Origin of the sequence: Bartonella sp. AA97HXZ (assembly GCF_042196985.1) — a bacterium.
In the GTDB taxonomy this organism is placed as follows: domain Bacteria; phylum Pseudomonadota; class Alphaproteobacteria; order Rhizobiales; family Rhizobiaceae; genus Bartonella.
This window is the reverse complement of the sequence record NZ_JBHIRC010000002.1, coordinates 235,811-293,481: the sequence shown is the minus strand read 5'-3', so window position 1 is coordinate 293,481 and position 57,671 is coordinate 235,811. Positions and strand designations below refer to the sequence as shown.

General features: G+C 37.9%; 48 protein-coding genes and 1 tRNA gene (2 of these 49 running past the window's edge). 18 read left to right on the top strand and 31 right to left on the bottom strand.

Annotation, left to right across the window (positions count from 1 at the left end; all coding sequences use genetic code 11):
- A protein-coding gene (locus ACFINE_RS02570) for a response regulator transcription factor (RefSeq protein ID WP_375620935.1) crosses the window boundary here: on the top strand, window positions 1-604 show its 3' portion. The gene continues 77 nt to the left of window position 1, outside the view; the window shows 604 of its 681 coding nt (coding positions 78-681); its start codon lies beyond the left edge, outside the window; its stop codon occupies window positions 602-604.
- Between the two features lie 901 nt (window positions 605-1,505).
- Here the strand turns inward: ACFINE_RS02570 and ACFINE_RS02565 are convergent.
- The 5 genes from ACFINE_RS02565 to argH form a co-directional block, all read right to left on the bottom strand.
- A complete protein-coding gene (locus ACFINE_RS02565) occupies window positions 1,506-2,276 on the bottom strand; it encodes a class I SAM-dependent methyltransferase (protein WP_375620934.1) in 771 nt (256 codons plus the stop codon).
- 222 nt (window positions 2,277-2,498) lie between these two features.
- Window positions 2,499-4,928 (bottom strand): TIGR02302 family protein, encoded by a 2,430-nt coding sequence (locus ACFINE_RS02560; protein ID WP_375620933.1) that lies wholly within the window; start codon window positions 4,926-4,928, stop codon window positions 2,499-2,501.
- Between the two features lie 126 nt (window positions 4,929-5,054).
- On the bottom strand, window positions 5,055-6,335 hold the full coding sequence (lysA, locus tag ACFINE_RS02555; RefSeq protein WP_375620932.1) for a diaminopimelate decarboxylase: 1,281 nt from the start codon (window positions 6,333-6,335) through the stop codon (window positions 5,055-5,057).
- An 8-nt stretch (window positions 6,336-6,343) separates the two neighbouring features.
- Complete coding sequence (locus tag ACFINE_RS02550) at window positions 6,344-6,523, bottom strand: LPS translocon maturation chaperone LptM (RefSeq protein WP_375620931.1); 180 nt, start codon at window positions 6,521-6,523, stop codon at window positions 6,344-6,346.
- A gap of 51 nt (window positions 6,524-6,574) precedes the next feature.
- Entirely contained in the window at window positions 6,575-7,975 is a 1,401-nt protein-coding gene (gene argH / locus ACFINE_RS02545) for an argininosuccinate lyase (protein WP_375620930.1), read from the bottom strand.
- Window positions 7,976-8,007: 32 nt separating this feature from the next.
- Between argH and ACFINE_RS02540 the strand changes: the two genes are divergently transcribed.
- Window positions 8,008-8,703: a TlpA disulfide reductase family protein gene (locus ACFINE_RS02540; RefSeq protein WP_375620929.1), complete on the top strand. Its 696-nt coding sequence runs from the start codon at window positions 8,008-8,010 to the stop codon at window positions 8,701-8,703.
- Window positions 8,704-8,705: 2 nt separating this feature from the next.
- Here ACFINE_RS02540 and ACFINE_RS02535 read toward each other — a convergent pair whose 3' ends face one another.
- The 7 genes from ACFINE_RS02535 to ACFINE_RS02505 form a co-directional block, all read right to left on the bottom strand.
- Complete coding sequence (locus ACFINE_RS02535; protein WP_273790302.1) at window positions 8,706-9,182, bottom strand: YaiI/YqxD family protein; 477 nt, start codon at window positions 9,180-9,182, stop codon at window positions 8,706-8,708.
- Between the two features lie 30 nt (window positions 9,183-9,212).
- On the bottom strand, window positions 9,213-10,067 hold the full coding sequence (locus tag ACFINE_RS02530) for a YihY/virulence factor BrkB family protein (RefSeq protein WP_375620928.1): 855 nt from the start codon (window positions 10,065-10,067) through the stop codon (window positions 9,213-9,215).
- Window positions 10,068-10,476: 409 nt separating this feature from the next.
- On the bottom strand, window positions 10,477-11,406 hold the full coding sequence (locus ACFINE_RS02525) for a prephenate/arogenate dehydrogenase family protein (RefSeq protein WP_375620927.1): 930 nt from the start codon (window positions 11,404-11,406) through the stop codon (window positions 10,477-10,479).
- A gap of 1,954 nt (window positions 11,407-13,360) precedes the next feature.
- The gene (gene holA, locus ACFINE_RS02520; RefSeq protein ID WP_375620926.1) at window positions 13,361-14,401 is read right to left on the bottom strand and encodes a DNA polymerase III subunit delta; all 1,041 of its coding nucleotides are present in this window, start codon (window positions 14,399-14,401) and stop codon (window positions 13,361-13,363) included.
- 4 nt (window positions 14,402-14,405) lie between these two features.
- Window positions 14,406-15,200, bottom strand: a complete 795-nt coding sequence (locus ACFINE_RS02515; RefSeq protein WP_375620925.1) for an ABC transporter ATP-binding protein — start codon at window positions 15,198-15,200, stop codon at window positions 14,406-14,408.
- Window positions 15,193-16,089, bottom strand: coding sequence for an ABC transporter permease (locus ACFINE_RS02510; protein ID WP_375620924.1), 897 nt, complete (start codon window positions 16,087-16,089; stop codon window positions 15,193-15,195). The genes ACFINE_RS02515 and ACFINE_RS02510 overlap by 8 nt, the downstream gene beginning before the upstream one ends.
- 63 nt (window positions 16,090-16,152) lie before the next feature.
- On the bottom strand, window positions 16,153-17,130 hold the full coding sequence (locus tag ACFINE_RS02505; protein WP_375620923.1) for an ABC transporter substrate-binding protein: 978 nt from the start codon (window positions 17,128-17,130) through the stop codon (window positions 16,153-16,155).
- A gap of 186 nt (window positions 17,131-17,316) precedes the next feature.
- Here ACFINE_RS02505 and ACFINE_RS02500 point away from each other — a divergent pair.
- Window positions 17,317-17,391: transfer RNA gene (locus ACFINE_RS02500), tRNA-Gly, on the top strand.
- A 1,713-nt stretch (window positions 17,392-19,104) separates the two neighbouring features.
- On the opposite strand, the gene thiD is transcribed toward ACFINE_RS02500, so the two are convergent.
- Window positions 19,105-19,959 carry a bifunctional hydroxymethylpyrimidine kinase/phosphomethylpyrimidine kinase gene (gene thiD, locus ACFINE_RS02495; RefSeq protein ID WP_375620922.1) on the bottom strand — a complete coding sequence of 285 codons (855 nt, stop codon included), beginning with the start codon at window positions 19,957-19,959 and terminating at the stop codon, window positions 19,105-19,107.
- 129 nt (window positions 19,960-20,088) lie between these two features.
- Between thiD and ACFINE_RS02490 the strand changes: the two genes are divergently transcribed.
- The 3 genes from ACFINE_RS02490 to ACFINE_RS02480 all read left to right on the top strand — a co-directional run bounded on the left by ACFINE_RS02490 (window position 20,089) and on the right by ACFINE_RS02480 (window position 24,152).
- Entirely contained in the window at window positions 20,089-20,895 is an 807-nt protein-coding gene (locus tag ACFINE_RS02490; RefSeq protein WP_375620921.1) for a lysophospholipid acyltransferase family protein, read from the top strand.
- A 692-nt stretch (window positions 20,896-21,587) separates the two neighbouring features.
- Window positions 21,588-22,685, top strand: a complete 1,098-nt coding sequence (locus ACFINE_RS02485; RefSeq protein WP_375620920.1) for a D-alanyl-D-alanine carboxypeptidase family protein — start codon at window positions 21,588-21,590, stop codon at window positions 22,683-22,685.
- Between the two features lie 405 nt (window positions 22,686-23,090).
- Window positions 23,091-24,152: a CobW family GTP-binding protein gene (locus ACFINE_RS02480; protein WP_375620919.1), complete on the top strand. Its 1,062-nt coding sequence runs from the start codon at window positions 23,091-23,093 to the stop codon at window positions 24,150-24,152.
- 892 nt (window positions 24,153-25,044) lie between these two features.
- Here the strand turns inward: ACFINE_RS02480 and ACFINE_RS02475 are convergent.
- The 3 genes from ACFINE_RS02475 to ACFINE_RS02465 all read right to left on the bottom strand — a co-directional run bounded on the left by ACFINE_RS02475 (window position 25,045) and on the right by ACFINE_RS02465 (window position 27,808).
- The gene (locus tag ACFINE_RS02475) at window positions 25,045-25,794 is read right to left on the bottom strand and encodes a L,D-transpeptidase family protein (protein ID WP_375620918.1); all 750 of its coding nucleotides are present in this window, start codon (window positions 25,792-25,794) and stop codon (window positions 25,045-25,047) included.
- A 40-nt stretch (window positions 25,795-25,834) separates the two neighbouring features.
- The gene (locus ACFINE_RS02470; RefSeq protein ID WP_375611312.1) at window positions 25,835-26,791 is read right to left on the bottom strand and encodes an acetyl-CoA carboxylase carboxyltransferase subunit alpha; all 957 of its coding nucleotides are present in this window, start codon (window positions 26,789-26,791) and stop codon (window positions 25,835-25,837) included.
- Between the two features lie 78 nt (window positions 26,792-26,869).
- On the bottom strand, window positions 26,870-27,808 hold the full coding sequence (locus ACFINE_RS02465; protein WP_375611313.1) for a site-specific tyrosine recombinase XerD: 939 nt from the start codon (window positions 27,806-27,808) through the stop codon (window positions 26,870-26,872).
- Window positions 27,809-28,068: 260 nt separating this feature from the next.
- On the opposite strand from ACFINE_RS02465, the gene ACFINE_RS02460 reads away from it, so the two are divergent.
- The 4 genes from ACFINE_RS02460 (at window position 28,069) to ACFINE_RS02445 (ending at window position 31,030) form a co-directional block, all read left to right on the top strand.
- A complete protein-coding gene (locus ACFINE_RS02460; RefSeq protein WP_375606223.1) occupies window positions 28,069-28,701 on the top strand; it encodes a shikimate kinase in 633 nt (210 codons plus the stop codon).
- The gene (gene aroB, locus ACFINE_RS02455; RefSeq protein ID WP_375620917.1) at window positions 28,676-29,809 is read left to right on the top strand and encodes a 3-dehydroquinate synthase; all 1,134 of its coding nucleotides are present in this window, start codon (window positions 28,676-28,678) and stop codon (window positions 29,807-29,809) included. The genes ACFINE_RS02460 and aroB overlap by 26 nt, the downstream gene beginning before the upstream one ends.
- Window positions 29,810-30,224: 415 nt before the next feature.
- Window positions 30,225-30,620 carry an MliC family protein gene (locus ACFINE_RS02450; RefSeq protein ID WP_375611315.1) on the top strand — a complete coding sequence of 132 codons (396 nt, stop codon included), beginning with the start codon at window positions 30,225-30,227 and terminating at the stop codon, window positions 30,618-30,620.
- Window positions 30,621-30,637: 17 nt separating this feature from the next.
- Window positions 30,638-31,030, top strand: a complete 393-nt coding sequence (locus ACFINE_RS02445) for an MliC family protein (protein WP_375611316.1) — start codon at window positions 30,638-30,640, stop codon at window positions 31,028-31,030.
- A 16-nt stretch (window positions 31,031-31,046) separates the two neighbouring features.
- Here ACFINE_RS02445 and mnhG read toward each other — a convergent pair whose 3' ends face one another.
- From mnhG to ACFINE_RS02410, 7 genes are all read right to left on the bottom strand, one after another.
- Window positions 31,047-31,457 (bottom strand): monovalent cation/H(+) antiporter subunit G, encoded by a 411-nt coding sequence (mnhG, locus tag ACFINE_RS02440; RefSeq protein WP_375620916.1) that lies wholly within the window; start codon window positions 31,455-31,457, stop codon window positions 31,047-31,049.
- A complete protein-coding gene (locus tag ACFINE_RS02435) occupies window positions 31,454-31,735 on the bottom strand; it encodes a K+/H+ antiporter subunit F (RefSeq protein WP_375620915.1) in 282 nt (93 codons plus the stop codon). Before ACFINE_RS02435 ends, mnhG begins: the two co-directional genes overlap by 4 nt.
- On the bottom strand, window positions 31,732-32,217 hold the full coding sequence (locus ACFINE_RS02430; RefSeq protein ID WP_375611318.1) for a Na+/H+ antiporter subunit E: 486 nt from the start codon (window positions 32,215-32,217) through the stop codon (window positions 31,732-31,734). The genes ACFINE_RS02435 and ACFINE_RS02430 overlap by 4 nt, the downstream gene beginning before the upstream one ends.
- Window positions 32,214-33,836, bottom strand: a complete 1,623-nt coding sequence (locus ACFINE_RS02425) for a monovalent cation/H+ antiporter subunit D (RefSeq protein ID WP_375620914.1) — start codon at window positions 33,834-33,836, stop codon at window positions 32,214-32,216. The genes ACFINE_RS02430 and ACFINE_RS02425 overlap by 4 nt, the downstream gene beginning before the upstream one ends.
- Window positions 33,836-34,177 (bottom strand): Na+/H+ antiporter subunit C, encoded by a 342-nt coding sequence (locus ACFINE_RS02420; protein ID WP_273790150.1) that lies wholly within the window; start codon window positions 34,175-34,177, stop codon window positions 33,836-33,838. Before ACFINE_RS02420 ends, ACFINE_RS02425 begins: the two co-directional genes overlap by 1 nt.
- The gene (locus ACFINE_RS02415; RefSeq protein WP_375620913.1) at window positions 34,177-37,098 is read right to left on the bottom strand and encodes a monovalent cation/H+ antiporter subunit A; all 2,922 of its coding nucleotides are present in this window, start codon (window positions 37,096-37,098) and stop codon (window positions 34,177-34,179) included. Before ACFINE_RS02415 ends, ACFINE_RS02420 begins: the two co-directional genes overlap by 1 nt.
- A gap of 228 nt (window positions 37,099-37,326) precedes the next feature.
- Window positions 37,327-37,824, bottom strand: coding sequence for a BA14K family protein (locus ACFINE_RS02410; RefSeq protein WP_375620912.1), 498 nt, complete (start codon window positions 37,822-37,824; stop codon window positions 37,327-37,329).
- 167 nt (window positions 37,825-37,991) lie between these two features.
- On the opposite strand from ACFINE_RS02410, the gene ACFINE_RS02405 reads away from it, so the two are divergent.
- A complete protein-coding gene (locus ACFINE_RS02405) occupies window positions 37,992-39,089 on the top strand; it encodes a carboxynorspermidine decarboxylase (RefSeq protein WP_375620959.1) in 1,098 nt (365 codons plus the stop codon).
- Window positions 39,090-39,143: 54 nt separating this feature from the next.
- The gene (locus ACFINE_RS02400; protein WP_375620911.1) at window positions 39,144-40,382 is read left to right on the top strand and encodes a saccharopine dehydrogenase NADP-binding domain-containing protein; all 1,239 of its coding nucleotides are present in this window, start codon (window positions 39,144-39,146) and stop codon (window positions 40,380-40,382) included.
- A 987-nt stretch (window positions 40,383-41,369) separates the two neighbouring features.
- Here the strand turns inward: ACFINE_RS02400 and lpdA are convergent.
- From lpdA to ACFINE_RS02360, 8 genes are all read right to left on the bottom strand, one after another.
- Window positions 41,370-42,776: a dihydrolipoyl dehydrogenase gene (lpdA, locus tag ACFINE_RS02395; protein ID WP_375620910.1), complete on the bottom strand. Its 1,407-nt coding sequence runs from the start codon at window positions 42,774-42,776 to the stop codon at window positions 41,370-41,372.
- A gap of 31 nt (window positions 42,777-42,807) precedes the next feature.
- A complete protein-coding gene (gene odhB, locus ACFINE_RS02390) occupies window positions 42,808-44,019 on the bottom strand; it encodes a 2-oxoglutarate dehydrogenase complex dihydrolipoyllysine-residue succinyltransferase (RefSeq protein ID WP_375620909.1) in 1,212 nt (403 codons plus the stop codon).
- Between the two features lie 32 nt (window positions 44,020-44,051).
- A complete protein-coding gene (locus ACFINE_RS02385) occupies window positions 44,052-47,051 on the bottom strand; it encodes a 2-oxoglutarate dehydrogenase E1 component (protein WP_375620908.1) in 3,000 nt (999 codons plus the stop codon).
- A gap of 162 nt (window positions 47,052-47,213) precedes the next feature.
- Complete coding sequence (gene sucD, locus ACFINE_RS02380) at window positions 47,214-48,116, bottom strand: succinate--CoA ligase subunit alpha (RefSeq protein WP_375620907.1); 903 nt, start codon at window positions 48,114-48,116, stop codon at window positions 47,214-47,216.
- 3 nt (window positions 48,117-48,119) lie between these two features.
- The gene (sucC, locus tag ACFINE_RS02375) at window positions 48,120-49,316 is read right to left on the bottom strand and encodes an ADP-forming succinate--CoA ligase subunit beta (RefSeq protein WP_375620906.1); all 1,197 of its coding nucleotides are present in this window, start codon (window positions 49,314-49,316) and stop codon (window positions 48,120-48,122) included.
- Between the two features lie 86 nt (window positions 49,317-49,402).
- Complete coding sequence (gene mdh, locus ACFINE_RS02370; protein WP_375611328.1) at window positions 49,403-50,365, bottom strand: malate dehydrogenase; 963 nt, start codon at window positions 50,363-50,365, stop codon at window positions 49,403-49,405.
- Between the two features lie 288 nt (window positions 50,366-50,653).
- Entirely contained in the window at window positions 50,654-51,853 is a 1,200-nt protein-coding gene (gene zapE / locus ACFINE_RS02365; RefSeq protein WP_375620905.1) for a cell division protein ZapE, read from the bottom strand.
- Window positions 51,854-51,951: 98 nt separating this feature from the next.
- Entirely contained in the window at window positions 51,952-52,497 is a 546-nt protein-coding gene (locus tag ACFINE_RS02360; protein WP_375620904.1) for an AprI/Inh family metalloprotease inhibitor, read from the bottom strand.
- Window positions 52,498-52,721: 224 nt separating this feature from the next.
- On the opposite strand from ACFINE_RS02360, the gene dapF reads away from it, so the two are divergent.
- From dapF to ACFINE_RS02330, 6 genes are all read left to right on the top strand, one after another.
- Complete coding sequence (dapF, locus tag ACFINE_RS02355) at window positions 52,722-53,573, top strand: diaminopimelate epimerase (RefSeq protein ID WP_375620903.1); 852 nt, start codon at window positions 52,722-52,724, stop codon at window positions 53,571-53,573.
- Window positions 53,573-54,856, top strand: coding sequence for a tRNA (N(6)-L-threonylcarbamoyladenosine(37)-C(2))-methylthiotransferase MtaB (gene mtaB, locus ACFINE_RS02350; protein WP_375620902.1), 1,284 nt, complete (start codon window positions 53,573-53,575; stop codon window positions 54,854-54,856). Before dapF ends, mtaB begins: the two co-directional genes overlap by 1 nt.
- Window positions 54,857-54,870: 14 nt before the next feature.
- A complete protein-coding gene (gene ftsY, locus ACFINE_RS02345) occupies window positions 54,871-56,124 on the top strand; it encodes a signal recognition particle-docking protein FtsY (protein WP_375620901.1) in 1,254 nt (417 codons plus the stop codon).
- On the top strand, window positions 56,121-56,807 hold the full coding sequence (locus ACFINE_RS02340) for a septation protein A (protein ID WP_375620900.1): 687 nt from the start codon (window positions 56,121-56,123) through the stop codon (window positions 56,805-56,807). Before ftsY ends, ACFINE_RS02340 begins: the two co-directional genes overlap by 4 nt.
- Window positions 56,808-56,869: 62 nt before the next feature.
- Window positions 56,870-57,631, top strand: a complete 762-nt coding sequence (gloB, locus tag ACFINE_RS02335) for a hydroxyacylglutathione hydrolase (protein ID WP_375620899.1) — start codon at window positions 56,870-56,872, stop codon at window positions 57,629-57,631.
- Window positions 57,632-57,633: 2 nt separating this feature from the next.
- Window positions 57,634-57,671, top strand: the beginning of a protein-coding gene (locus ACFINE_RS02330) for a hypothetical protein (RefSeq protein ID WP_375620898.1). Its footprint extends 460 nt past the window's final position; only the first 38 of its 498 coding nucleotides appear in the window; the start codon lies at window positions 57,634-57,636; the stop codon falls past the right edge of the window.

The following is a 57,671-nucleotide window of genomic DNA, read 5'->3' as shown; positions in this document are numbered from 1 at the left end:
AGAGTTTAAAATTTTCCAAGCAAAAACAGCAGAAGCGGGAATGAGAATAATCCAAGAAGAAAATATTGATCTCACTATTTTGGGATTTCAACTTCCTGATCTTGATGGCTACAAAGCCGTTAAACAATTACGCACCCAAGGATTTCGTGCCCCCATTATCATGATAATAAATTATGATACAGACTGTGATAATATTTTAGATCTTGAAACAGGCGCCAATGATTATGTAACAAAACCCTTTCGCTTTGCGGTGTTATTGGCGAGAATTCGAGCACAGTTGCGCCAATATGAACAAAATGAAGACGCAACCTTTCATATTGGTCCCTATACTTTTAAACTAAGACAAAAACTTCTTCTTGATCAATGCAACAATAAAATCTGTCTCACAGAAAAAGAAGCAGCGATCCTTAAATGTCTCTATCATGCCAATGATAAAATTGTCAGCCGTGAAACATTGTTAGAACAAGTTTGGGGATATAATGAAAATATTGTCACCCATACTTTAGAAACCCATATCTATCGTTTGCGACAAAAAATCGAAAACGATCCCTCCAATGCACAAATTCTCATGACAGATCAAAATGGTTACCGTTTAAATCTTTAATTCGAGATTTACTGTTTCAAAAATAATTTTAATATCCTAAATGAAAACAGAAACGAGATGAAAAAACCTTCGCATATAATTCGAATGCTATTACATAGAACTTACTCTTATGACAAAATATATAACATTATGAATAAAAAACGAAATATTCTAACATGAGAACCAAAAACAAAAATGCTTTCAACCCTCACGATATACTTTGTAACTTCTGTTTCACATGCTTTTGTTCTTTCTAAAGTTTTTAATATGTTTCGCATATAAATAATCGTGATATCTTTTAGCAACATTCTTGATCATAACTATCATCTTTAGATGAGTGCTATTTATGATTATTTTTTTCAAAAAAACCGCTCCACACACTGCTTTATCTCATATTCACTAGCCTAAATTGAGAGATGTTTTTTATCTTTATAGTTTTCCTCTATTCTTTATGACGTTATCTCCTCTTAAGAGGTTATATGATTCATGATATAACGCTAAATGTTTATCCTAACGATAAAGCCACTGAGCACCACCATCTTTACGCTTATAAAAGAACAAGCCAGCACCATCACACACTTATGTTAGATCTCGATGTTGCAGAGGAGCCCTTGATACTTGAGATGGTTTATAAGAAGCATTGTAATCCTTCCTTGTACAGTTTTTAACCACCCTAAACCATATTATGTAAGATCTCTTGGACTCTGCTATTTTTACGTTTACGAAGATACCAGCATTTTTTTCTTTTAAAATGTTTCCACTATTCATGAAATATGGTTCGGTATATAGATACTTGAGATTTTTATTCACATACCAATTCCACATATTAATGTACAAAAGAATATTTTTTAATTGTAAATGCAAAAAATTGAAATAAGAGAATGCCTCTATATTTGCGGTTCTTATGACAATGACAAAATGATTAATTATCTTTATAAATTAAAATATTTCTTGTCTGTGGTGATAAAGTAGGAATAAAAATACGTCGCGACTGACGACGCTGTACGAGCAAACCCTGATAAACACGTTTTTGTGCCTGACACATTAAGAGTCCACCAAAATAAGGCAAAAGATAGCGAGCAAATGGCTCATAAAAAAATGAGAACAACCGCGAAAAATAACCCGTAGAGGGCATATAGTGTACAATTTCTTGTATTGGCCCAGAAACAAAATTTGTTTTTTCGAACAAACGAGTAATTTGTTGCCGACTATAGGGTTCGCCATAACCAAAGGGCGTAGTAATATTGCGCGCCCAAAAACCAGAGCGATTAGGTACAATAACGATCAAGTGGCCATTAGGTGCTAAAACACGCCATATTTCATTCAACGTTTCAAATGAATTTTCTGTATATTCTAATGCATGTACCAATAAAATACAGTCAACTGACGCATCAGGAAGTGGCAAATCTTCTTCAAAAACAAGCGCTGTAGCAACTTGCTCAGAACAAGGCCAAGGCGAAACACCCTGAGAAGCTGGCATAAAAGCAAAACATTGTTGGGCACGTTCACGCAATGTAGAAAGATAAGGAAGTGCATAACCCAATCCCATAATCCGTTTATCCGTAAGATCAGGCCACCATAAATTCAATTGGTCACACAGCGTTTTTTGCACACGCAGTCCAAGTGCAGAAGCATAAAAATCTTTCAGCGTAACGATATCCAACTCAACATACCATGTAGAAACAAATTTCAAACATTACAGATTTTCATATACCAAACCTATATGGACTTCTGCTTTTTTTCCGCAATAGCGAACATTTCAATATTGCATATTTTAAACTTAAATGATTAAAAAATCAGTACAATAGGATGATTATTGCCTTACAAGCACTTTAATCATTTTTTTGGAGATAAACCCCATAGAGGTTCTTCATATACTGTTTTTGACATCAATTAAGAAAAAAGCCAACACTGGTTAATTAAAATGAAGCAATCTTTCAAGATAGTTTTTTTCTTCTTCTGAAAGATGCTCTTTACCAAGACGTTTGCGAATTTCATCCAAAATCTGCCGCGTACGCATTTGATCACTTTCTTGTGGTAGTGCCTCGCCTTCTTGTTCTTCATCTGTTTTTGAAGAAAGTGGACGTCCTAACGGATCTTTAGGACCAGAATCAGCATTTTGATCATTTCCCGTTTCTTTAAGTGTTTCGCGCATTTTTTTCAAAACATTTTGTGCACCTTGCCTCAAAGATTCCAAAGCATCAGACTGATTTTGTATAGATACCTGATGATTTCCATTATCAAGAGCATTTTCCGCAGAATTCATTTTTTCTTCTGCCCTTTTCAAGGCGCCCCCTGTTTCAAATCCTTGTTCTGATAATTCTTTTTCTAATGTTGATAATTCAGATTGCAATTCAGCTTGACGTTTTTTTAAAGATTTTTTTTGTGTTTCCGGTACATTTTCTCCGCGTTTTTGTTCCATCTCTAACTGATGTGTTTCATTGAGAATTTCTTGCTGACGACGCATTAAATCTCCAAGCTGGTCCATCTTTTCTTTCATTTGTGCAGATTGGCTTTTTTCTCCCTCATTTTGATTACCTTTTTGCACATGCAAATGATCAAGCGTCTGTTCAACTTCCGCCAAGAGTTGTTCAGCTGCTAAAGAAGAGCCTGTTTTAGCCATTTCCTCAATTAAATTTAACTTTTCTTGTAATGTAGCTTCAGAAAGATTAGGACTTTTTGAGCTTTTAGAATTTTTAGAAACTTGACTATCCGGTGCTTTTTCAGCCAAAGCACGAATATACTCATCCATAGCTTGACGTAAATCTGCCATAAGCCGTTCAATTTCTGCCGCTGAAGCACCGTAACGCAATGCATCACGTAAAGCAGCTTGTGCTTGTTTTAACTTTTTTTGCACGGATTCAAGTTGATTGCCTTCAATACCCAAAGCAATTTGCCATAAATAATCCACCACATCGCGCAAATCCTCGTCTGTTTGTGCTAAAGAAAGTCTTGTCCACGCACTTTGTAGAACAATAAAATGCGATGCATTTTGCAACCCCTTTTCTGGACGTACAAGCAAAGCAGAAAGCATATCAAGTACCCGCTCTCGCGCTAAAGGATTAAGAGCTAATAAACGACGCAGTTCAACCACTGCGCGTGCAACAGGATTCGAAAAAACACGCTGTGGTAATATCATAACAAAAGTTTTGCTACGCCCTTTCTGCCCCGCACCATCTTCTGCCACCAAAGTAATTTTGACTTGCGAACCCGCCCATGGATGCGCTGATATATCCTGCACCATTCGCATTTTCCCCTTTCCACCACGCGGAAGAAGAAGCTCTATTTCCGGAGCATTATAAAGAGAAGAAGCCCTTTTATTCTGAGGAAGAAAAGGCTCTATTTCAACAAAAGCCTTTGTCACACCATAATCATCATCCACCACATATCGTAACTCCAATGATCCCGTTAAAATCCTCCCTGGTTTTTCCAACCAATGAATTGTTGGAAGCGTGTCCTTAATTATCTGCAAATGCCATTGCTGTTTTTTACGACGTGATGATACAAATAAATTTATTGGATGCTTTAAATGTGTTTCAAAATGAACAATTGGATCATTCAAAGCTGTTTGTTCCGTTTTCTCTGAAAACGAAACTTCCCTCCCATCTTCTACAGACTTTGCTTTTACTGTAATGCCAGCCCCATTGACAACACGCACAACAACATTACTCCCTTCAGGGATTTCTAGTTGTGTTTTCTCATCTTTTGTCAAATAAATCGGTGCCACACCGGTATAAGCAGGTGGTGTTACCCAAGCATCAATCCGCATGAGTTTTTCATCAACGATAGGACGAAAATCAAAGGCATCAGCCAAACGCCCCCCTTGTGAACCAAAAGAAAAACTAAAAGCGCACACAAAAAGAAGAGCACACAAAGCCCTCAAAGCTAAAGGATCATAATCCGCACTATTAAGAGAGATAAATCCAGTTTTTAAATGGTATAATTGCTTTGCCATTCGGCGTTGATGTTCACGCCAAATAACAGCACTAAAATCTTCATCATTTTCAGAACATAAACGATCTGTCTGAATATTCAAAGGCTGATGTCTAAGATCATTGACGCGTTCAAGGCGGCAATTTACTTCCCGCATTGTGGGAAACCGAAAACGAATAAGAAAAAATAAACTCGCCCCAGCACAAATAAGTATAACCCCAAGTAAGAGCAAATGTGACCAATAGCCCAAAATACCAAAAAGTCCCAACCAGCTAAACGAACAAAAGAGACTAAGAACGAGGAAAAATGGTAACAACCGTACCCACATCCGTTCAAATGAAAGGATCCCCCACATCAAAATGCGCACACACAAAAGCTTCATTGCAAAACCTTTGATGTTTTTATTTTTCATAAACAAGCATTTATCCCCTTTTATCGTGGTGCATTAAGATCATAAACCCCATACAAAACAATTTCTAGAAAATAAATTGTTTCATCAAAGTTTAGTAAAAATAAGACCCAAAATATTTAATAATGCTCAATCTAATTTGGGCTCAATCCAATCTGGAATATGATCACAGCCTATCAATTGTGCATAATCAAGGCGTGGACGAATGACTGCATAACGCGTATCCTGAACCAGAACTTCCGGCACCAAAAGTCGACTATTATAAGTGCTTGCCATCACTGCGCCATAAGCCCCTGCTCCTGTTAACATCAAAACATCACCCGCTTTCAACACTGGCAAAGAACGTTCCAAGCCTAAATAATCACCAGTTTCACAGATAGGACCGACAATATCAGCATTAATCAGAGGGGCATCTATTGGTGTTTTTTTCACTGGCATTACATTTTGCCACGCATCATAAAGCGTTGGACGCATGAAATCATTCATCGCCGCATCAACAATAACAAAATTTCGTCCTTCCCCCTTTTTTAAATACACAACCGATGTCACCAACACACCGGCTTCACCAACAATACTACGCCCAGGTTCTAGGATAATATTGATCCCTAAAGGCGCAATATGTTTCTTTACCAGTGCTGCATACTCAAAAGGAGAAGGTACTGGATTCTGCTCATAACCATAAGGAATACCAAGCCCGCCCCCAATATCGATATGGGTTATCGCATAACCATTATTCCATAATTGACGCACAAAATCTGCAACAATAACAAATGCATCCTCAAACGGTTTTAAATCACAAATTTGACTGCCAATATGGAGATCAACACCACACACATGAAGACCGGGCAATTGAGCTGCTTTTTTATATGCATTACCCGCCAAAGACAGTGGAATACCAAATTTATTCTCAGACTTACCTGTTGTAATTTTCTTGTGAGTCTTAGCATCCACATCAGGATTAAGGCGTAAAGAAATACGAGCTGTTTTTGAAAGCGCAGCAGCCCGCGCCGATAATTGTTCAAGTTCTGGCTCTGATTCAACGTTAAAACAATAAATATCTTGTGCAAGAGCAAAATCTATTTCTCTCACTGTTTTACCAACACCAGAATAAACAATATTCTGCGCAGGAATACCAACAGCAAGTGCACGCCGTAATTCCCCTTCTGAGACCACATCAGCTCCCGCTCCATTGTTAGCTAAAAGTTGTAAAACTGCTTGATTGGAATTCGCTTTAACCGCATAAGCAATTAAACTCGGCATATCATGAAATGCATTCTGATAATCTTTAAAATGTGCAACGATTGCGCTAGCTGAATAACAATAAAAAGGTGTTCCAACTTCCCGCGCAAGTTCCAAAAGAGAAAGACCTTCAGCGTGAAGCACACCCTGATGATAAGAAAAAAAACGCATAAAAATTCCTATTGTATTAACCGATCAAGAATAAAAGGTTTATCTGTTTTGCCTTGAGAAACAAAAGTTCCTTGTGAAGAATTCACTCCTGTTGAAGGAGGCATCTCCAATGACCCTTTACGCCCACACCCAACGACACCAAAGCCCCCAAAAAGGACAACCATCAACCCCTTTATTATAATTTTCATCTGTCCTCTTTCCTCATCTCGATTTCTTTTTTACCTTTAAAATACAATCACTCAAGCGCTCACGAGACGCTTTTTCCAATACGCAATTTGTCGAAGAACCTCTGAAGGCGCTGTTCCCCCAAAGCTTTTACGACTTTCAACAGATTTTTCAACGGTCAAAACATCAAAAAGTGTCGCATTGATATCAGGACAAATTGCTTGAAGTTCATCTAATGATAAATCATGAAGGCGACACTGTTTTTTTTCTGCCAATGCCACAGCACACCCTGTGATGTGATGTGCTTTGCGAAAAGGAATCCCTAAATTGCGTACAAGCCAATCCGCAAAATCTGTAGCTGTTGCATACCCTAAATCCGCTGCTTGTTTCATAGCTTTTTTATTCACCTTCAAATCAGCAATCATCCCTGTCATTGCTGCTAGTGATAATTCCAAACTCAAAGCCCCATCAAACACATATTCCTTATCTTCTTGCATATCCTTTGAATAAGCAAGCGGTAATCCTTTCATCACCGTTAACAATCCCATAAGTGCAGCATTCAATCGACCTGCTTTCGCTCGTACTAACTCTGCCGCATCAGGATTTCTCTTTTGTGGCATAATAGATGAACCCGTTGAAAAAGCATCTGATAAATGAATAAAACAAAACTGTTCACTTGACCAAAGAATTATTTCTTCTGCTAAACGTGAAAGATGTGTTGCACAAAGAGCGCCAGCGCTTAAAAATTCCAATGCAAAGTCACGATCTGAAACACTATCAATTGAATTGCGTGTAGGTTCCCGAAAGCCTAGCGCTTTTGCTGTCATAAAACGGTCAATTGGAAAGCCTGTCCCCGCTAAAGCAGCCGCCCCTAAAGGCGATTCATTCATTCGCTCAAGAGCATCACGCATCCGCGATAAATCTCGACCAAACATTTCAACATAAGCCATCATATAATGACCCAATGTTACAGGTTGAGCCAATTGTAAATGCGTAAAGCCTGGCATAAAGGTATCAACATGTTGTTCTGCGCGAATAAGTAATTGCTCTATCAATCCTTTTAAAGCTTGTGCTATCTTTTGCGTTGCTTCACATACCCACAAGCGAAAATCAACAGCAACTTGATCATTGCGTGAACGCGCCGTATGCAAACGCCCAGCTACAGGACCTATCAATTCGCTCAGTCGCGCTTCAATATTCATATGAATATCTTCAAGCTTTCGTGAAAAAACAAATTTACCGTCTTCAATTTCTTGGCGAATAAGTTTCAAACCATGAACAATTTTTTCATAATCTGATTGTGAAATGATTTTCGTTTGCGCTAACATAGCCACATGAGAAAGAGAACCTTCAATATCTTGTCGATAAAGTTTTTGATCAAAATCAATAGAAGCATTAATTTCTTCCATAATTGCAGCAGGAGCTGCCGCAAACCGACCACCCCACATTTGGTTCTTTAACTTCTCATCTGTCATATTCTGAAAACACCCATCCAAAGGACAAAATTATGATTTTTCAAATTTTCATCAGCGAAAAAAACAATAAAAAAAGGCAACTCTCCCTTGCATTCTTTATCATTGCATTGAGTTTATACGCAACCATAAACTACGATACCAAAAGAGAGTTTTTTCTTTTCAATTTCATTTCAGCAGCACAAGCACAAGAAATAAATACTGATAAAGCACGAGCAGAAAAAATGATGGCGATACGAAAAGCAGCAAAAGGCTTTTTTAGCCACATACGATTTGCTGATACGCCCTCAGATATGAATAAACTCTCTTTCAAGGATATTCTAGGAAAAGAGCACACACTCAGCGAATTTACTGGAAAACCAATGCTGGTCAATCTATGGGCTATTTGGTGTGCACCTTGCCGCACAGAAATGCCTGAACTTGCGCAATTAAAACGTGAATTAGGTGGAGAAAACTTTGATGTCATAGCTATTAATATCGATAAAACTGCTTCTCCTGAAAAAATTCAGCAATTTTTACAGAATATTCATTCAGATAATTTGCTTTACTATCGCGATGAAACAATGGATATTTTCAACAATGTTAGAAAACAGGGGCTCGCTTTAGGACTCCCCATTACATTACTCATTGATAAAGATGGATATCTCATTGCTTCTTTCAATGGTGCAGCTCCGTGGGCCAATGACGATGCCAAAGCACTTATAAAAGCAGTCATTAAAGAAGCCCTATAACTTTAATAACCGCGTCTTTTTAAACGTTGTATAACAAGATCCAGTGCTGACAAAAAAGCAGAACGGTCTTTACGAGAAAAAGGACGGGGACCACCTATTATACTGCCCTGTCCACGCAAATCTTCCATCAAATTGCGCATCGCCAAAGCCTGACCAATTGAATTTACATCAAAAATACGCCCCGTTGGCGAAAGACAAAAACCCCCAGCTTGCACAACCCGTGCTGCTAAAGGAATATCACTGGTAATAACGATACTTGCCTCATGCACATGTTCTACAATCCAATCATCAGCACCATTGAATTCACCAGCAACGACCACTCTTTCAATGAGTGCTTCATCTGGAAGGGACAAAGAACGATTTGCCACAACAAATGTCTTAAGCTGATAACGATTCATCACACGATAAACTTCATCTTTTACAGGACAAGCATCCGCATCAATCAACAAAGTGATAGCAGGCTTTATTGGGATATTCATACCTTGGCTTTCAAGCAATAATAAACTCTTTCATTCATCTGAATGTTGCAAATCCTTGCGATAAAACATTATCGCCGCATTTATTTCTCCTCCCAAAATAAAAATTGCACTCAATATGTAGAGAAAAATAATAGCAACCATAATAGATGCCAACCCTGCATAGGTAGAAATATAATCAAACATCGTTAAATATTGCGCAAAAGCGATAGAAGCCATAAACCATATAAACATTGTCACCACTATTCCTGGTAAAATATCTATAATTTTCCGCCGCCCTGCTGGAAGCCATTTATGAACAATCAAAAGACTGATAAACAAAATAACGATTGCAACTGTATAACGCCATACACGAATAACAGCAATATATTCAGTCATAAAAAAAGAATGATTTTGCATAATTTTGATCAACAAAGGCGCCAGAATCAATAAAAAACTAATCACAACAAGACCAACAGCTCCAAGGATTACAAAAAACAGACTTTGAAAACGACAAAATAACAAACTCCGTCGATCAGTAACACGGTAAGCTTTATTTAAAGCCGTACGCAAAGCCTCTATCCCATTAGAAGCAAAATAAGCCGTTCCAATGACAGAAAGCGTCAACACACCTCCTCGATGAATGGTTAAAACATTGACAATTTCCTGAGATAACGGCTCTGCAATAACATCAGGCAATAACTGCACCAGTGCTTTAATTTTCTGCGGTGTATAGGTAAAAGCACCTAGAAAACGAGCAAACGATGTTCCAAAAATAAAAAAAGGGAAAAATGCTAAAAGCCCCGATAGCGCAACATGGCTTGCAAAAGCACTCCCACTATCACGCCAATAATGACTTACTGCGTCACACAAAATACGATAGCTATACCAAAAGATATTTTTTAACAAAACTCAATACTTTCTGGTAAAACTCTTCCTCAGTCTATTTCAAGTTTTATAAAAATCATCAAAACTCTGCAAATAAACATTTTGCAATGTTGCAATATAACGGTCAATAATCAATACGGTCAAGCCCGACTTTATACCAAAACAAAAACAATAACCCACTCTATGAAGTTCTACAACGACTTCATTTTTTTGTTACTTCTACAGATCAGTAACCTCTTCTGTACATCATATGCCCTATAGAGAACTAAGCAAGATGATCGTGCACACATAAAACCTTTTGAAGTCATGGTTATCTATATCGGAGCAATCGCCACTCTTTTTTATTGCAATCTATGACTGAGTAGAGAAAAAACTTCTTATCGGTTTTTAGAAAAAACCAACGAAATTCAACAACCCCCCTTGCTTTTATTCACCCTTTTTTAGAAACACTCTGACGTCCAAAATCAGGAGCATCAATTTCCTGTCCAGCATCAATAATATTGCGACGTACAGCACGCGTACGTGTAAAAAAGTTAAACAGTGTCTCACCATCTCCTAAATGAATTGCCCGTTCTAAAAAAGCAAGCCCTTCACTAAAACGACCCAACATTTCTAAAATAGCATCTTTATTATGCAAACAAATATCCCGCCACATAACGGGATCAGAAGAGGCCAAACGCGTAAAATCACGAAAACCAGAAGCGGAATAAGCAATCACTTCTGAATTTGTTACTTTTTCTAAATCACTCGCTGTCCCAACAGTATTATACGCAATCAAATGGGGTAAATGTGAAACAATAGCCAAAACAAGATCATGATGCTTAGGTTCCATCTTTTCGACACGCGCACCACAAGCTTCCCAAAACGCTGTTAATTGTGCGACAGCAGCAGCATCGCTATCCGCAAAAGGCGTTAAAATACACCAACGATTCATAAATAAATCAGCAAAACCAGCATCCGGTCCTGAATATTCCGTTCCAGCAATTGGATGCCCTGGAATAAAATGAACCGTTTTTGGCAATAAAGGTGCCATTTCCGCAATAACCAACGCTTTCGTAGAACCAACATCACTCACAATCGCTCCAAGTTTTAAATGATCACGAATGGTTTTTGCCACTTCTGCACTAGCCCCAACAGGAACAGAAAGAATAACCAAATCTGCTCCTTCAACAGCTTTTGCATTATCTGTCGTATAAAAGTCCCCAAGCTCCAATTCACGCGCTCTTTTCAGGGTTTCTGGACGACGTGTTGCAATAGAAATCTGAGCCGTAAGATTTTTCTTTTTAATCACTCTTGCTAAAGAAGACCCAATCAGACCGATCCCAATGAGTGCTATTTTTTCAAACTGGATATGGAGCATCTTTCACCTTCAAAGATTCTTTGCAAATGGCAATAAAGACAATTGTAAAATCACAATTTTCTTGTTTGTTTGTTCAAGAGTTATGCGTAAAACATTAAAAAATGACAACTAGGGAATAAAGAATAACGCAGTTTACCAATTATCACCTGCGCAAGCTGACAACAGATCACTTTACCTAGAAAACACATAAAAAATAAATGACGAGAAATCTAAAATCACGCTCTAAAACTCCCTCTTAATTACTGATCAAAGCGCATCACCGAAACAAAATAAAATGCACTCTCAATTAGGATAACAACGACTCTACATAAAATCCCATCAGTTTACTTTATCTTACTAATTTACTCACAAAAAACACATCAAAAGCGTAAGCAGACACTAACTCTTCTCCAATTATCCCGATACGTTCATTAATTTGTACATTAGACCTATATAAAAACGTATTACGCCTCCACCTACAACATCAACATAAGTTTCGCGAATATTGAAAACACCGTAAAACAACGCATACCAAAATATACCATTAAAAACATTTTCCTCTCCCGATTCCGGATACCGTAAATCAAATAAATATGAGAAAAACACGCCCTCTCAATAAAGAAAAAGTTTGATAACAAAAACACCGAATATCCCTTTAATGGAATCACACCCCTTACGTAAAACAGAACGCCCTCAACAGAATAAATTTGGATTACAAATTCATGGGTTTGTTTTAAAAGGCATCTCGCTCCCTAGCCTATCTCACGACAGTGTTCGTAAATGTTATAACTATAAATCTATTAAGCACGACCCTCTTCACACTTAATAAAACACTATCATTATATTTTCCTACCCCCAATGTTGCAAAAACCTTGGAATTTGAGAGCATTCATAAGAGGCATTTTTAGTGCTTTCTTGTACAGCTTTTATCCACACGCCCCCCACTTATGACGTGCAAAAGACATTGTTCTGATTGATTTAATATGAAAAATAATAAATTATTAATAATAAACAATGGCTAGCTCTGTTTATGAGACACATTCATTGCTAAGATAATCATCTCTGTATCAAACATAAAAGTTTCCCCATAAGTGCTGTCGTTTTCATCATAATCTATTTTGACCTTCTCCTCATCCCACGAAGATTCTTAATTCATACAGATCTGCACACCATTCACTTTCTTGTCTAAAAGATTCCTCTAGCTCACTATTTTATGTGATTCAATTAATCTATAATATATTGATTTATAAAAATAACAATTTTTTTCAATTTGAATTATAACTTCGAATACTGTAAAATTCTTCCATCACAAACCCTCTTATCAATTAAAATCTCTTGTCTACACGTCACAAGAAGACACGTGAGAAAAAATGATGAAAAACGCTCTCTAATGCTAAAAACTGTAGCAACATTAGAGGCTAGCAAAGTATATAATGAGTGTCGACTTTCACTTTTATTAAGCGTAAAGATAGAGTGGCTCTATGGGTTTTATATTCTTCACAAGGAACTTTACTTCTACACCATTCATAAACACCGCCGCGAAATAGATATGACGCGCATTGAAAAATATTTCTAAGAAAGCGTATGAATCTACCATACAAGTGTCTTCTGTTGTTTGAGATACTCTGTTTTACATGGGGATGTTACTCCATTAAGACTCTATGAACCAACCTAATATTCACCAAATACCCACACAAAAAAACATCGAACACATAAAATTTGATATGAGCCTCGTATCACTACTCTAAAAAACAGTATTTTACGACACAACAAAATAATAAAACTGTTTCAAAATGGCCTTTTGAAAATAAACTATTTCTTTTGAAGAAAAATTTCTATCAAGCTTTCAAGCTCCTAAAATGCATCCTCAAAAATACAAGTTCCACCAACCTCTACTTGATAGCATAACAGTTTTAATTGCTGAAAATACCTCTGTGGTATACCAAAAATAAAAAATCATTATATTTCTAGGCTGTTAAGCTGCCATCTGGCGTCGTGCAATAATTGTAAGCCCTAACAAAACTTGACGAATGATAGCTTCGCCCAAAAGTGGATTTTTACGACTGTCTAAAACAGCACTCTGAATTCTTTCCATTGCATAAGAAATTTGTTCTAATTTCCAATATTTTAAAGCTTGTTCAACGATCTTTTTCCGTTGAAAAAAAATGGGAGGACGAGCTTCAGAAACCACCGTAAAAGACGATTTTCCTTCAACCTCTACCTGATAACGCAATAGCTGTAATTGCTGAAAATGCCTTTGAGCTGTACTCAAAATTAAAAAAAGTGCCCCCTGCACTGCTGCATGTCGGTTAAAATGCGCTTCAAAGCCTGATATATCGCCCAATAAAAGAGCATCAATGACTTCATCTTGAGAAAGAACACTTACATCACTTACAACAGCTTTCACATCTTCAAGAGTAATATGAACATTTGCAGCGTAAAGACAAAGCTTTTCTAATTCACCTCGTGATACAAGGCGATCCGCCCCTAAACATTCATGCAACCATCTACGTGCATCTAAAGAAAGAGTCTTCTTAAACTGTCCTAAAACCTCATCAATCAAACCGTCAAGAGAACGCATATCATCGGCAAAACAGGGCAAAGCCATCGCTTTTGATGCCGTTTCAACAGCATTGCGCAACCCTGTTCCTTTTTTTAAATCCCCTGCCTCAATGAGAATAAAACAAGCTTCTGGTGGTTTCTCAATTAAAAGTTTTAAGGCAGCAAGAAAACCTTTTTGGTTAGCAGCATTAGAGATCCATATCAAACGATCTCCCCCAAAAAGCGATAACGTACGCGCTTCATTTTCTAAACGTGCAGGATCTTTATCAATTTCAGCAGCATCCAAACGAATTGTCGAAAATGGATCTTCTATTGCTACCCGTGTAAGTTTTGCAAAACATTGTGCACGCTCACAAATAAGACCACGATCTGGCCCATAAATGAGAACAATAGGAAAAGCACGTGAAAAACGCATTAGAAACTGATCAACTTCATGTGCTTTTTTCTGAGCCACACTATTAATCCATTAATAGTTCATCATCATCAAGAACTTCCCCGCGAACTTTCTGAAACATGCCAATTAAATCATTGACATCCAAGCCCTTCCGCTCTTCATGACAGACATCCAAAATCACTTTTCCACCATGCAACATCAAGGTACGATCGCCATAATCAAGAGCTTGACGCATAGAATGAGTCACCATGATAGTTGTTAATTTTTTCTCTTCAACGATTTTTTCAGTCAACCGCATCACAAAATCAGCCATTCCAGGATCAAGCGCTGAGGTATGTTCATCAAGCAATAAAACATCCGCATGTGCTAATGTTGCCATCACAAGACAAACTGCTTGGCGTTGCCCACCTGATAAACTATCCATAGGATTATGAATATATGTTTCAAGACCAATGCCTAATTGAGCAATTTTCTCTCGAAAAAATTGCCGTTTCTCATGATTTAAAGCCGCACGCAAACCACGACGACTTCCTCGAAGAGCAGCAAGAGCCAAATTTTCTTCAATTGTTAAAGAACCACAACTTCCCTCTAACGAATCTTGAAAAACACAAGCAATTTTTCCAGCGCGTTCACTGACTGATTGCCTAGAAACATTTTGTCCATTGATAACCACTTTCCCTGTTGAAGGAAGCGTTGCACCCGCTAAAACACTGAGCAAAGTTGATTTACCAGCACCATTTGAACCAATAACCGTAACAAAACTACCCTGATCAATTTTCAGGTTAATATCAATTAAAGCCTGTTTTTCCAAAGGTGTTTGCGGTTTAAATGTGACCCCAACATGAAAAAACTCAATCACGTTTATGCCTCCTCCAATAGCGTGGCACAATAAGGGTTAAAATAACCAACAGTGAAGTAATCAACTGAAGATCTGTCGACGTATCAATACCAATGCCATTTGCTTCAAATGCAAATTGCACCGCCACACGATAAAGCACAGACCCTACAATACAGCTGATTATAATCCAAAAAATATTGCGCGTACGAAAGAGAGTTTCACCGATAATCACGGCTGCCAATCCAAAAACAATTGTTCCAATTCCACCGGTAATATCTGTTGCAATCGCAGTTTGAATATAAAGAGAACCACCAAGTGCCACACACGCATTGGAAAGCCCCATTCCAAAATATATCAATGCTGATGTATGAACACCTTGCGCCGTCGCCATGCGTGGATTAGCTCCCATTGCACGCATAGCAAGACCAATTTCACTTTCCAAAAAGCGCCAAATCAAAAACGCCATAACGAGCAATACAATACCAACGAAAAGAGGACGCACAAAAATATCAGACAAACCAAACAGATTATAAAAGGGCGTTAACGCCGTATCAGCAAGAGCTAAATTAACATTAGACCCTCCCATAATTCCCATAATACGAAGATTAACCGTATAAAGTGCCGACATTGTTAAAATAGAAGCTAAAAGATTCAAAATGCCAAAACGCAAATTCAACATAGCTGTTAATAAACCAGCCACCATACCTGCACAAAAAGCGCATGCCATAGCTATCCATGCATTGAAACCCAAGAGAATCAAAACACCACAGACACAGGATCCAAGAAGAAACGATCCATCAACCGTTAAATCAGGAAAATCTAAAACCCGAAATGAAAGATAAACCCCTATAGCAACAAACGCATAAATAAGGCCTAATTCCACAGCACCAGAAAACGCAAATATATTCATGTAAAGACAATCCCCATGAAAACTTAACGTATTTTTATTGTATCAACACTCTATCAATAAAAGTTATTGAATCACTTTTGTTGCACGGTCAATAACTGCCTGCGGAATAATAATCCCTGCTTTTTGGGCTGCTTTCAAATCAATTCGAATGTCATTATTAGCCGCCTGCACAACATCAATATCACCAGGCTTTTCACCCTTTAGAATACGCACAACCAATTTCCCAGCATCAACCCCTACATCATAGAAATTCACACCTTGCGTCATAAAAGGCCCGCGCCCGATAGTATTAGCATCAACAGTAAATACAGGCATATTGGCTTCCTCTGAGACCTTTATTGCACCTTCTAAAACAGATAAAATCGTATTATCAGCAGGAACAAAAATAATATCGACCTTACCGATTAAAGCGCGTGTTGCTGCCTGAACATCTGAAGGCTTTGGTGCCGATGAGGGAATAATTTCAATTCCAGCTTTTTTTGCTACATCCTTTAACGTTTTAAGTGTCGAAACAGAATTTGCCTCAGAAGCATTATAAAGATAACCAATTTTTTTCAAATCTGGTTTTACTTCTTGTAAAAGTCTAACACTTTCTGCAACATCTATACGATCAGAACTCCCCGTCATATTACCGCCAGGTTTGGTAAGCGAAGAAACTATTTTAGCTCCGATAGGATCAGAAATTGCTGCAAAGACGATAGGAATTGTTTTTGTTGCCGCAAGCATCGTTTGTGCTGAAGGCGTGGTAATTGCTACAATAACATCGGGTTTATCACCAACAAATTTACGCGCAATTTGCGTTGCTGTTGAAATATTACCCTGCGCTGATAAAAAGGTAAGTTGAAAATTTTCACCTTGCTTATAACCATTTGCTGCAAGCACATCTTCCACACCTTTACGAACAGCATCCGCAGCAGGATGGACCATAATTTGCGTTATTGCAACTTTAACGTGTTTAACTTGGTCATCGGCCTTTGCAACACTGTTCATCATAAAAACAGTTGCAATGATAATCCCTAATATATTTATTCTCTTCAACATTATATTCCACCCCTCTCCATGCAAAAATTAAAAAAGGAATAATTTATGACTGAAGAATTTTCTAAAATCAATCTTTATTTCATTTTATCGAAACATGGACAAAATAAATCAAACTAAAATGATATTTTTTTGTTGCAATTCATAGAAGCCTACGCCATACAGACAAGACATATATCGAATCGGTAAGCGGGTGTAGCTCAGGGGTAGAGCACAACCTTGCCAAGGTTGGGGTCGTGGGTTCGAATCCCATCGCCCGCTCCATTGAATTTTGTATTTATTCGTTCTTGTGTGGAGTTATAGCTTGTCATCGGTTGTTGTAGCTGTATGTATGTAGCTTGCCAGCAGGTTTTGTATGTTTTGCCACTAGGTTTTGTACCAATTTATTTTTTTCAAAGAGTTTTTAAGGGGTTCTCAAAGGGTCTTCAAAGACTTTTCAAAGATCATTTAAAGGTCTTTTATGTGTATTGTTACTTTTTCTATATCGCAGTCGATGATGAAAAATCTCTCACGCTAATTGTAATTATTTTCAAACGAAATAAACTGTTTTCACCTATTATTTAGAGTAAATTAAGTTTTTGGGATTTCTGGCACATCATTTGAAAGACAAAAGAAATGTTCCCTTGTACTTGTGCAAACAGCGTGGACATCATTTGATAATCCTCTTTCTTGAACAAATTCTTATCCAGAATAATCTTCAATACAAAAATAAATTAATAACTTGGTTTATAAAGATAATTTATAATTATTCATATTGAGCAAGCGTCTAAAATATCATAGGATTATCTCATTTCAAATCTCTATACATTAAAATCACTCACAATCATCTGCTCACGCATAACAGGAAAAATTGAGGCATCAATAAAATTCACTTGAAGAAAGGAATAAAAACTCTTCTTCTGAAAACTCTGAAATACCAAAGATTATCGCAAAATTGGGAGCTAAAATAGTATAGAGGAGTACCCCTTTCACCTTGAAAACGTAAAAATGGGGAGCATAATAGCTTTATACACTTCATAGAGGCTTTAGACCATTCACGAACGTTATTATAAAATGGATATGACACACTTTGAGAGAAATCTCTTTAAAATAGACATGTGAATTAACAATATAAATGCATTCTATTTTACATGAGGAGCATAACTTCAAATCAAAATAAGGTAACATAAAGTATTGAAACCATCATAGCGCACAATAAAATCAGACCATTTTAAATGTTTAATGGTAACCTCTGCTAAACAACAGAATGAAAATTCAATTTTGAAAAGATTAAACCATATGCTACAGGTCTATTGAAAATCCGATTGTGCAATCGACTACCTTCTCGCTAAAGCTTAATCACTATAAATATAAAAACCTTAAAGTCCGCTCTAAATTCGTAAAAGTTTCTAGATCTTGCTGTATTAAATGTTGAAACTCCTCATGGCTACTCATCTGAAACGCCAATAATTTCATAAAGCAGTTCCATAAAAAAGGATAATGACGTTGTAATATCCGAAAAAAATTTACCACATCACCTGAAAGATCATTGATAATTCCATCAGGAAGTATCAATTTCTATTTAGAAAACCCTATCCATGCCGACAAAAACTATGTAAATGTTAGATATATAATAATTTTGATGACGATTTTGGCTCATCCTGTTTTACCACCAATATAAGAAACAGCGAATATAGTGGATCCGCCAGCTTTAATATCGCCTTGTAAAAGGTCTTTCCCTCTACTCTTTTTGCTATCAAATCCTGATTTTACAATTCCTTGCTCTCTTTTTTATACTCAAAATTGCCTCTGAAACAGGATAGATTAATCGTAAAAAATATATAAAAGAAACAAATTATAACATTTTTTCTTATCCTTCTTAATACAAAATAACTGTTAATCTACAATGCGCTAACACTTATCAGTCACAAGTCCAAAACATCATATAATGACGAAATAAATTCATAGAGTGAAGATTTTTCACTATCAACCGTTGTATTAATCTTTCCATAATGCATAAAAATGATGAAGCGGCCCTCGCCCTTTCCCTACTTTTAAAGCATCTGAGGCAGTTAAAGCGCCATGCAAATAATCTTTTGCTTGTTTAACAGCGCAATCCAAAGGTTGAGTAGGTAACAGAGCTGCAATGGCAGCAGAAATGGTACACCCTGTCCCATGATCATGAGTGGTTGAAAGACGAGAAGCTTCAAGTATAAAAAGGTTTTCACAATCACAATAAAGATCTGGACTAGAACAATCGTAATTTTCTGTACTATTTTTGGTAAGCGTATTCAAATGTCCCCCTTTTAACAAAACTGCATGACACCCTAGCGCCAAGAGTCGTGGAGCATATTGATACATAGTCTCTAAAGACCATTGCACTTCACATCCCAATAACAATGCAGCTTCAGGCAAATTTGGCGTGATCAAAGTTGACATCGGCACAAGAACATCACGCATAATTTCAATTGCATCAGACTTTAAAAGAACATCACCACTTTTTGCAACCATAACCGGATCAAAAACAATGAAACGCGCTTTATGATAAGCAAGACGTTCTGCAATAACCTGTGCAATCTGAGCATTTGCAACCATACCAATTTTAACGGCATCAACATGGATATCCTCAAAAACAGAATCAATTTGATCTGCAACAAAAGAAGCATCTAATGCCTGAAAAGAACGCACACCCTGAGTATTTTGTGCAACAACAGCTGTAACCACACTCATACCATAAGTTTTCATAGCTGAAAAAACCTTCAAATCCGCCTGCATTCCAGCGCCACCAGAAGGATCTGTTCCCGCAATAGATAAAATCCGTGGAATAAAAAGTTTATCTTTTTGTAATTCCATTAACCTCTTTCCTTCTGTTTTTAAATATCGGAAAATGAGTTACCGAAAAAATAGATGCTTGAGAAAACATAAAGAAGATGTTTTCTCATGTGAATTATATTATATATGAAGTCTTCTTATAGATATAAAATGGAAAATGTAGTGCTTATCCTTCGTTCTATTCTTTTTACGTTCGCTTTTTATACAACAACTTTCATACAAATGATTCTTTACGCTCCCGTTTATTTTTTAATGCCCCGCAAAAAGGCATGGATTGTCCCTAAAACATGGGCACGCGTTACACTCTTTTTGCAAAAATACATCGCAGGCACAAATTATGAGATTGAAGGTTTAGAAAATCTTCCCAAAGGACCCTATATCATTGCTCCAAAGCATCAATCGGCTTGGGAAACTTTCAGTCTTGTTCCTTATTTTGATGATCCCACTCTCATTTTAAAACGTGAATTGATGTGGATTCCATTGTTTGGCTGGTATATGGCAAAAACGCAAATTATCCCCATTAACCGCACAACACCCATCAAAGCCTTAAAAATGATTATACAAAAAGCAAAAGAGAAAGTAAAACAAGGGCGCCAAATCTTGATTTTTCCCGAAGGAACACGCCGACAACCCGGTCAAGAACCAGATTATAAGTCAGGAATTGTCGCGCTCTATAATGAATTAGGACTTCAAGTTGTCCCTATTGCACACAATGCGGGTTTATATTGGCCACGCAATAATTTTCGCCGCTATCCCGGAACAATTCGTGTCCGTATTCTTCCCCCGATAGAAGCGGGTTTAAGCAAACGTGATTTTCTAGATCAACTTGTCCAAAAAACTGAAAAAGCGTGTGATGAACTGCTTCTCTTAGCAGCTCAAGATCCTACCCCTCCTCCTATGCCACCATACGCTGTTCAGAAACTTCAAAAACTAAATCATCATGAAACAATGCACTGATTGATAAGAATAATGCATAACTTTGTATATTGAGCGGAGTATAGGGAACAAAAATATAAGAAAGATACTTCAAACTTTCTAATTCAAAATTGTAAAACACTTGTACATGATAAGAAATGATCAATGTGTAAATTTTTTTGAAAAAGAATTCTTCCTCTCTTTAAAGTTATTTAAATAACATACATCTCATTGATTTATAAGGATGTTTTAGCGTTATTCAACTTGAATGAGAACCCTGAATACCGTAAGATTTTCTCATTTCAAATCTATTCTAGGTTGAATCAATTAGAATCATTTTCTTACACATTACAAGCGGGGATATCTGTGTGAATAAAACGATACAAGAAAAGATTAAAATGCTTTTTACCAACCGTCTCAAGTGCCAAGGGCTATCCTAACAGGAGAGCAAGAAAAATGCATGATTATGCAGATTCATTCCTTTCTGAGAAATTCAATCCCTCCAAGAACCTGAAATCTTGTACAATCTTCATTATTTAAAAAGTATTTCTTGAGATACTTAAGTCATCAAACCAAATTCAAGGGGAAAATAAAAATGAGAATTGGTTTTTATCCCACAGACACAACGGATACAGTAATTAACCATCTTTCCTTCCTATCCTAGACTTAAATGCTTTGTGTGCTACATTAAAACAATTCTAAATAACGAATAAGTGGGAACTAGATTTAAATTAATGCGACGTCTCTTCTATAATTTATTTTTTTCTGTGTTTTTGAGTTTATCCAGCGCTGTTGCTCTAGCGCAGCCTTTTATTTCTGTTGATGTTACAACGAGGCGTATCTTAAAACATAATCAAGCTTTTGAGCGTTGGTATCCTGCTTCCTTGACAAAATTAATGACCGCTTATGTTATTTTTCGTGCCATGAGCCGAGGGGAAGTTTCACCAAACAAACATATCACCATCAGCGAATACGCCGCAAAAGCTCCCTCATATCGTTCAGGCTATAAAGCTGGTTCTGTACTCACACTTGATACAGCCTTAAGTATCACCATGGTTAAATCTACCAATGATTTAGCCATTGCCATGAGTGAAGCTGTTGCGGGTTCACAGAAAGATTTTGTACGTAAAATGAATAGCGAAGCTAAACGTTTAGGCATGTTTGGCACCCATTTTGCGAACGCAAGTGGTTTACCAGATCCTCAAAACTACTCCACGGCACGCGATATTGCTCTTTTAGCCGTTCAAATACGTCGAGAATTTCCACAATATGCTCATTATTTTTCTATTCCAGCCATTGATTTTGGTAATAATCGAAAAATCCAACATAACTCAAACAACCTCATTGGCCGTTTTTATGGGATAGACGGTATGAAAACAGGCTTTATTTGTGCCTCTGGTTTTAATCTTGTTGCCTCAGCCACCCGCAATAAACGTACAATTATTGCTGTCATTCTAGGTGCTAACAACATAAGTGAAAGAGAAGAAAAAGCTGCACAACTTCTTGAAATAGGATTTTTGCACCAAGGAAGCCCCCAATTAACACTAGCAACATTAAAACCTTATGGGAGCAACATAACACAAGCCAACAATATGAGACAACAAACATGCACACCTGAAGCCATAAAAATGCATGCAAATTCATATGATGATCAAGGAAATATTATTCTCACCTCACCTTTTATCACTGCTCCACCTTCTTTTTCTCATCCTTTATCAGTACACCTCATTCGTACGCCACAAACACCTAAAATGACAGTAAAACCACTAAGAAAACCCTATATTCCGTATAAAAGGCACGCAAACCATTCTATAAAAAGCCATAAATCATAATCTACAATTAATTATAATACTTTGATTTATAATGATAATTAATTATTTTGTACCTTATGTCAAAACCACAAGTATTGTAAGATTCTCTCATTTCAAATCTGTATTTATTGAATCAATAAAACCAGTCTCTTGCGCGCCACAAGGTGGATGAACATGTAGATAAAATAATTAAAACAAGGAATAAAAATCCTTCCTATAAGTCCTTTCAAGAACCAAAAATTATCATAACATTGACGCTAAAAGTGTATAATATACCCACGTGCACCTACCTTTATAAGCGTAAAGATAGTGGTACAATGGATCTCATGAGGGATTAGCCATTACATTCCTCACGGACATCATTATAAATTGGTTAGACATACTGAGATATATTTTTTAAAAACAAAACTATGATTGATGATTAACATGAAAATAAAGCGCATCCCTCTCACGCTTATTACGGGTTTTTTAGGCTCTGGCAAAACAACTTTGCTCAACCGTATGCTACAAGACCCTCTTCTAACAGAATGTGCTGTTATCATCAATGAATTCGGCGAAATCAGTATTGACCACCTTCTGGTTGAAAAAACAACAGAAGGAATTATTGAGCTTGCCAATGGTTGCTTATGCTGTAATTTACGCAGTGATCTCATCGACACATTAATTGATTTAATAAATCGCGTTCAGACAGGACAGATCAAACAACTCCATCATATTATCATTGAAACCACAGGGATGGCTGATCCCGCCCCTATTTTAAAAATACTTTTAAGCCACCCATTGTTTATTCAAACATTGTCCATAAATGCTGTTCTTGCAACATTTGATACATTAAGTCCACTTTCCATATGTAAGCGCTATCCTGAAATATATAAACAATTAATATTTGCTGATAAAATCATTCTCACCAAAACAGATCTTAGAGACCCACAAACGCTTTCAGATGCACTCCTTAGCACACTTAAAACAATGAATCCTACAGCACAAATCATTGACGCCCATTCTAAAGATTTCTGTTCAAATCTATTAATAAATAACACATTATGGGATGAAAAAGTAGAAAATACAAAACTTAAACAAAATCTTACGACTACCCCACATGATCATCCCCCCCATAAAACCATTCGTACCTTTTCACTAAACTGTGAGGGTCATGTTGATTACGCCACAATTGAAGCTTTTTTAGATCTCCTACAAGAGCGTTATGGTACAAAATTATTACGTATTAAAGCAATTATCGCATTACGTGATGACCCTTATCGCCCACTTGTATTACATGGCGTACAAACATTTTTTCATCCTCCCATAAGATTACCAGCATGGCCAAAAGGAATAAAACAAACACGTTTCGTCATCATTGCCGATGGTGTTGAAAAAGACGCAATACAAAAGCTTCTCAATGCTTTTTTTAATAAACCAGCAATAGATACTGCAGACAAAACAGCTCTCTTAGAAAATCCTCTAGTCATTCCAGGAATAAAATTTTAATTTTTTCTCCCCTTCAATGATATAACATTAAATTCATTAGCACTACCATCTTTATGCTTTTAAAGGAGCAAACCGGCACCATTACACACTTTGCTAATTCCCAATGTTGAAACAAGCCCTTGGTACTTTAGATGGTTTGTAAAAAGCATTTTAGTCTTTCTTACACAGTTTCACCCACGCGGTTATCCCTGCTTGTAACGTGCAAGCAAATGGTTTTAATTTATTCAACATGGAACAGCTTTGAAATGAGAGAATCTTACGGTATTCAGGGTTCTAATTTAACTTGAATAACACTAAATTATCATTATAAATAAAATTGTTATGATAAAAAATTTAATATCCATCAATCTGCAAACAGATTGTTTTCTCTCTAAATGCGCTTCATCTGCAAACCACTTCATGTGATTCATTTCACAGACAGATTGACCAAATTCTTGGTTCTAAAATATTCTGCTCAACTCTATATTTATTCAAGCTAATTGAAATCAAAATCCCTGTTAAGAAAAAAACCAAAATCAGACAGAGGCAATATTGCATTTTAAAATATGTGAATGTATCTTATATAACAGCACGACAAGACAATATTTTACAGCATAAAAGAATAAAACTCTTTGAAAGAAATAAAAAGAGAGGTGCATTTTATGTTAACTTACTCTTCACTAAAAATGAAGATTGACACCAGTGCCGATGTGCAAACAATCCAACTTCTTTGAGAAAATTCCTCTTGGCTTCCCACTTCATATGATTTACTTACATTAAGGCTCTATGAAAAAACTCTGCACTTTAAGACTATTGACCACTCACTTAAACACCTTGTGTGCAAAGTTTTTGCATATCCTGTATCGCCATTATTAAGTGATAGTGTTTACGGTGCTGTAAGATACAATAACACTTACTGCATTAGAGAAACTGAAGTTTTATCAGTATCGCGATTAAAAACGTAACGTTTTTCATAAACCTCAACAGTTGGAGGTTGACGATTTTTTTCAAAAAAATCATAACCTTTCTTAAGCATAACCCAGAATTGATAATGAGGATTCTTGCTATGACGTGACATATTAACCTCGGTCATGCGGAAAGGAAAAGCCTGCAACTGAAACTCTCTTTGTCCTCCTTTAAAAGCATCCCGTGCAAACGCATAAATCTGAGCCATGTTCTTATCACTCATAGAATAACAACCTGCGGAAAAGCAAGAACCATGCACCATAAGATTGCTTCCTGTGCGACCATTTTCCTGATCATAAAGGTTAGGAAATCCTATATTAAAAGAGAGATAATATTTTGAATAAGGATTCATTTGGTTTGCGCTAATAGTATAAAAACCCTCTGGTGTCTGAAGATCCCCTTCTTTATATTTAGGTCCAAGCTTACCAGACCATTTGCAAATGCCATAGCGAGCAACCAAGATAAAAGGTCCTGAACGAGATTGCTTCCAAACTTCAGCAAGATTTTCTTCCTTAAAAAACCGCATCATAATCGGTGCATAGGGATCTATATCATACAGAACCATTCTATTTTTGATTTCTTGCGGCAACGGCTGTTCAACTTTAGCGCGAATAGAGGCTGGTAATCTTCCTTCACATGCTGCCAATAGTCCCATTACAAACAACACACACACAGCGAGGAATCTGCTAAATGTCATCGAATAAAACTCCAATCCAACACCCCTCACAAAAAATAACCTATGTTAGAGACCGACCAATTTGAAGGTATTTTTCCCTTCGCTCTTGTTTAAGCACTTGACCATCTTTTCCAGCCATAGCTTTTAAAGCCTCTGAAATAACATCACCCGTTGCATCAATGACAATCTCTTTGCCACGATGCGCTCCCCCTAAAGGTTCCGAAATAATGCCATCAATAATCTTTAAGCGATACAAATCTTGAGCGGTAATACGCATATTCATTGCAGCATCTTTTGCACGAGCTGGATCACGCCATAAGATAGAAGCTGCTCCTTCTGGTGAAATAACAGAGTAAATTGCGTGCTCCAACATATAAACTTTGTTGGCAGCCGCGATTGCTATCGCCCCTCCAGAACCGCCTTCTCCAATAACAACGGAAACCACAGGAACTTTCAAACGCAAAGTTGTAGCTGTTGATTGAGCAATTGCTTCCGCTTGCCCACGTTCTTCAGCGCTTACCCCAGGATAAGCACCTGCTGTATCAATAAAAGTAAGGAGGGGCAAACCAAAGCGGTCAGCCATTTCCATAATACGTACAGCTTTACGATAGCCTTCTGGACGTGCAGAACCAAAATTATAGCGCAAACGTGTTTGCGTATCGTGACCTTTCTCTTGACCAATATAAGCAACGGCCTCACCTTTAAAGCGTGCAAACCCCGCTTGAATAGCCTCATCTTCAGCAAACTTGCGATCTCCGGCCAAAGGCGTAACGTCACTCAATAGGCGTTTAGAATAGTCCATAAAATGGGGACGATCCGGATGACGAGCGACTTGTGTTTTTTGCCACGGCGATAATTTTTTATAAATATCGCGCAACGCTGTTTGGGAACGCGTTTCAAGACGAGCAATCTCGTCACTCATATCAAGACTGCCTTTTTCCTGAGAAATTTTTTTTAATTCAAGAATTTTCCCATCAAGATCAGCAACTGGTTTTTCAAAATCAAGATAATTATACATTTGTGTCAACTCATTCAGTGTCACTTATACACTTATAATTTGCTTTATAAAGTCTTTTTCAAAAACATCACCTTTTCTTTAACGAGCCTTTTGCTCATCGGCAAGTGGATGATGCTCATTGACTAAACGATAAAGTCCCTCTTCCAACACATGGGTATAAATCTGAGTGGTAGCAATATCAGAATGACCTAACAAATGTTGAACGGCACGCAAATCAGCACCATTTTGCAAAAGATGACTAGCAAAAGCATGACGCAACACATGGGGAGAAAAGCTATCACTTCCTATCCCTGCTCTTCTAGCGAGATTTTTCAACTCTCGTGCAACGACTTGACGAGCAATATATCCTGTCTCGGAATGCGCAGGAAAAAGATAAGAACTCGTAGCGTCCTTTCCCTGATCACGCAAATTTAACCACTGTGAAAGAACTTGGCATGCTTTTTTTGATAACAGCACCATTCGTTCTTTTTTGCCCTTACCACGAACCAAAACGCTGTATTCATTCCTTCGAACAGACTGAACCGGCAGACTCACCAACTCACTAATACGTAACCCTGTTGCATAAAGCATTTCAATCAATAGCTGAAGACGCAGTGCACGGAAATAACCTTTGGACCCATAGTCTGCTTGATTGACTTCTAACTCCGCAAAATCAAGCAATTTTATCACTGCATCTTCACTCATGATTTTGGGCAAAGGACGCCTCTGACGAGGTGCATCAATATCATGAGAGGGATCATCTGCTCTCAACCCTTCAGCATAAAGGAATTGATAAAACTGACGCAAAGTTGATAAACGGCGCGCTTGCGACGATGCCGCAAAACCAAAAGTATGCATAAGTGACAAAAGAGTAATTAAATCTTCTTTTTGTGCTGAAAAAAGCGAAACAGAGTGTGAAGACAATTCGTCTTGTGCCCACTGCAAATCATGCTGATAAGCCGCAAGCGTATGAGACGAAGCCCCTCTCTCCGCACTCATCATCTCAAGAAAATGATCTATCACAGCACCACTTTTCATTTCATTGATTCGCTTCCGTAGAAAGATTCCATGAATCCAAGGGAACATCAATGTACATATCCACAGTTACTGGTTCAACCCAAACCACAAGAGCACCCATTATAATGAAAAGAACAGAAAGCAAAATGAAAAGAATCATCAAAAATCTAGTCAATGTTGGCATAAGACAATAACCTACCCAAAAATATTCTATCTCGTATTATGCCTCACAAAGATTAACAGGAATTGACTTTAAGATGGATAAATGCCGAAATAAAGTTATGAAAAGCAATCGACAAAAACGCGTCCCCATAACACAAATAAAGAATCAGCTCTTATCGTCCCTTGATAAAAGAGCACTTGTCCTTGTTGGTCTTATGGGGGCAGGCAAATCAGTGATCGGAAAACGCGTCGCCACCATGCTTCGTTTACCTTTTTATGATTCTGACCAAGAAATTGAAAAAGCTGCACAAATGACAATCACGGAACTCTTTGAAATTTATGGTGAATCCGAATTTCGTGCTCTTGAACAGCGTGTTATTCTAAACCTCATGAAAAAAAGTCCCCTTGTTTTAGCAACAGGTGGTGGTGCCTACATAAATGAAAATATCCGAAAAGCCATTCACCAAAATGGTATATCCATATGGCTAAAAGTCGATCTTGATATCCTCATGCAACGTGTCTCAAAGCACCCAACACGTCCCCTGCTTCAAACAGCCAATCCTAAAGAAACCATGCAAAAACTCATGGAACAGCGTTATCCTATCTATGCAAAGGCAAACTTAACAATTAACAGTCATAAAGAAAGCCGTCATACCGTAGCACAAAATGTTATACGATCCGTACAGCACTACCTATACACAGAAATTAACAATAGGGATAACCAGCATGCAAACCAAAACCGTCACTGTTAAACTGGACAAACACTGTTACGATATCATCATTGGTCCGGGTCTGATTACACAAGCTGCTTCACAAATTAAACATGCTCTTAATAAAAAAGATCCTCATCAAACGCGCTTGGCACTTGTTACAGATACAAATGTTGCTTCCCTTCATTTGGAGATATTGCAAGCAGAATTAACAAAAAATAAAATTCATACTGTCCCTATTATTGTAGAAGCAGGAGAACAATCAAAATCATTTTCAACCCTGCAAGTTGTCATCGATCAAATTCTTGCTGCGCGTTTAGAAAGAGGCGACTGTGTTATTGCTTTTGGCGGTGGTGTCATTGGTGATCTAGCAGGATTTGCGGCAAGTATAATCCGCCGTGGCATGAACTTCATTCAAATGCCCACAACGCTTCTTGCACAAATTGATTCTTCTGTTGGTGGAAAAACGGGAATCAATAGCCAATATGGCAAAAATCTTATTGGTGCCTTTTATCAACCACAATGCGTTATTGCTGACACGTGTCTTCTTGATACCCTGCCACCGCGCGAATTTCGCGCTGGCTACGCAGAAATAGTAAAATACGGTCTCATTAACCAACCTGACTTTTTTGAGTGGCTTGAAAAAAATGGGCAGAAAATTTTCTCTAATGGCCCTATGCGAACAGAGGCCATTGTTCGCTCATGCCAATTTAAAGCTGCCATTGTAGCACGTGACGAACATGAGAAAGGAGAGCGCGCACTCTTAAATCTCGGCCATACATTTGGACACATGCTTGAAACAGCAACCGCTTATGACTCCAACCGTTTAATCCATGGCGAAAGTGTAGCAATTGGGATGATTCTAGCTCATCAATTCTCTGCTCAATTAAATTTAATAAGCCCCACGCTTACACAACGCATTGAAGCGCACTTCAAATCTATAGGATTGCCTACACAATTAAAGGATATCCCAGGATGTCTACCAGATGCTGAAACTTTAATGACTCTCATTGCCCAAGATAAAAAAGTTTCGCAAAACAATTTGACTTTCATCTTAACACGCGGACTTGGCCAATCATTTATTGCAAAAAATGTTTCACCAGATGCCGTTTTATCCTTTTTGGAACAAAAATTAACAGAAATTCGTTAATTCATATTGAATATAATTGATTCGTTTTTATACTTCTATTAAAGATTAACATGATGATGTCTGCGTAGCTCAGTAGGATAGAGCACAGGATTCCTAAAGAAATTGGGCACTTTGAGAAGAAATCCTCAAAGTGAATCTGCTCAAATTCGGGGAAAGCTTCATGGGCGACTATATGCCAATCCCGAGCCAAGTCTCTTTTCAAATGAGAGAAAGGTGTAGAGACTGAACGGGCAGCACCTAAAGAGCAAAAGCTTCAAGGTGAAGAGACAGTCCAGACCACAAACAGCCGATAAGGCTGGCGGTGAAAATCGAAGTGGTATGAATCCTGGGGTCGCAGGTTCGAATCCTGCCGTAGACACCATCGTATCAGTCAAATTATTCTTTGTGCACAATATTAGGAATATAGGGAAGCATCATGAAAAAAACTTTACACATTTTAGGATTTTTCACCGCTTTAAGTTTATCACTCTTCAGCTCAAACAATAGCTTAGCTGGTTCTTTAATCATTGAAGTACCAGACAATCCAGAGCCCAAAACAGAGACCATTACCTATCAGTGTGAAACTGGAGCAGGTAAAGAGCGCATTGAGGCAGTCTATCTTAATGCTGATAATATTTCGTTGGTTGATTTCAAATGGAATGGTGACCGTGTCATTGCTGCTAATGTCATCGCGGCAACAGGAGCAAAATTTGCAGGAGCTCAGTATATCTGGTGGGAGAAGAACAAAGAAGTCACGCTTTATGACCTTGCTCAGGATCCAGAAGAAAAAAAACCTATCCTCTGTAAAGATGAGTCAACATTATTATTTTAAATAACACGGGAAATATTATGAAAAAAATTTCTTTTACTAAACAATTTTTCATTACTTTAAGTGTGCTCCTCCTCGGTTCAATTAATGCATTAGCAAGTTCTTTAGTCATTGAAGTACCAGATGATCCAGAACCAACAACAGAGACCGTCTCCTATCAATGCGATATGGGAACAAGCAAAGAGTATGTTGAAGCAACTTACTATAATGCTGGCAATATTGCGCTTGTTGATTTAAAATGGAACGGTAAGCGCATCGTTGGTTCTAATGTAATTGCCGCTTCTGGAGGAAAATATGTGGGTGGACAATACATTTGGTGGATAACTAAAAATGAAGCCATATTTTACGATCTTATTAATGATCCAAAAGAAGAAAAGCCCATCCACTGTGTAGAAGAAAAAAGCACAGAATAAGGAAGATTCTTACATTTCAAGAATCGCGCTGGCTCTCATCTCGTGATGTTCCTTCTGATGTGGGTAGCTTTTCCTCCGTTTGGTGTAATAAAAGAGCCAGCGGTTTTTCTGATTGTTTTTCTGAATGATGTCGATAAGCTGCTGTATGTGAAAGCAACATAGAAGCTACCGGTGCTGTTAAAAACAAAAAAAACATCAGCAACACTTCATGAAAAACAAAATAATGGTCCACAAATATTGAATAAAGAAATGAAGAAATAAGAATACTACCAACGCCCCAACTCGTACATACTGAAAGCATATGCAAACGCTTATAAAAATTGGAAAAACGCACCAAACCTATCGTTGCGATCAATGTCAATCCAGACCCTAATATTAAGAAAACTGTGATAGCAATAGCAACCACAAGCGATATATCATCTTTCATTCAATAATCTCCCCCCGCATAAGAAATTTCGCCAAAGCGATGCTTGAGACAGATCCCAACAATCCAATAATGAGAGCTGCGACAAAATAAGTGGTTGTTTCTGAACGAATATCGAATGTAAGAAACAAAAGAATAGTGGTTATATAAAGGGCATCCAAACCAACAATTCTATCCTGCGCCCGTGGACCACGAATCAACCGAAACAGCGCGAAAATCACCGCTAAACTTAAAAAAAACTGTGAAAAGAAAAGCCCCCAATAAAGAATCACCATACTCATAAAAAAATCTCCAAAAGCAATTGCTCATACCGTTGTTTGATCAACTGTTTGTAATCATATCCATTTTTTAAATTTAAGACATGAAGCAAAAGTTCACCCTTTTTACTATTATAGGCAACCCAAGCAGTTCCAGGGGTTGCCGAAAGGATGCATGCTAAAATAGCCAAAGCAGTGCGATTATGAAGCAGAAGAGGTACTACAATAAAACCAGATTTCTGCACTCGAGACCTTTTTGTTAAAACAAACCAAGCCACCGAAACATTTGAGAATATAGAATCTATAAATACTCGAAAAACGAGACGAAAAACCGCACTCCAGCTTTTAATAACAACCTTCTCCGGCTCCAGAAGCCGTATCATCCAACCACAAAACAAAGCGGTTAAAATCCCTAAAAGCAATTGCCCTAAACTAAAACCATTTAAAATAAGCCACATAAGGACAATGACACCACTGAAAAAAGGGGAAGGACAAAAACAATTCATTTACTTATCTCCCTATTTTCGAGAGAAAAATCCGTTAAAACGCTCCCAATATAGTTTTGAGGTTCATACAAAGTCTTAGCAGTTTCAGACATATAATGACTAACAGGACTGGCTACAATTGTTATAAGAAAACACAAAGCAAGGAGAACGGCAATAGGCGCAAATTCTATCACTTGCACACGAGGAATACGCCCTTCAAGAGAAACCCAAAAAGTTCGGATACCCGTTCGTGTCAATGCAATCAAAGCCGCAAAACCAGAGAGAGTGACAAAAATTACAAAAAGCCAATCTTGGTAAACCGGAAGAGAAGCAGAAAAATCCTCTCTACTGTGGTTTAAAATTGCCATGAACATCATAAATTTAGCAACAAAACCAGAAAAAGGCGGCAATCCAATAATCAAAATGGCACAGATACCAAAACAAGCTCCAAGAATTGCCAAGGTTACTGGAAAATAGATGCCAACTTCATCTTCTTCCTCCTCTTCATCGTCACCATACACCTCCATTGTGACAGCAAGAACATTAGCAGCCACATCTTGACAGCGTTCAACTAACTCTACCAAAAGAAAAAAAGCTCCCAGTGCTAAAGTTGAAGAAACAATATAAAAAAGTGCGCCTGCTGTCAGTGCTGTATTGCCTATCCCGATCGCAGCCAACAATGTACCAGAAGAGACAAGAACGCTATAAGCTGCCAAACGCACCAAAACTTGGCTCGCCAATACCCCAATAAAACCAACAATCATAGTGGCAAGCCCACCATAAAACAAAACCGTATGACCAAAATGGTTAAAATATTCACTTTCAGGACCAAACCATAGCAACGTTAAACGTAAAATAATATAAATACCAACCTTGCTCAAAAGTGCAAAAGAAGCTCCAACAGGCGCTGCTGCTGCACTGTAAGTTGGCACCAACCAAAAATTAAGCGGCCACATACCCGCTTTAAGCAAAAAAGCAATACCTAAAAGTGCAACACCTATTTCGAACAAAACAATATCTGTAGAAGATATATATTTTATTTTAACAGCCAAATCGGCCATATTAAGAGTACCAACGACTCCATAAATGAGCGCTATACCAACTAAAAAAAATAATGAAGCAACAAGATTAACCACAACATAATGCAATCCTGCGCGCACGCGTGTCTGACCAGAACCATGCAAAGCAAGCCCATAGGAAGCCGTTAACATAACTTCAAAAAACACAAATAAATTAAATAAATCGCCAGTCAAAAAAGCACCATTTATCCCCACCATAAAAAATTGCATTAGTGACTGAAAATGAGAACCAGCTTTGTACCAATGAGCCCGCGCAAAAACCAACACGCTAGTCACCAACAAGCTGGAAAGTAAAAGCATCATAGCGCTTAAGCGATCAAGGACTAAAACAATTCCAAAAGAAGACGGCCAATTACCAAGTCGATAAACATCGCAAGCCGGTGCTATTTCAAGAGTACGTATAATCAATAAAATGGCAGTAACGACCAACAGTCCCGCAGAAGAAAGACTGATGAATGATTTAAGTCTTGCACGACGTTCATCATAAAAAAGAAGAAGTGCTCCAGTGATTAACGGCAAAAGAATAGGCAAAATAAGGAGATGATGCACTCCTATTTCCATTATTGCACCTCACGTCCATCAACGTGATCAGAACCCGTTAAACCACGTGAAACCAACAAGATAACTAAAAATAAAGCTGTTGTTGCAAAACCAATCACAATCGCAGTTAAAACCAAGGCTTGTGGAAGAGGATCGACATAATTAGCTGGATTAATAACAGTGGTAGGATCAACAATTGGAGCAGCATTACTACGCGGTCTACTCATTGAAAATATAAAAAGATTAACACCATAGGAGATCAAGGACAAACCAAGAATGACTTGAAAAGTACGTGGACGCAAAACAAGCCAAATACCTGATCCGACAAAAACACCGATACCCAAAGAAAGAACAATTTCCATTAATTTTCCTTCTCTTTTAAAATAGGTTTCTTACCGATTCGGTAACTCCTAATTGACTGGTGTGCAAGTGCAATTAAAATGAGAACAGTTGCTCCTAACACAAGAGAAAGCACACCAAAATCAAACAAAAAAGCAGATGCCATGGTAACTTTCCCAATTAACGGAAGATGAATATATCGAAAAAAGGATGTTAAAAAAGGATATCCAAAAAACCAAGAGCCCATCCCCGTTACGACTGACAATAATAAACCAAAGCCTATCCAACGCAAAGGTAAAACTCTCAAATGCGTTTCCACCCACCGAATATCGCGTGCAAGATATTGTAAAATAAATCCTATAGCCAAAGTAATACCACCGACAAATCCACCTCCTGGCAGATCATGCCCTCGCATGAATAAATAAATAGCAAAAGCGATAATAATTGGAAAGAGCCAACCCATAATAACAGCAGGAACAGCTAAATAATTCAATACTGTATCTCCCACATTTCGATTAGGCTGAGCTATATCAAAGGCTTTCTGGATACGTTGTTGAAAAGGCGCATCAATACTCTCAGGCGCAGGACGAAAACGTCGTAAGAGTGCAAAAACAGTAAGGGAAACAACACCCAAAACCACAATTTCTCCCATGGTATCAAAACCACGGAAATCAACCAATAACACATTCACAACATTGCGACCACCAGCATCTGAGTAAGCATGCGTTAGAAAAAAATCAGAAATCGTTGTACCTTGGGGACGTGTCATCACTGCAAAAGAAAGCCATGCTACACCAGCACCTCCTACAAGGGATATGATGAAATCACGGAAACGACGCAAGCGAACCCAAAAATGAACAGCAGCTGGCCTAGGGTCATGCAAACGTTTAGGCAACCACCGTAAACCAAGCAATAATAAAACGACTGTAACAACCTCAACAACCAATTGTGTTATTGCTAAATCAGGAGCAGAAAGCCATAAAAAGGTTGCACAAGTCATCAAACCAGCTCCCCCTAAAAGCATAAGTGAAGCAAGACGATGAAACTTTGCTCGCCAAGCAACTAAAAGCGCACATAATCCGCCAACCAGCCAAAGAGCGAGAAAAGGAATATCAAGTGGAAAAAGCGGTAATGTCCCCACTGGAATGAAACCATCGCACCAAAGTAAAAGACCAACAAAGGCAAAACAGACCCAAAAAATCCAATGCAATTGGATCTGCAAACGGCGTGTTGACAAAGCAGACTCCACCGCACGGGCCCATTTCCAAGAAATAATTACGAGAATGCGTTCAAAAATACGCGGTCCTTTTAAGTGACGGAAAAAAGGAGCCCCATCATCACAGGATAAAAAATAACGATGCCCAACAGCATAGAGCAATCCGCCCCCTAATAATGCAACAAAGCTCATCACTAATGGAGTGTTAAACCCATGCCAAACAGCCAAACTATAAGGAATTGTCATTGGTCCTAAAACAGACACGACCGCATTATCTAAAATAGGTCCTATTGTTAAATTAGGAAAAATACCAACCGCTAAACAAATAAACACCAAAAGCTCCATTGGTAAACGCATGAAATGCGGTGGTTCATGGGGAGTCTTGGGTAAATTGTCAGGCTTTGGTCCTAAAAAAACGCCATGAATAAAGCGTATAGAATAGGTCACACTAAACAGACTAGCTAGCGTTGCCACATAAGGCGCAATCCAATCGAGCCATGATTCCATATGCGTTTCAACAGCTTCAGCAAAAAACATCTCTTTCGATAAAAAACCATTCAACAAAGGAACCCCAGCCATCGCTGCACTCGCAACTAAAGCAAGAGTTGCTGTGATAGGCATAGAACGATAAAGCCCTGACAGTTTACGCATATCACGTGTTCCCGTCTCGTGATCAATAATGCCAGCAGCCATAAATAAAGAAGCTTTAAAAGTAGCATGATTGGCCATATGAAAGATCGCCGCAACACATGCAAGTGGACTACCAAGACTTAAAAGTGTTGTAATTAATCCAAGATGACTAATAGTCGAGTAAGCAAGCAGTCCTTTCAAGTCTTGCTGAAACATGGAAAAATAGGCACCTAGAAGAAGAGTTGAGAGTCCTGAAAAGCCAACCAGCCAAAACCAAGATTCTGTTCCAGAGAGCACAGGCCATAAACGAACAAGCAAAAACAATCCCGCTTTTACCATTGTTGCCGAATGCAAATAAGCCGATACGGGAGTTGGAGCAGCCATCGCGTTAGGTAGCCAAAAATGAAAGGGAAATTGCGCGCTTTTTGTTAACCCTCCCAATAAAATACAAATAAGGATAGGACTATAAAGAGAACTTGACCGGATCATATCTCCAGACTGTAGCACCTTATCCAAATCAAAACTGCCAACAGTATACCCAATCAATAAAACTCCAATAAAAAGAGCAAAGCCGCCAAAACCTGTGATCGTTAGAGCCATACGCGCACCCTCACGCGCACTTGCATTATGGTACCAATAGCCGATCAGCAAAAAAGAAAAAATACTGGTAAGTTCCCAGAAAACAACCAAAAAGACGAGATTACCTGATAAAACTATTCCTATCATTGATCCCATAAAGGCCAAAAAAAAGGAAAAAAAACGCGGTACAGAATCCGCTGGATCTATGTAATAACGTGAATAAATGACAACAAGCAGCCCAATCCCTGTAATAAGCAAGCAAAAAAGCCACGACAAACCATCTATGCGGAGAATCAAATCGCTTCCCCATTCTGGAAGCCAAGAAATATCTAAACGCACTATGTGGTTTCCGCGAACTTCCGGATAAAGCATTATTGCAAAAATAAGACAGAAAAGTGCGACAACCCCAGCAAACCACGCTTCATTATTTTTTGCTGTCGAACGAAAAAAGCCAATGACAGCACTTCCACCAAAGGGAAGCAAAACGAGCAATACCAACATTGCTTCCCGTGTTGTCATTCTTTAAACTCCATTTTACCTTAATATTTTGTCATCGACAAAACAAAAACTTATATTCTCACCCCCATTCCACACTTAATGATAATAAGATTTAATAAAACTTAAAAGCATTTAAAATTTTTAAAAAAACAATGCTTGCATGAAAATACTGCGCACCACACAAGTCTTCTCTTTATTGTAAGAACAATAACGCTCACGACAAGAAGCAATTAAAATTTTATTTAATTTCTATCCTTTAAAAAAGCGTGATAAACACTGCCTACGCCCCCCATGAAAAGGCTGAAAACTATTATCATTTTTATTATAAGAGCGATAACGCGCAAGGCAAGATTCAATATGTTGTTTAAGCATCCATGGCTCTTTTTTTTCTAATTTTTCCGAAGAAGACGTTAAAAACACTTTTTTAGCATCTGGTACAACTTTTAATGATGCGCCTTTTGTGCTTAAGTGCGGTGATGTAATAAATGCCACTTCAGGATACCACCAATTATCACTGTATTTACGATAACCACGCCGATAATGACGATAACCTTTAAAACCATTAAGTTCTCTACGCCCCGTAAAAATCAAAGGCACCGAAATATCTTGGAGAGAAGTCTGAGTAACCAGTTTGGCTTTAGCATCACTCCTATTTTGCCCCCAATTAATAAGAGTGGTTGTTATAATGAAAAAACTGCTAACAAATACAAAAGCTAAAGCATAATATAATTTTTTTTTCATACTCATAACAAAAAACTCAACATAATAAACAACAGTAATTACAGAAAGCCTTTCTCTTGCTGGACAGAAACAGATTCTTTTCTTAAGATTCTTTTTTCTTGAGACATTCTGTTACTCTTTGTACTAAACGTTGATCTTGGCAATAAGATCCTACAAAAAAGAATGAATAAATGATGATAAAAACCCCCTACTATCTTATAGACAAATCGAAACTCATCAAAAACATGCAAACAATTTCTCGTTTACGGGAAATGTCCGGAGCTAAAATTTTACTTGCTTTGAAATGTTTTGCCACATGGAGTGTTTTTGATTTAATGTCTGAGTTCATGGATGGAACCACATCATCATCCCTTTATGAACTGCGTTTAGGAAGAGAAAAATTTGGCAAAGAAACCCATGCTTATTCAGTGGCTTGGGCAGATGATGAAATTGATGAAGCCTGTGGTTATGCAGATAAAATCATCTTTAATTCCATCCAACAGCTTCAACGCTTTTCTGATGCAACAAAAACCATTCAAAGAGGTTTAAGGTTAAACCCAGGAATGAGCGCATCAAATTTTGATCTTGCCAACCCCTCTCGCCCTTTTAGCCGCTTAGGAGAAACAAACCAAAGCGCTATCAAAGAAGTTCTGCCTCTTATCAACGGATTGATGATCCATAACAATTGTGAAAATGCTGACTTTAATCTTTTTAACCAAATGCTTGGGTATATGGAAGAAAAATTTGCAGAACTTTTTTCTGCTGTTGACTGGATAAGCCTTGGCGGCGGAATCCATTTTACGGCTGAAAATTATCCTCTAGAAGCTTTCGCAAAACGCTTAAAACAATTTTCTAAAACTCATGGTGTCACTCTTTTTCTAGAACCAGGAGAAGCTGCTATTACCAAAAGCACCACTTTAGAAGTCAGTGTTCTTGACACATTGTATAATGAAAAGAATCTAGCCATCGTTGATAGCTCAATTGAAGCACATATGCTTGATCTTCTCATTTATCGTGAGAATGCCAAATTAGAACCCAATCAAGGTCCACACGAAATTATGATTTGTGGAAAGTCTTGTCTTGCCGGCGATATTTTTGGAACATTTCAATTTCAAAAACCTCTTAAAATAGGCGATAGACTGTCTTTTCAGGATGCAGCAGGTTATACAATGGTCAAGAAAAACTGGTTTAATGGCGTTACAATGCCTGCTATTGTTCTCAAAGAGTGCGATGGTACATTAACACTTCAACGCCAATTCAGCTATAACGACTATCAGGAAAGCCTTTCATAAAGATAAACCATAAAAAACGTCATACAACAGTATTAAAAAGGAGATGGACCTACAATGAAAAAAAATGTTCTCATTATTGGTGCCGGAGGTGTTGCACAAGTTGTTGCGCATAAATGCGCTCAAAACAACGATATTCTTGGTGAAATTCATATTGCTTCACGAACACTCAAAAAATGTGAGGCCATCATTGCTTCTATTAAAGAAAAAAACACAATGAAAGAACAGGGTGTTTTCAAAAGCCATTCGCTCAATGCCATGAATGTAGAAGAAACTATAAAGCTCATCCAAAAGACCAAATGCGAAATTGTCATTAATGTTGGTTCTGCCTTTCTTAATATGTCTGTTCTTTCAGCTTGTATTGAAACCAAATGCGCTTATATCGATACCGCAATTCATGAAGACCCATTGAAAATTTGTGAAACACCTCCTTGGTATGGCAATTATGAATGGCCTCGACGTCAAGAATGTGAAAAAGCTGGTATAACCGCTATTTTAGGAGCAGGTTTTGACCCAGGTGTAGTGAATTCTTATGCTGCATTAGCGCGCGATGATTATTTTGATAAAATCACAGATATTGATATTATTGATATTAATGCCGGAAATCATGGGCGTTGGTTTGCTACAAATTTTGATCCAGAAATTAACTTCCGTGAATTTACAGGACAAGTATGGTCATGGCAAAATAAAAAATGGACTTCCAATAAAATGTTTGAAATCAGCCATGAATGGGATCTTCCCGTTGTGGGAAAACAAAAAGCCTATATGACAGGACATGATGAAATTCATTCACTTTCCAAAAATCTTGATGTAGAGAATGTCCGTTTCTGGATGGGATTTAGTGATCGTTATATCACTGTTTTTACGGTTCTAAAAAACCTCGGACTCTTATCCGAACAACCAATTAAAACGGCAGAAGGTCAAGAAGTTGTGCCCTTGAAAGTCGTGAAGGCCGTCTTACCCGACCCTTCCTCTCTCGCCCCAGACTACACAGGAAAAACCTGTATTGGGGGTCTTATTAAAGGCGAAAAAGATGGAAACCCGAGAGAAATTTTTATCTATAATATAGCCGATCACAAACAAGCTTTTCATGAAACTGGGGCACAAGGCATTTCCTATACAGCTGGCGTACCAGCAGCCGCAACAGCTCTTCTTATTGCCACAGGCGAATGGGATGTTAAAACTATGGTCAATGTAGAAGAATTACCACCCCACCCTTTCCTTAAATATCTTGATCATATGGGGCTTCCCACTTTTATAAGAGAACAACAAGAGGATAAAAAATTACAATTTTAATACTTATAGAAAGCATATGCTTAATTTTTTAAGTTATCACAAAACTGCTCAATGAAAACAAACTTAATATTCTCGTGTAATTATGGTTTTCAAAAAAATTTTAGCTATTCGTTATATTTTGGCAACATTGCGATTTCTTAACAACCTTAAAGAAGAGACATATCATCTTTTTAAGACATAGCAAGCAATGATCAAGATAAACAGAGAAGCAAAAACTAATTTAATCACACTGTATGACTTGTCTTATCATCAAAAAGATAGTGTCATAAACAAAAGATATAAAAATACTGCTCTTTTAAATAAGAGCGGTATTTTTTAGAATATTCAATCCCTTCCCTCTTCATATATAACGTTACGCTGAATACTATAAGATTATCTTAATCACAAACTCTCTCACATTGAAGCAATTAAAATCTTTTGTCTGCACATCACAAACAAAGCAAGCGTATGAGTAAAAAATGACAAATTTCTCTTATGAAAACGCTCAAATAATAAAGAGCTTTAGCAATATTGAAAACTGAAAAAGTGTATTATAATGTCAGTGTGTACTTTTACTAAACATAAAGATGATGGTGCACAATAGGTCTTGTAACAGTTTGAATGAATTTCATATATTTCAAGAGGAACTTTACAGTTATACCATTCACGAGCCACCATCGCGAAGTAGATTTGAGCATTTTGAGAGATGTTTGCTTAACACAAAACACGCAGATAAGCTCGGAATCCTATCTTAAATATTTTATAACAGTATAAAAACTACCCCATATATAAAACTTTACATAGACTAAACACCACTGCTCTAAACGATAGTGCACAACAGGATAATCAATCAAAACTGCACAACAGATATCTAAAAAAGTAATTATCGAAAAGCATACAACAAATGGAACATTCCAATACTATTGGTTATATTCCTTTTTTTGTTGCATGCTTCACTAATATTTTCTGCCCCCCCGTGCCTTTTAAAATGTACTTTTTAAAAGCTTTTTAAATATGAAGTGGTTTAGCAAATGTTGCCAAAGCTGCCTCACGCACGGCTTCTGATAAGGTAGGATGTGCATGGCAACAACGTCCCAGATCTTCTGATGAACCACCAAATTCCATTAAAACTGCAATTTCATGGATCATTTCACCAGCACCAAATCCAAGAATATGTCCTCCTAATACCCTATCTGTTTTTTTATCAGAAAGGATTTTAACGAACCCATCACTCTTTTGCATTGCACGTGCACGACCATTGGCCATAAAAGGAAATTTGCCAACATTATATTCAATACCAGCAGTTTTTAGCTCTTCTTCTGTTCTTCCTACACTCGCAATTTCCGGCTGTGTATAAACAACACTAGGAATAACATCAAAATTAACATGCCCTTTTTGACCTGCCAAAATCTCTGCCACAGCAATGCCTTCTTCCTCTGCTTTATGTGCTAACATTGGCCCTTTTACGACATCACCAATTGCATAAATTCCTGGAACATTCGTCTGCCAATGGGCATCAATTGCAATAAATCCGCGTTCATCTAACTGAACACCAGCCTCTTGTAAGCCAAGCCCCTCTGTATAAGGAGAACGTCCAGTAGCAATAAGCACAACATCAGCCTCTAAAGTTTCAGCCTCACCACCTTTGACAGATTCAAAGCTCACCTGAGCAGTTAAGCCAGATTGTGTAACAGCTGTCACCTTTGCACCCGTTTTATATTCAATCCCCTGTTTTTCCATTAATTTCTGAAATTGCCGTGAAACTTCACCATCCATTGAGCCCAAAACTTTATTAAGATACTCAATAATGGTCACTTTAGCACCCAAACGGCTCCAAACTGATCCAAGTTCTGAACCAATGACACCAGCACCCACTACAATCATATGCGCTGGTACTTTTTCAAGTGAAAGGGCTCCCGTAGAAGAAACAATAGTCTTTTCATCAATTTCAACATTCACCCCTGGAATTCCTGAACTCTCTGAACCGGTAGCAATAATAATATTTTTTGTTTCAATTGTTTGTTTATTACCATCTCTGGCAACAACTTCCACATGACCCGCACTCAAAATTTTGGCTGTCCCAAAAAAAGTATCAACTTTATTTTTTTTCATCAAAAAAGAAACACCACTGGTATTGGCTGTCACCACAGCTTTCTTATGAACCATCATTTGTTCAAGATTAAGCTTAGATTTACCAATAGAAATACCAAGCGTTTCAAAACCATGCTGGGTTTCAGCAAACACTTCTGAAGCATGCAACAACGCTTTAGAAGGAATACAACCAACGTTGAGACATGTTCCTCCTAATGTTGTACGCTTTTCAATAATTGCTACTTTAAGTCCCAGTTGCGCCGCCTTTATTGCTGCTACATAACCACCTGGACCCGCTCCGATCACAGCCACATCATAAGACATCCGTTTCTCCTTTCATCCTGAAAACTGTATTTTACAAATCAAGAACAAGGCGTTCCGGATCTTCTAAGCTTTCCTTAACACGCACAAGGAAAGTTACAGCCTCTTGCCCATCCACAATACGGTGATCATAAGAAAGCGCTAAATACATCATGGGGCGGATCACAACTTGACCCTCAACAACCATTGCTCGCTCTTTAATCGCATGCATTCCCAAAATACCAGATTGTGGTGCATTCAAAATCGGTGTTGACATCAACGATCCATACACACCACCATTGGTAATGGTAAAAGTTCCGCCCTGCATATCAGAAACGGCTAATTTTCCATCACGCGCAAGACGCCCCAAACGACCAATCTCTTTTTCAATCTCTGCCAATGACATTTGATCTGCATCTCGCACCACTGGAACAACAAGCCCTTTATCCGTTCCAACAGCAATTCCAACATTGACATAGTTTTTATAAACAATATCTGTCCCATCAATCTCTGCATTAACAGCAGGAAGTTCTTTTAATGCATGACAAACAGCCTTGGTAAAAAAACCCATAAAACCAAGCTTAACGCCATGTTTCTTTTCAAAAAGATCCTTATAACGCTTGCGCAAATCCATCACCGCTGACATATCAACCTCATTAAATGTGGTTAACATTGCTGCTACATTTTGTGCATCTTTAAGACGGCGAGCAATTGTTTGACGCAATTTCGTCATACGAACCCGCTCTTCACGTGTTTCTTGGACAGGATGTGCCGAAGAACTCGCCGCAGAGGAAGAGGGTGTAGGGGCATTTGTACTTTGTTTTAATCCACCAAGAACATCTTCTTTAAGAATTTGTCCACGTTTTCCAGAACCTGAAATATCGCTTTTTGCAACATTATTTTCAGCCATCAATTTTGCTGCTGAAGGAGAAGGAGGCATTGCACTACTCAAAGCAGGCTTCTCCGATTCAGATGAAGCCGCTGGAACAAGTGTAGCAGAAGGTGAAAGTGATTGGGAGATACCAGCTTCTCCAGCTTTCACCACTCCTAAAAGAGCATTTACTTCAACCGTATCGCCTTCTTTTGCAATGATTTCAGATAATTTCCCAGCAACAGGAGAAGGAACTTCAACAGTTACCTTATCAGTTTCTAATTCAACCAAAGGCTCATCCATAGCGACAGCTTCGCCAAGTTTTTTAAACCATTTGCCAACCGTTGCTTCGGTAACCGATTCGCCCAAAGTAGGAACACGAATTTCAGTAGTCATAATATTTTTCCATACATCAGAGTAGTAATAAATTAAGAACCTAACGCGTCTTTAAGAAACGCAGCCAGTTGTTCAAGGTGTTTCACCATCAACCCAGAGGCCGGTGACGCACTCGCAGGACGTCCTGCATAACGAGCACGTGAATATTGCGCATTAATATGCGTCAAAACCCATTCCAAATAAGGCTCAATAAATGACCAAGCCCCCATGTTTTTTGGTTCCTCTTGGCACCAAAAAACTTCCGCCTGCAAAAAGCGCGATAACACATTCACCAAAACTTTTGCAGGGAAAGGATAAAGCTGTTCAATACGAAGGAGGTAAACATCATCAATACCCTTTTTTTCACGTTCTTCATAAAGATCGTAATAAACCTTACCAGTACAAAGAACGACACGGCGAATCTTATTATCTTTTTGCAACTTAATGACAGAATCTTTGAGACATTCTGCATCATCAAGCAACACACGACAGAAACTTGTTTCTGGCCCCATTTCATTGAGAAGAGAAACAGCTCGCTTATGACGTAAAAGTGATTTCGGTGTCATCAAAATCAATGGCTTACGGAAATCACGCTTAATTTGTCGACGCAAAATATGAAAATAATTTGCAGGGGTTGTACAATTAGCAACCTGCATATTATCTTCCGCACAAAGTTGAAGAAACCGTTCTAAACGTGCAGAAGAATGCTCCGGCCCTTGCCCTTCAAAACCATGAGGCAATAAACACACAAGACCAGACATACGAAGCCACTTACGCTCTGCAGATGAAATAAATTGATCAAAAATGACCTGTGCACCATTAGAGAAATCACCAAATTGTGCTTCCCAAAGTGTTAATCCTCGTGGTTCAGCAAGAGAATATCCATATTCAAAACCAAGAACAGCTTCTTCAGAAAGCATAGAATTAACAACGTCATAAAGCGCTTGCCCCTTTTGTAAATGATTCAAAGGAATATAACGCGCCTCATTTTCTTGGTCATAAAGAACTGAATGACGTTGTGAAAAAGTTCCCCGTTCAACATCTTCACCGGAAAGACGAACCGGTGCTCCTTCCAAACAAAGTGAACCAAAAGCTAAAGCTTCAGCAGTTGCCCAGTCAACACCCTCACCGGTTTCAAAAATTTTAGCACGATTATTTAAAAAACGTTGAATGGTTTTGTGAACGTGAAAATCTGCCGGAATTTCAACAATTTTCTGACCAATTTCCTTTAAAGTTTTTAATTCAACACCAGTTGTTCTAGAATGCTGCTCATCAGAACTACTAAAAGCTTTGAGTCCCGTCCAGCTTCCATCAAGCCAATCAGCCTTATTAGGTTTATAAGAAGCACTTGCTTCAAGTTCACCTTCAAGCTTATCGCGCCATAATTTTTTTTGTTGCTCAATTTCTTCTGAAGTAACCATTCCTTCTGCTACTAATTGGTCACTATAAAGTTGAAGTGTTGTTTTATGATTACGTATTGCTTTATACATAAGCGGCTGCGTAAAGGAAGGTTCATCACCTTCATTATGCCCATAACGGCGATAACAAAACATATCAATAACCACTGGTTTATGGAAAATTTGGCGAAACTCTGTTGCTATTTTGGCAACAAAAACAACTGCCTCAGGATCATCACCATTCACATGGAAAATTGGTGCGTCAATCATTTTTGCGACATCTGATGGATAAGGCGAAGAACGTGAAAAACGTGGAGATGTTGTAAAACCAATCTGGTTATTGATAATAACATGAAGTGAGCCTGCAACACGATAACCTTTAAGACCTGAAAGACCAAAAGTTTCTTGGATAACGCCTTGTCCTGCAAAAGCGGCATCACCATGAATAAGCAATGGCATCACTTTTGAACGCTCACTTAATGGGAGTAAATCAGTATGCGCAGGTCCCATAAGTTGATCTTGTTTAGCACGTGCTTTTCCCATAACAACCGGATCAACAATCTCAAGATGAGATGGATTGGCCAACAGTGATAAATGAACTTTTTTACCATCAAAGTCCAGATCAGCGGTAGTTCCCAAATGATATTTAACATCACCGGATCCCTCCACATCATCAGGCTTGTAAGATCCCCCTTTGAATTCATGAAAAATAGCCCTATGCGGTTTGGCAAGAACTTGTGAAAGAACATTTAAACGACCACGATGCGCCATTCCTAAAATAACTTCCTGCACCCCCAAAGCACTACCACATTTGATAATCTGTTCAAGAGCGGGAATCAGCGCCTCACCACCATCGAGTCCAAAACGCTTTGTACCTTTATATTTAGTGTCTAAAAACTGTTCGAATCCCTCCGCCTGAATAAGCTTATTCAGAATAGCTTTCTTGTCTTGTTGTGTGAAAGAATTTTTTTTATCTCGCCCTTCAATACGTTCTTGAAGCCATACTTTCTGAACCGGATCAGAAACATGCATATATTCCACACCGATTGTTGAACAATAGGTACGATTGAGAATCTCAAGCATTTGCGGAATAGTTGCATATTCCAACCCTAAAACATTATCAATAAAAATGGGACGCTCGTAATCAGCTGGAGTAAAACCATAAGCTTCTGGAGAAAGTTCCTTATAATCTTCTTGTTTTTCGGCCAATTGAAGAGGGTCAAGCTGCGCATGAAGATGTCCCCGTTCTCGAAACGCACGAATCATCATAATTGCATGAACGGAATCACGTGTTGCACGAATAATATCTTGTTTACTGGAAGTTTTTCCCTTTTGTGCAGCACCTGTTATTGCTTTTTCCTTTAATTTATCGCCAAGATATTTTTCAAGAGAAGACCAATCACCATCAAGAGCAGAAACCAATTCACCCTCTGCTTTTAATGGCCAATGATCACGCTGCCATGTTGCTCCTTCAGCATTTTTAAGAACATCTTCTTTATTATCATGAAGTCCTTCAAAAAAAGCACGCCACTGTGAATCAACACTGGTAGGATCTTTTTCATATTGAGCATAAAGTTGATCTATATAATCCGCATTCCCACCATAAAGAAATGATGTCTGTGCAAAAAGGCTATTTATTTCGTCCTGCCTTGCCATATACCTCTCCGGAACATCTATTCCGTCTCCTTATATCTCTTTTGACCTTTAAATGCTTACAAACAAGCAGTAATTTGAACATTCAAAAAAGTTTTACCTTTTTATACTCAAGTTTTTTCACCTGAATCTAAGAACCTTTTCTTATTCAGGTGAAACTTTCTTTTAGCCTTTCAAAACTGACATCAAAGTCTTACCTATCTGTGATGGCGAAGAAGACACACGAATCCCAGCTGATTCCATTGCCGCAATTTTATCTTCTGCTCCACCTTTACCACCAGAAATAACAGCACCAGCATGTCCCATTGTACGTCCTGGAGGAGCCGTACGGCCAGCAATAAAGCCAACAACTGGCTTTTTACGACCTTTTCTTGCTTCATCTTGCAAAAACTGTGCTGCTTCTTCTTCAGCAGAACCACCAATCTCACCAATCATAACAATAGACTCGGTTTCATCATCCGCTAAAAACATTTCCAACACATCAATAAATTCAGTGCCCTTAACAGGATCGCCACCAATCCCTATAGCAGTCGTTTGTCCGAGACCTTCCTGACTCGTTTGAAAAACGGCTTCATAAGTTAAAGTTCCCGACCTCGAGACAACCCCAACAGAACCTTTTCTAAAAATAGAACCAGGCATAATACCAATTTTACATTCATTTGGTGTAAGAATACCGGGACAATTAGGACCAATAAGACGAGACTTTGAGTTTTCTAATCGCGCCTTCACTTTAACCATATCCATAACGGGAATACCTTCCGTAATACAGATAATTAAACAAATTTCAGCTTCAATAGCCTCTATAATAGCTGCCGCAGCCCCTGCAGGAGGAACATAAATAACGGAAGCATCCGCGCCTGTTTTTTCTTTTGCTTCTGCAACATTAGCGAAAATAGGAAGAGTTTCGCCTTTTGAACCTTCCCATGTTTCTCCACCCTTTTTAGGATTAACGCCACCAACCATTTGCGTACCATGATAAGCAAGCGCCTGTTCTGTATGAAATGTTCCTGTTTTTCCTGTAAGCCCTTGAACTAGAACTTTTGTCTCTTTATTCACAAGAATTGACATAGCTTAAGCTCCCTTCACGGCTGCAACAATTTTTTGGGCAGCATCATCTAAATCATCAGCAGGAATAACATTCAAACCACTCTCATTGATAATTGCTTTACCTTGCTCAACATTAGTACCTTCAAGACGAACAACCAAGGGAACCTTTAAACCAACCTCACGAACAGCAGCAACCACACCTTCAGCAATGACATCACAACGCATAATACCACCAAAAATGTTAACCAAAATGCCCTTAACATTTGGATCGGCCGTAATAATCTTAAAAGCAGCTGTCACCTTTTCTTTTGATGCTCCACCACCAACATCCAAAAAATTCGCTGGCTCTGCTCCATAAAGCTTAATGATATCCATTGTTGCCATAGCAAGCCCAGCACCATTAACCATGCAACCAATCGTACCCTCAAGAGCAACATAAGCAAGATCATGCTTTGATGCTTCTATTTCCTTTGGATCTTCCTCTGAAAGATCGCGCAATTCTAAAATATCTGGATGACGAAACAGAGCATTATTATCAAAAGAAACTTTCGCATCAAGAACACGCAAGTGACCATCTTTCATCACAATAAGCGGATTGATTTCTAAAAGGCTCATATCTTTTTCACAAAATGCCTTATAGAAAATCGGAAAAAGCTTTTCACCATCTTCTCGCGCACTACTTTGTAGTTTCAACGCATCACAAAGTCTTGCACAATCAGCAGAAGTAACACCCTCTACAGCATCAATGGGAAGCGTGAATATTTTTTCTGGTGTCTCTTCAGCAACCGTTTCAATATCCATTCCACCTTCTGTTGAAACAACAAAAGCAATTCGACCAACGCTACGATCAACCAAAAGTGAAAGATAAAGCTCCCGTTCAATATCGGCACCATCTTCAATATAAAGGCGGTTGACCTGCTTACCCTCTGGACCAGTTTGTTTGGTTACCAAAGTTTTTCCAAGCATTTCTTGAACATTTGCAACAACTTCTTCAACAGATTGTACAAGCCGAACACCACCCTTTGCATCAGGACCAAGTTCTTTAAACTTACCCTTACCACGACCACCAGCGTGTATCTGACTTTTAACCACATAGAGAGGTCCGGGCAATTTTTCCGCCCATTTTTCAGCTTGCTCTACAGAATAAACAGCAACACCATTTGCAATTGGTGCTCCATATTCATGAAGCAGACGTTTGGCCTGATACTCATGGATATTCATGCATTTGTCCTTTTCTTTTATGGATCTTATTAATCCTAAAGTTTTAATATTCTATACTTATTTTAATGAATTAAACCTTGTTCAATTTACTTGAGACTAGGTACAAGAGCAATACAAGCTTCACAAAGCTTTTTAACCGCATTTACTGAATGATCAAAAGCACCTCTTTCTTCCTTATCAAGATCAATTTCAATGACTCGTTCAACACCACCTGCACCAAGTACAACAGGAACACCAACGTAGGTATCATTAACCCCATATTCTCCTGAAAGATAAGCTGCAACAGGCACAACACGCTTAGTGTCCTTTAGATAAGCCTCAGCCATAGAAACAGCAGAAGCTGCTGGTGCATAATAAGCAGAACCTGTTTTTAACAAACCAACAATTTCTGCACCGCCATCACGGGTACGCTGGATAATTTGATCAATTCTTTCCTGTGTTGTCCAGCCCATCTTTACAAGATCAGGCAAAGAAATACCACCAACCGTTGAATAACGCACGAGAGGAACCATTGTATCACCGTGGCCCCCTAAAACAAACGCTGTCACATCTTTAATAGAGACCTTAAATTCCTCAGATAAGAAATGACGAAAACGCGCTGAATCAAGAACACCAGCCATCCCAACCACTTTATGTGTAGGGAGACCTGAAAATTTCTGCAATGCCCACACCATCGCATCAAGGGGATTGGTAATACAAATAACAAACGCTGAAGAAGCGTATTTTTTAATTCCAGCTCCAACTTGTTCCATAACCTTTAAATTAATGCCCAAAAGTTCATCACGGCTCATACCAGGTTTTCGCGCAACGCCTGCTGTTACAATAACAACATCAGCACCTTCAATTGCTTCATAAGCATTAGCACCTTTTAGACTGATATCAAAACCATCAACGGGAGAAGATTCGGCTATATCTAGAGCCTTACCTTGTGGCACACCTTCTGTAATATCAAATAAGACCACATCAGCAAGCTCTTTAAGCCCAATAATATGTGCTAAAGTACCACCAATCATACCTGAACCAATGAGAGCTATTTTTTTCCGTGCCATTTTATTTTTTCCTAACTTTTAGATAATTCAGCGCACACCCAATCAACGTCCGTATACTGAATATTTTGACTTCAACCATATTCAAACAATATCATAAAAAGGAGTAAAGAAATGAAATTTACAAATTTATCTCCTTACAGAAACAACAACCCTCCGCTGAAACAACTATTAGAAAATTATCACGATGTATCGATAAAGTGAATTTAAAAAAAATACAACAGAATTATTATATTTCTTTAATTTCAAAAAGTTATTGTTTTGACAGTTTACGTAAAGGTAAAAGTATAATCAATGCTTCTTCTTCAAAAGAAAATGTTCTTCCCAAAGTTTTAAATAATCGTAGCTTTGCATTTCGAAAAGACGTGATTGTGTTCTTTGAAATTCAAATGTTTCCGTAATCTGCGCATGCCCTTTATACAAATCCCCTATCCCTGCGGCTGCCGACATAAACAACCGTATATGCCGCTCATAAAGAATATCAATAAGCAAAATAAACCGTTTTGTTTCATTGCGACATGTATCATCCATGACCGGTACATTATCAATAAAAATCGTATGATAATGCTCTCCTAATAACAAATATTCAGCCGCGGCCAAAGGCTTTGCACATAAATCCCCATAATCAAAACGAGCACATCCTGCACCAAAGCGCGGAATAGGAATAAAGCGCCCTTTTATAGAAAGCTCATCAGACATCTCCTTATGTCCTTGCAATACAAGTGCCCATGCTTGATCCATATATTCATTTGCTTGGACCCCCAACGGCGATACATACATCTGTTGTAGATTTGATTTTTCAAGGCGATAATCTGTTTTTGCATCAAGATTAACAACACGAACATATGCTTTCAAAACTTGAATAAAAGGCAAAAAGAGCTCACGATTCAAACCGTTACAATAAAGGTTATCCGGCGCCACATTTGAAGTCGCAATAAAGAAAATTCCTTTATCAAACAGAGCAGAAATAAGCCGCCCCAATACCATAGCATCAGCAATATCCGTTACACTAAACTCATCAAAACAAAGTACTTTTGCTTCTCGTACAAGATCTTCAGCAACAGCTAAAATAGGATTATCTTGTTTAAATTTTGTACACCCAGATGCTTGACGATAAGAATTAATACGCTCATGCACATCAGCCATAAAATCATTAAAATGGGCACGCTTTTTATGACCTTTAGGCAAACAAGAAAAGAACAAATCCATCAGCATGGTTTTGCCCCGTCCTACTTCACCATAAATATACAGTCCCTGAAAAAAACCTGTTTCATCTCCTTGTTTTACAACGCAAGAAATATTTTGTTTTTTCCTTTTAAATATTCTGTTAAAGAAAGAGCAAAATATCCAAGGCAAAGGATGAGAGATATTTTGTTCCGCAATTTTTTTTAATAAATGATCAAAATATTCTGTTATAGCTAATTGAGCGGGATCAAAACAAACCTCTCCTTTAGCGACAAGCTCCTTATAACGTGTTGAAACGAGAATCATCCAAAAAACCTTTTTCAAACTGATCTCAATGAAAAATACAAATACTTTTCAAGAATCTGTCCGTCTAGTTTAGTTTATCATAAACGATCAAAAATGATTTAACGACTTAAAATAACGGGATGATCATCAAGTGTACGTCCCTCAAAACGATCAACATTTGAAGAATAAAGAACGAGGATAACACGTCCAGAGTTATTATAAAAATATAATCTTTTTCCTTTAACAGCCCACGATCTCACTTGGGAAGCAATTCCTGGACAGTGTAAAGGACCAGCACGGTACCCTTGTCCAAACTTTGTTTGTGGAGTTGCAATCCGGCAAACTTTTCCTCCCATAGAAAGATTCCATACCCCAGCAACACTTGCAGGAAATAAATCAGTGGCATTACTTGGCAATTCGAGACTAGCCATTCGTCCATCGCTCTGAGAATCTCCTTTTTCATACATCGGAGCGTTTGCATCTTCAGATATCGACGAAGAAGTAGACGACAGATCAGACGCTTCTAATATTGTCATTTGTTGAGATGGATAAAAAACTTCTAATGCGTTACCATCGTCATTACCATCAAACCGTGTTGTTGAACATCCCCCTAAAAACATTACAGTTGATAGTGCAACGAAAAACGAAACTTTTGAAAACGCCATGTCTGTACTCTCTCCCACGACAATAAATAAGTTCACAAAAAAATTAAGCGAATATTTGTTATAGTTACAAAGATAAATTAACAAATTAAAAAAAACAGGTTAAAATCACTTATTTTAAAAGAAATAATTTATGTACCCAATTTTATATTTATTAAACACTAGAAATTTATAATATTTTCAGCCATATATCTTTTTACAAGTAACATTAGAAATAGAGAAGTTTCATGAAAACGCCATTTAGCAAAATGGACGGTCTTGGAAATCAAATTATTGTTGTTGATATGCGTGAAAGCACATACGCTCTTACACCACAAGCAATCCTTGCTTTGTCGGCAGATCCTGAAATGCATTTTGATCAAATCATGGCTATCCACACACCAACTCAGAAAAAAACCGACTTCCGCATAGAAATATGGAATGCCGACGGATCAATAGCTAAAGCTTGTGGCAATGGTACCCGCTGTGTCATCGCATGGCTTAAAGATCACAATTTTGGTGAAAAATTTCATTTAGAAACTCCCGCTGGAATTATTGAAGGAAAATACCAAACCGATAATCTCATTTCTGTTGATATGGGATGCCCAAATTTCAATGCAAAAGAGATGCCTGTTTCACGTGAAATAGTTGATACCAATCACGTAGAAATTATGGCTGGTCCCCTAAAAGACGCTTGTCTCATATCCATTGGCAATCTCCATGCTATCTTTTTTGTTGAAAATGATATTCAACATATTCCATTAGAAAAATATGGGCCAAAACTTGAACATGATCCCCTGTTTCCCGAACGGTGCAATATTTCCATTGCTTGCATAACGTCAAAGAAAAGTCTAAATTTACGTACATGGGAGCGAGGGGCAGGATTAACACAAGCATGTGGGAGTGCTGCTTGTGCAAGTGCAGTGGCTGCTTATCGTCGTGGACTTACAGAGCGCCATGTTGATGTAAATTTACCAAAGGGAACACTTAATATTTTTTACCGAGAAGACGATCATATTATCATGACAGGACCAATTAAATATCACTTTAGTGGTTTTTTAAGCCCTTTAACAGGGTGCTACAAAAAGGATCACTCCTGATGGCAATAGAAATTGTAACTTTTGGTTGTCGACTTAATAGCTACGAATCGGAAATCATTCGCAAAGAAAGTACTTCTTCAGGGCTAGATCAACTTAAAGATGGTGCTATTATCTTTAATACCTGTGCTGTCACTGCCGAAGCCGTACGACAAGCAAAACAAGCTATCCGCAAAGCAAGGCGTGAAAATCCTCATGCGCATATCATTGTAACAGGGTGTGCAGCCCAAACAGAAGCACAAAATTTTGCCTCAATGACAGAAGTAGATCTTGTTTTAGGAAACGAAGATAAACTTCACGCTCATTCTTATCGTCAACTTCCTGATTTTGGTATTAATCATTCTGAAAAGGTGCATATCAATGACATTATGGAAGTACAAAAAATTGCTCCACATATGGTCAGTGCAATGCAAGAGCGCACCCGCGCTTTTGTACAGGTACAAAACGGATGCGATCACCGCTGTACATTTTGCATTATTCCTTATGGACGAGGACCATCTCGTTCAGTTCCCATGGGTGCTGTCATAGAACAAATTAAAAAGCTGATAGGTGGGGGTATCCAAGAAGTGGTCCTTACAGGTGTTGACCTTACAAGTTATGGCCACGATCTTCCTGGAAAAGCTACTCTAGGAAAATTAACTTCAGCTATTTTGCATCATGTCCCTGACTTAGCCCGATTACGCCTCTCATCTATTGACTCTATTGAAGCAGACGAAGAACTCATAAATCTTTTAGCTTATGAAACAAGAATCATGCCCCATTTGCATTTATCTTTGCAAGCAGGTGATAATATGATTTTAAAACGGATGAAACGGCGTCATCTGCGCGAACATGCCATTCAATTTTGCCAAGAATTGCGTGCCAAACGTTCTACAATGGTTTATGGTGCCGACTTAATTGCTGGTTTTCCTACAGAAACAGAAGAGATGTTTCAAAATAGTCTTGCCTTAATCAAAGATTGTAATTTAACCCATCTCCATGTCTTCCCCTTTAGTCCAAGAGAAGGAACACCTGCCGCACGTATGCCACAAATCAACCGTAAAATAATTAAGCTGCGTGCTGAAAAATTGCGTAAAGCAGGTGATATGGCTTACAAAAAGCATCTTGCTCATTTACAAAACAGTCTACAAACAATTCTCGTTGAAAAAGATGAAATCGGACGAACAGAAGATTATACTCTTGTACAAGTTAAAGGTGCAAAAGCAGGAACAATTGTTCAAGCCCTTATCGTTGATCATGATGGCGATAAATTGATTGCTGTCCCTCCAAAATTAAACGCTGCTTGAGCAGGAGAATTCTTATGACTAAATCTTTTATAAAAAAAATATTCTCTTTTAACAAATCTCAAGAGCAAGAAATTGAACAACAGATTTCTATTCCTGATAAAAGCGATATAATAGAAGAAAATAAAGACAAAAATGAAAAGACAAAAAATAATCAAATCTCTATAAACACAGAAAAAGAAGAACAAACAAAAAATCCAGAGTCAATACTTACAAAATATGATGAAAAATCTCCATTTCTAGAATCCCATTCTGATAAAATTCCCTTTTCTGGTAAAATTATTGTCACAGACAACATCCGTGAAAAAAAGAATGAAGAAATTTTATCTGAACCTTCTGTTGAACAAAAAAAAACAGCGTGGTTTGGGCGCCTTAAAAAAGGCCTATCCCTTTCTTCACAACGCCTAAGCGGATCAATTGCCGATCTCTTTGTTAAAAGAAAACTTGATGAAGATACATTGCAAGAGCTCGAAGATATTCTTATCCAAGCTGACATAGGTGTAGAGACGGCAACACGCATCACAAATACTTTAGCTTCCAGTCGTTACGGAAAAAACCTCTCCCCAGATGATATTCATACTATTGTAGCTGATGAGGTCAAAAAAGTTCTGGAACCTGTTGCAATACCATTAGAACTTGATCTCAGCCATAAACCTCATGTTATTTTGCTGGTAGGTGTAAATGGCACTGGAAAAACGACAACTATTGGAAAACTTTCAGCCAAATTAACAGAAGGGGGATTAAAAGTTATGCTGGCAGCAGGTGATACTTTCCGAGCCGCTGCTATTGAGCAACTACACATTTGGGGTGAACGTACCAATTCTCCTGTTATTTCGACAAAATTGGGTGCAGATGCCGCCAGCTTAGCATTTGATGCTTATGAAAAAGCAAAAAAAACAAACAGTGATGTATTAATTATTGATACAGCAGGGCGTTTACAAAATAAATCTGAATTAATGGATGAGTTGGCAAAAATTATTCGTGTTTTAAAAAAACACACCCCCCAAGCACCCCACACAATCCTTCAAACTCTTGATGCAACAACCGGACAAAATGCACTCAACCAAGTGGACATTTTCCGTGATATTGCTGGTGTTAATGGTTTAGTTATGACAAAGCTAGATGGGACTGCACGAGGAGGAATTCTTGTCGCTATCGCAGCAAAATATAAATTACCCGTTTATTTTATCGGTATAGGAGAAGATATTGAAGACCTTCAACCCTTTTCTGCTTCTGACTTTGCCGAAACTATTGCAGGAAAACACGCATGAAACAGCCTTTATCTAATCTTAATTTACACAATAATTCTGAAAAAAAGATGAATAACAATAAAAAAATTTCTCTCTCACCAACACTTAAGTTTCTTTTGGAAATGGGTCCATTGGTTGCCTTCTTTTTTGCCAATTATAAGGGAGAATGGCTGATAAAAAACATTGGATTTTTTCAAAATTTTAGTAAGCCTATTTTCCCTGCAACAGCTATTTTTATGGTGGCTATTATTATTTCCCTAAGCTTATCATGGATCCTTGCAAGACAAATTCCTATTATGCCTCTTATTTCAGGAATATTTGTTTTAGTTTTTGGCTTTCTAACTCTCTGGCTTCATAATGAAACTTTCATAAAAATGAAACCAACAATCATTAATAGCTTATTTGCTTTTATACTTTTTGGAGGGATGTTTTTTAAAAAACCACTTTTACGTTATGCTCTTGATTCTACCTTAAAACTTGATGATTTAGGTTGGCAAAAACTTACCTATCGTTGGGCGTTTTTTTTCATTTTTCTTGCCATTTTGAATGAAATAATTTGGCGTAATTTTAGCGATAATTTCTGGACAAGTTTCAAAGTATTTGGCGTCATGCCTATAACAGTCCTTTTCATGCTTACCCAAATGCCTATAATTATAAAACATTCAAAAGGACTTTTTACAGAAGAGGACAAATCTGATTCTTAAAAAAATCATCACTACCGATTATTTTATAGATTCATCGCCAAACACTGTTCGGGAGAAAAAATATGTTGATTGAACAGTTTATTTGTCGAGAAGACAATTTCGGTGTACTCCTTCATGATGAAAAAAGTGGTATGACAGCTGCAATAGATGCTCCTGAAGGCAAAGCGATTCACAACGCCTTAAAGCGCCACAATTGGACACTTAACACTATTTTTGTAACTCATCATCATCACGACCATGTAGAAGCCCTATCAGAATTAAAACAAGTTTACAACACTACGGTTATCGGACCAGAAGCAGAAAAAGAAAAGATTGATCATCTTGATAAAACACTTCAACCTGATGAAAGTTTTTCTTTTGGCTCACACCTTCTTTTAGCTCTTTCAACACCTGGTCATACTCTAGGCGCATTATCTTACTATTTTCCTGAAAAGAATTTACTCTTTGCTGGAGATACACTTTTTTCATTGGGCTGTGGACGTCTTTTTGAAGGAACACCAGCACAAATGCTGAATTCTTTAAAAAAACTTCGTAAACTTCCTGATGAAACACTTCTCTATTGTGGACACGAATATACAAAAAATAACGCTCTTTTCGCACTAACAATTGACCCACATAATAAAAAACTCCACCAAAGAATAGAGGAAGTTTTTTTGCTACGTGCAAAAAACGCTATGACTTTACCAGTAACCTTAGGGCAAGAAAAAGCCACCAATCCCTTTCTCCGCTGGGATGATAGTGTATTGCGAAGAAACCTTGTAATGGAAGAAGAAACAGATGAAGAAGTCTTTGCTGAAATTCGAAGAAGAAAGGATAATTTTTAACCATGCTTAAGTTCGTATTACGTTTGTTCCTCCTTTTTCT

Excerpts from the sequence above, each read along its gene's own strand:
- odhB (WP_375620909.1), bottom strand. The coding sequence starts at position 44,019 with ATGACTACTGAAATTCGTGTTCCTACTTTGGGCGAATCGGTTACCGAA.
- ACFINE_RS02435 (WP_375620915.1), bottom strand. The coding sequence starts at position 31,735 with ATGAGTATGGTGATTCTTTATTGGGGGCTTTTCTTTTCACAGTTTTTT.
- gloB (WP_375620899.1), top strand. The coding sequence starts at position 56,870 with ATGTTGATTGAACAGTTTATTTGTCGAGAAGACAATTTCGGTGTACTC.
- argH (WP_375620930.1), bottom strand. The coding sequence starts at position 7,975 with ATGACAGATGAGAAGTTAAAGAACCAAATGTGGGGTGGTCGGTTTGCG.
- ACFINE_RS02485 (WP_375620920.1), top strand. The coding sequence starts at position 21,588 with ATGCGACGTCTCTTCTATAATTTATTTTTTTCTGTGTTTTTGAGTTTA.
- thiD (WP_375620922.1), bottom strand. The coding sequence starts at position 19,959 with ATGGAATTACAAAAAGATAAACTTTTTATTCCACGGATTTTATCTATT.
- ACFINE_RS02450 (WP_375611315.1), top strand. The coding sequence starts at position 30,225 with ATGAAAAAAACTTTACACATTTTAGGATTTTTCACCGCTTTAAGTTTA.
- ACFINE_RS02470 (WP_375611312.1), bottom strand. The coding sequence starts at position 26,791 with ATGTATAATTATCTTGATTTTGAAAAACCAGTTGCTGATCTTGATGGG.
- lpdA (WP_375620910.1), bottom strand. The coding sequence starts at position 42,776 with ATGTCTTATGATGTGGCTGTGATCGGAGCGGGTCCAGGTGGTTATGTA.
- dapF (WP_375620903.1), top strand. The coding sequence starts at position 52,722 with ATGAAAACGCCATTTAGCAAAATGGACGGTCTTGGAAATCAAATTATT.
- ACFINE_RS02475 (WP_375620918.1), bottom strand. The coding sequence starts at position 25,794 with ATGACATTTAGCAGATTCCTCGCTGTGTGTGTGTTGTTTGTAATGGGA.
- ACFINE_RS02425 (WP_375620914.1), bottom strand. The coding sequence starts at position 33,836 with ATGGAAATAGGAGTGCATCATCTCCTTATTTTGCCTATTCTTTTGCCG.
- ACFINE_RS02510 (WP_375620924.1), bottom strand. The coding sequence starts at position 16,089 with ATGAATATATTTGCGTTTTCTGGTGCTGTGGAATTAGGCCTTATTTAT.
- mtaB (WP_375620902.1), top strand. The coding sequence starts at position 53,573 with ATGGCAATAGAAATTGTAACTTTTGGTTGTCGACTTAATAGCTACGAA.
- ACFINE_RS02560 (WP_375620933.1), bottom strand. The coding sequence starts at position 4,928 with ATGAAAAATAAAAACATCAAAGGTTTTGCAATGAAGCTTTTGTGTGTG.
- ACFINE_RS02340 (WP_375620900.1), top strand. The coding sequence starts at position 56,121 with ATGAAACAGCCTTTATCTAATCTTAATTTACACAATAATTCTGAAAAA.
- ACFINE_RS02480 (WP_375620919.1), top strand. The coding sequence starts at position 23,091 with ATGAAAATAAAGCGCATCCCTCTCACGCTTATTACGGGTTTTTTAGGC.
- ACFINE_RS02550 (WP_375620931.1), bottom strand. The coding sequence starts at position 6,523 with ATGAAAATTATAATAAAGGGGTTGATGGTTGTCCTTTTTGGGGGCTTT.
- zapE (WP_375620905.1), bottom strand. The coding sequence starts at position 51,853 with ATGATTCTCGTTTCAACACGTTATAAGGAGCTTGTCGCTAAAGGAGAG.
- ACFINE_RS02410 (WP_375620912.1), bottom strand. The coding sequence starts at position 37,824 with ATGAGTATGAAAAAAAAATTATATTATGCTTTAGCTTTTGTATTTGTT.
- ACFINE_RS02420 (WP_273790150.1), bottom strand. The coding sequence starts at position 34,177 with ATGGAAATTGTTCTTTCTTTGGGTATCGGTGTTTTTGTCGGATCAGGT.
- ACFINE_RS02505 (WP_375620923.1), bottom strand. The coding sequence starts at position 17,130 with ATGTTGAAGAGAATAAATATATTAGGGATTATCATTGCAACTGTTTTT.
- mdh (WP_375611328.1), bottom strand. The coding sequence starts at position 50,365 with ATGGCACGGAAAAAAATAGCTCTCATTGGTTCAGGTATGATTGGTGGT.
- ACFINE_RS02360 (WP_375620904.1), bottom strand. The coding sequence starts at position 52,497 with ATGGCGTTTTCAAAAGTTTCGTTTTTCGTTGCACTATCAACTGTAATG.
- ACFINE_RS02445 (WP_375611316.1), top strand. The coding sequence starts at position 30,638 with ATGAAAAAAATTTCTTTTACTAAACAATTTTTCATTACTTTAAGTGTG.
- ACFINE_RS02540 (WP_375620929.1), top strand. The coding sequence starts at position 8,008 with ATGATTTTTCAAATTTTCATCAGCGAAAAAAACAATAAAAAAAGGCAA.
- aroB (WP_375620917.1), top strand. The coding sequence starts at position 28,676 with ATGCAAACCAAAACCGTCACTGTTAAACTGGACAAACACTGTTACGAT.
- ACFINE_RS02430 (WP_375611318.1), bottom strand. The coding sequence starts at position 32,217 with ATGAATTGTTTTTGTCCTTCCCCTTTTTTCAGTGGTGTCATTGTCCTT.
- ACFINE_RS02415 (WP_375620913.1), bottom strand. The coding sequence starts at position 37,098 with ATGACAACACGGGAAGCAATGTTGGTATTGCTCGTTTTGCTTCCCTTT.
- ACFINE_RS02400 (WP_375620911.1), top strand. The coding sequence starts at position 39,144 with ATGAAAAAAAATGTTCTCATTATTGGTGCCGGAGGTGTTGCACAAGTT.
- sucD (WP_375620907.1), bottom strand. The coding sequence starts at position 48,116 with ATGTCAATTCTTGTGAATAAAGAGACAAAAGTTCTAGTTCAAGGGCTT.
- mnhG (WP_375620916.1), bottom strand. The coding sequence starts at position 31,457 with ATGAAAGATGATATATCGCTTGTGGTTGCTATTGCTATCACAGTTTTC.
- sucC (WP_375620906.1), bottom strand. The coding sequence starts at position 49,316 with ATGAATATCCATGAGTATCAGGCCAAACGTCTGCTTCATGAATATGGA.
- ftsY (WP_375620901.1), top strand. The coding sequence starts at position 54,871 with ATGACTAAATCTTTTATAAAAAAAATATTCTCTTTTAACAAATCTCAA.
- ACFINE_RS02525 (WP_375620927.1), bottom strand. The coding sequence starts at position 11,406 with ATGCTCCATATCCAGTTTGAAAAAATAGCACTCATTGGGATCGGTCTG.
- ACFINE_RS02465 (WP_375611313.1), bottom strand. The coding sequence starts at position 27,808 with ATGAAAAGTGGTGCTGTGATAGATCATTTTCTTGAGATGATGAGTGCG.
- ACFINE_RS02460 (WP_375606223.1), top strand. The coding sequence starts at position 28,069 with ATGAAAAGCAATCGACAAAAACGCGTCCCCATAACACAAATAAAGAAT.
- lysA (WP_375620932.1), bottom strand. The coding sequence starts at position 6,335 with ATGCGTTTTTTTTCTTATCATCAGGGTGTGCTTCACGCTGAAGGTCTT.
- ACFINE_RS02490 (WP_375620921.1), top strand. The coding sequence starts at position 20,089 with ATGGAAAATGTAGTGCTTATCCTTCGTTCTATTCTTTTTACGTTCGCT.
- ACFINE_RS02535 (WP_273790302.1), bottom strand. The coding sequence starts at position 9,182 with ATGAATATCCCAATAAAGCCTGCTATCACTTTGTTGATTGATGCGGAT.
- ACFINE_RS02405 (WP_375620959.1), top strand. The coding sequence starts at position 37,992 with ATGATAAAAACCCCCTACTATCTTATAGACAAATCGAAACTCATCAAA.
- ACFINE_RS02385 (WP_375620908.1), bottom strand. The coding sequence starts at position 47,051 with ATGGCAAGGCAGGACGAAATAAATAGCCTTTTTGCACAGACATCATTT.